This is a genomic window from uncultured Nostoc sp. (assembly GCF_964247315.1).
In the GTDB taxonomy this organism is placed as follows: Bacteria; Cyanobacteriota; Cyanobacteriia; order Cyanobacteriales; family Nostocaceae; genus Nostoc.
In genome coordinates, this window is the sequence record NZ_CAXTTT010000061.1 from 1 (window position 1) to 44,883 (window position 44,883).

General features: G+C 42.7%; 41 protein-coding genes and 1 tRNA gene. 23 read left to right on the forward strand and 19 right to left on the reverse strand.

All coding sequences use genetic code 11. The features are described 5' to 3' along the window. From ACFE93_RS18665 to ACFE93_RS18680, 4 genes are all read left to right on the forward strand, one after another. The coding region (locus tag ACFE93_RS18665) for a hypothetical protein (protein ID WP_375475027.1) at positions 1 to 353 on the forward strand (353 nt) is incomplete at its 5' end. Positions 354 to 448: 95 nt separating this feature from the next. Then, positions 449 to 745 carry a transposase gene (locus ACFE93_RS18670; protein WP_375475029.1) on the forward strand — a complete coding sequence of 99 codons (297 nt, stop codon included), beginning with the start codon at positions 449 to 451 and terminating at the stop codon, positions 743 to 745. 21 nt (positions 746 to 766) lie between these two features. Beyond that, the gene (locus ACFE93_RS18675) at positions 767 to 1,162 is read left to right on the forward strand and encodes a four helix bundle protein (RefSeq protein WP_375475031.1); all 396 of its coding nucleotides are present in this window, start codon (positions 767 to 769) and stop codon (positions 1,160 to 1,162) included. 65 nt (positions 1,163 to 1,227) lie between these two features. Further along, positions 1,228 to 1,494, forward strand: coding sequence for a hypothetical protein (locus tag ACFE93_RS18680; RefSeq protein WP_375475033.1), 267 nt, complete (start codon positions 1,228 to 1,230; stop codon positions 1,492 to 1,494). Positions 1,495 to 2,048: 554 nt separating this feature from the next. Here the strand turns inward: ACFE93_RS18680 and eis are convergent. Next, positions 2,049 to 3,227, reverse strand: coding sequence for an enhanced intracellular survival protein Eis (gene eis, locus ACFE93_RS18685; protein ID WP_375475035.1), 1,179 nt, complete (start codon positions 3,225 to 3,227; stop codon positions 2,049 to 2,051). A gap of 263 nt (positions 3,228 to 3,490) precedes the next feature. On the opposite strand from eis, the gene ACFE93_RS18690 reads away from it, so the two are divergent. Beyond that, on the forward strand, positions 3,491 to 3,811 hold the full coding sequence (locus ACFE93_RS18690) for a DMT family transporter (RefSeq protein ID WP_375475037.1): 321 nt from the start codon (positions 3,491 to 3,493) through the stop codon (positions 3,809 to 3,811). Between the two features lie 61 nt (positions 3,812 to 3,872). Here the strand turns inward: ACFE93_RS18690 and ACFE93_RS18695 are convergent, their stop codons facing one another. Further along, positions 3,873 to 5,537 carry an FAD-dependent oxidoreductase gene (locus ACFE93_RS18695; RefSeq protein ID WP_375475039.1) on the reverse strand — a complete coding sequence of 555 codons (1,665 nt, stop codon included), beginning with the start codon at positions 5,535 to 5,537 and terminating at the stop codon, positions 3,873 to 3,875. Between the two features lie 64 nt (positions 5,538 to 5,601). Beyond that, a complete protein-coding gene (locus tag ACFE93_RS18700; protein ID WP_375475041.1) occupies positions 5,602 to 5,811 on the reverse strand; it encodes a hypothetical protein in 210 nt (69 codons plus the stop codon). Positions 5,812 to 6,225: 414 nt separating this feature from the next. On the opposite strand from ACFE93_RS18700, the gene ACFE93_RS18705 reads away from it, so the two are divergent. Together ACFE93_RS18705 and ACFE93_RS18710 are read left to right on the forward strand one after the other, a co-directional pair. Continuing rightward, the gene (locus ACFE93_RS18705; protein ID WP_375475043.1) at positions 6,226 to 7,044 is read left to right on the forward strand and encodes a class I SAM-dependent methyltransferase; all 819 of its coding nucleotides are present in this window, start codon (positions 6,226 to 6,228) and stop codon (positions 7,042 to 7,044) included. 159 nt (positions 7,045 to 7,203) lie between these two features. Then, positions 7,204 to 9,468, forward strand: a complete 2,265-nt coding sequence (locus ACFE93_RS18710; protein ID WP_375475045.1) for a cation:proton antiporter — start codon at positions 7,204 to 7,206, stop codon at positions 9,466 to 9,468. A gap of 187 nt (positions 9,469 to 9,655) precedes the next feature. Here the strand turns inward: ACFE93_RS18710 and ACFE93_RS18715 are convergent, their stop codons facing one another. The 8 genes from ACFE93_RS18715 to ACFE93_RS18750 form a co-directional block, all read right to left on the reverse strand. Then, the gene (locus tag ACFE93_RS18715; RefSeq protein WP_375475047.1) at positions 9,656 to 11,242 is read right to left on the reverse strand and encodes a GMC family oxidoreductase; all 1,587 of its coding nucleotides are present in this window, start codon (positions 11,240 to 11,242) and stop codon (positions 9,656 to 9,658) included. A gap of 416 nt (positions 11,243 to 11,658) precedes the next feature. After that, the gene (locus ACFE93_RS18720) at positions 11,659 to 11,886 is read right to left on the reverse strand and encodes a hypothetical protein (RefSeq protein WP_375475049.1); all 228 of its coding nucleotides are present in this window, start codon (positions 11,884 to 11,886) and stop codon (positions 11,659 to 11,661) included. 171 nt (positions 11,887 to 12,057) lie between these two features. Continuing rightward, positions 12,058 to 13,479 (reverse strand): TolC family protein, encoded by a 1,422-nt coding sequence (locus ACFE93_RS18725; protein ID WP_375475050.1) that lies wholly within the window; start codon positions 13,477 to 13,479, stop codon positions 12,058 to 12,060. Positions 13,480 to 13,596: 117 nt separating this feature from the next. Continuing rightward, positions 13,597 to 14,268, reverse strand: coding sequence for an ABC transporter ATP-binding protein (locus ACFE93_RS18730; protein WP_375475052.1), 672 nt, complete (start codon positions 14,266 to 14,268; stop codon positions 13,597 to 13,599). Between the two features lie 172 nt (positions 14,269 to 14,440). Continuing rightward, positions 14,441 to 15,112, reverse strand: coding sequence for a VOC family protein (locus ACFE93_RS18735; RefSeq protein WP_375475054.1), 672 nt, complete (start codon positions 15,110 to 15,112; stop codon positions 14,441 to 14,443). A gap of 57 nt (positions 15,113 to 15,169) precedes the next feature. Next, entirely contained in the window at positions 15,170 to 16,450 is a 1,281-nt protein-coding gene (locus ACFE93_RS18740; protein ID WP_375475056.1) for an ABC transporter permease, read from the reverse strand. Between the two features lie 261 nt (positions 16,451 to 16,711). Continuing rightward, a complete protein-coding gene (locus ACFE93_RS18745) occupies positions 16,712 to 18,295 on the reverse strand; it encodes an efflux RND transporter periplasmic adaptor subunit (RefSeq protein WP_375475058.1) in 1,584 nt (527 codons plus the stop codon). A gap of 101 nt (positions 18,296 to 18,396) precedes the next feature. Beyond that, positions 18,397 to 18,948 (reverse strand): hypothetical protein, encoded by a 552-nt coding sequence (locus tag ACFE93_RS18750; RefSeq protein ID WP_375475060.1) that lies wholly within the window; start codon positions 18,946 to 18,948, stop codon positions 18,397 to 18,399. Between the two features lie 367 nt (positions 18,949 to 19,315). On the opposite strand from ACFE93_RS18750, the gene ACFE93_RS18755 reads away from it, so the two are divergent. Then, positions 19,316 to 20,209, forward strand: coding sequence for a tetratricopeptide repeat protein (locus ACFE93_RS18755; RefSeq protein WP_375475062.1), 894 nt, complete (start codon positions 19,316 to 19,318; stop codon positions 20,207 to 20,209). Between the two features lie 240 nt (positions 20,210 to 20,449). Here ACFE93_RS18755 and ACFE93_RS18760 read toward each other — a convergent pair whose 3' ends face one another. Beyond that, entirely contained in the window at positions 20,450 to 20,848 is a 399-nt protein-coding gene (locus ACFE93_RS18760) for a response regulator (protein ID WP_069073372.1), read from the reverse strand. A 284-nt stretch (positions 20,849 to 21,132) separates the two neighbouring features. On the opposite strand from ACFE93_RS18760, the gene gyrA reads away from it, so the two are divergent. The 3 genes from gyrA to ACFE93_RS18775 all read left to right on the forward strand — a co-directional run bounded on the left by gyrA (position 21,133) and on the right by ACFE93_RS18775 (position 24,302). Beyond that, complete coding sequence (gene gyrA / locus ACFE93_RS18765) at positions 21,133 to 23,661, forward strand: DNA gyrase subunit A (RefSeq protein ID WP_375475064.1); 2,529 nt, start codon at positions 21,133 to 21,135, stop codon at positions 23,659 to 23,661. 156 nt (positions 23,662 to 23,817) lie between these two features. Beyond that, complete coding sequence (locus ACFE93_RS18770) at positions 23,818 to 24,000, forward strand: hypothetical protein (protein WP_375475066.1); 183 nt, start codon at positions 23,818 to 23,820, stop codon at positions 23,998 to 24,000. Positions 24,001 to 24,110: 110 nt separating this feature from the next. Beyond that, positions 24,111 to 24,302, forward strand: a complete 192-nt coding sequence (locus ACFE93_RS18775; RefSeq protein WP_375475068.1) for a GNAT family N-acetyltransferase — start codon at positions 24,111 to 24,113, stop codon at positions 24,300 to 24,302. Positions 24,303 to 24,330: 28 nt separating this feature from the next. Here the strand turns inward: ACFE93_RS18775 and ACFE93_RS18780 are convergent, their stop codons facing one another. Beyond that, positions 24,331 to 24,543: a hypothetical protein gene (locus ACFE93_RS18780; RefSeq protein ID WP_375475070.1), complete on the reverse strand. Its 213-nt coding sequence runs from the start codon at positions 24,541 to 24,543 to the stop codon at positions 24,331 to 24,333. Between the two features lie 42 nt (positions 24,544 to 24,585). Beyond that, a complete protein-coding gene (locus ACFE93_RS18785; RefSeq protein ID WP_375475072.1) occupies positions 24,586 to 25,458 on the reverse strand; it encodes a class I SAM-dependent methyltransferase in 873 nt (290 codons plus the stop codon). A gap of 709 nt (positions 25,459 to 26,167) precedes the next feature. Between ACFE93_RS18785 and ACFE93_RS18790 the strand changes: the two genes are divergently transcribed. Then, positions 26,168 to 26,353, forward strand: a complete 186-nt coding sequence (locus ACFE93_RS18790) for a chlorophyll a/b-binding protein (protein WP_104904897.1) — start codon at positions 26,168 to 26,170, stop codon at positions 26,351 to 26,353. Between the two features lie 126 nt (positions 26,354 to 26,479). Here ACFE93_RS18790 and rpoD read toward each other — a convergent pair whose 3' ends face one another. Next, complete coding sequence (gene rpoD, locus ACFE93_RS18795; protein ID WP_375475074.1) at positions 26,480 to 27,649, reverse strand: RNA polymerase sigma factor RpoD; 1,170 nt, start codon at positions 27,647 to 27,649, stop codon at positions 26,480 to 26,482. 893 nt (positions 27,650 to 28,542) lie between these two features. On the opposite strand from rpoD, the gene ACFE93_RS18800 reads away from it, so the two are divergent. Beyond that, a complete protein-coding gene (locus ACFE93_RS18800) occupies positions 28,543 to 28,746 on the forward strand; it encodes a hypothetical protein (RefSeq protein ID WP_375475076.1) in 204 nt (67 codons plus the stop codon). A gap of 440 nt (positions 28,747 to 29,186) precedes the next feature. Here the strand turns inward: ACFE93_RS18800 and ACFE93_RS18805 are convergent, their stop codons facing one another. Together ACFE93_RS18805 and gyrB are read right to left on the reverse strand one after the other, a co-directional pair. Beyond that, entirely contained in the window at positions 29,187 to 29,816 is a 630-nt protein-coding gene (locus tag ACFE93_RS18805; protein WP_375475077.1) for a fasciclin domain-containing protein, read from the reverse strand. 294 nt (positions 29,817 to 30,110) lie between these two features. Then, positions 30,111 to 32,048, reverse strand: coding sequence for a DNA topoisomerase (ATP-hydrolyzing) subunit B (gene gyrB / locus ACFE93_RS18810; RefSeq protein ID WP_375475079.1), 1,938 nt, complete (start codon positions 32,046 to 32,048; stop codon positions 30,111 to 30,113). A 256-nt stretch (positions 32,049 to 32,304) separates the two neighbouring features. Between gyrB and miaA the strand changes: the two genes are divergently transcribed. Then, entirely contained in the window at positions 32,305 to 33,210 is a 906-nt protein-coding gene (gene miaA / locus ACFE93_RS18815; protein WP_375475081.1) for a tRNA (adenosine(37)-N6)-dimethylallyltransferase MiaA, read from the forward strand. A gap of 52 nt (positions 33,211 to 33,262) precedes the next feature. Here miaA and ACFE93_RS18820 read toward each other — a convergent pair whose 3' ends face one another. Continuing rightward, the gene (locus ACFE93_RS18820; protein WP_375475083.1) at positions 33,263 to 33,970 is read right to left on the reverse strand and encodes a Uma2 family endonuclease; all 708 of its coding nucleotides are present in this window, start codon (positions 33,968 to 33,970) and stop codon (positions 33,263 to 33,265) included. A 133-nt stretch (positions 33,971 to 34,103) separates the two neighbouring features. On the opposite strand from ACFE93_RS18820, the gene ACFE93_RS18825 reads away from it, so the two are divergent. The 8 genes from ACFE93_RS18825 (at position 34,104) to ACFE93_RS18860 (ending at position 43,854) form a co-directional block, all read left to right on the forward strand. Continuing rightward, on the forward strand, positions 34,104 to 35,087 hold the full coding sequence (locus ACFE93_RS18825; RefSeq protein ID WP_375475085.1) for a protein kinase: 984 nt from the start codon (positions 34,104 to 34,106) through the stop codon (positions 35,085 to 35,087). Continuing rightward, complete coding sequence (locus tag ACFE93_RS18830) at positions 35,080 to 35,364, forward strand: WG repeat-containing protein (protein ID WP_375475087.1); 285 nt, start codon at positions 35,080 to 35,082, stop codon at positions 35,362 to 35,364. Before ACFE93_RS18825 ends, ACFE93_RS18830 begins: the two co-directional genes overlap by 8 nt. 241 nt (positions 35,365 to 35,605) lie before the next feature. Continuing rightward, positions 35,606 to 37,078 (forward strand): glycolate oxidase subunit GlcD, encoded by a 1,473-nt coding sequence (glcD, locus tag ACFE93_RS18835; protein WP_375475089.1) that lies wholly within the window; start codon positions 35,606 to 35,608, stop codon positions 37,076 to 37,078. Positions 37,079 to 37,293: 215 nt separating this feature from the next. Further along, positions 37,294 to 38,532 (forward strand): glycoside hydrolase family 10 protein, encoded by a 1,239-nt coding sequence (locus tag ACFE93_RS18840; RefSeq protein WP_375475091.1) that lies wholly within the window; start codon positions 37,294 to 37,296, stop codon positions 38,530 to 38,532. After that, positions 38,532 to 39,095, forward strand: a complete 564-nt coding sequence (locus ACFE93_RS18845; RefSeq protein ID WP_375475093.1) for a hypothetical protein — start codon at positions 38,532 to 38,534, stop codon at positions 39,093 to 39,095. The genes ACFE93_RS18840 and ACFE93_RS18845 overlap by 1 nt, the downstream gene beginning before the upstream one ends. A gap of 325 nt (positions 39,096 to 39,420) precedes the next feature. After that, a complete protein-coding gene (locus tag ACFE93_RS18850; RefSeq protein WP_375475094.1) occupies positions 39,421 to 41,670 on the forward strand; it encodes a GAF domain-containing protein in 2,250 nt (749 codons plus the stop codon). Between the two features lie 36 nt (positions 41,671 to 41,706). Then, a tRNA-Lys gene (locus tag ACFE93_RS18855) sits at positions 41,707 to 41,778 on the forward strand. A 435-nt stretch (positions 41,779 to 42,213) separates the two neighbouring features. Continuing rightward, positions 42,214 to 43,854 carry an N-6 DNA methylase gene (locus tag ACFE93_RS18860; RefSeq protein ID WP_375475096.1) on the forward strand — a complete coding sequence of 547 codons (1,641 nt, stop codon included), beginning with the start codon at positions 42,214 to 42,216 and terminating at the stop codon, positions 43,852 to 43,854. A 101-nt stretch (positions 43,855 to 43,955) separates the two neighbouring features. Here ACFE93_RS18860 and ACFE93_RS18865 read toward each other — a convergent pair whose 3' ends face one another. Beyond that, on the reverse strand, positions 43,956 to 44,180 hold the full coding sequence (locus ACFE93_RS18865) for a hypothetical protein (RefSeq protein WP_375475098.1): 225 nt from the start codon (positions 44,178 to 44,180) through the stop codon (positions 43,956 to 43,958). A 35-nt stretch (positions 44,181 to 44,215) separates the two neighbouring features. Here ACFE93_RS18865 and ACFE93_RS18870 point away from each other — a divergent pair, with 35 nt between their 5' ends. Beyond that, positions 44,216 to 44,560 carry a hypothetical protein gene (locus tag ACFE93_RS18870; RefSeq protein WP_375475100.1) on the forward strand — a complete coding sequence of 115 codons (345 nt, stop codon included), beginning with the start codon at positions 44,216 to 44,218 and terminating at the stop codon, positions 44,558 to 44,560. Positions 44,561 to 44,883: the final 323 nt, after the last annotated feature.

Consider the following 44,883-nt stretch of genomic DNA (forward strand, 5'->3'; position numbering starts at 1 on the left):
TATTTCGGCGAACTCATTTGTTATTTCGGCGAACTCATTTGTTATTTCGGCGAACTCATTTGTTATTTCGGCGAACGCATTTGTTATTTCGGCGAACGCATTTGTTATTTCGGCGTGTCCAGAACGCACTCTACTGGCGTGTCATTACTCAAATGTTGCAAAAAAATGTAGGTTGGGTTGACGTAAGGAAACCCAACCTACACCTTTTGACCACCCGCAACTGTTCGTTCCCAATGGACATCCGGGTAATGAGAGATCCGTTACCGACGATGGTACGGGCAAAGCTACAGATAGCCTACTGGAAATTCCTGCTGTTGGTAGGTATGGCGGTAGTGGTATACGAAATTTCTTGAATTAATACCATTTCACGAAATACCTGATACCGATCAAGGTGTAGGGGCACGGCACTGCCGTGCCCCTACGGGTGTACTTCACGTAAACGAGAACTATGAGTCGCCAACCGAGAAATTTTCAACCAGGATTCTCTTATCACGTTACTACTCGCTGCAATAACCGCGAGTTTAATCTGGCGCAGCGAGAATGTCGGGAGGTCTTTTTGTATGCTATGAAAAAGGCTTTGGACAAATATGGTTTTAAGCTTTATGCTCTGTGCATTCTGTCAAACCACGTACACTATCTCATAGAACCTGCCGCCCACCAAGACTTGCCCAAAATCATGCATTTCTTGAATTGGTACAGCCCCTTTGGGGAATTCAAAAATCAAAAGTCAAAAGTCAAAAAATAGGTACTTTCATCTCGTAGTGTAATGATATTTTTGCCAGATTATGTTTTTAGTATGAATAATCACATACCAATTTCTGATAGAACATTTGAGTTTGCTGTTAGAATAAGCAAACTTTGTTCTTATCTAGATAAGCAACCAGGAACACCGCGATTGCTAGCTGCTCAGTTATTTAGATCAGGTACATCAATAGGCGCAAATATTGAAGAATCTCGTTCGGCTGAAAGTGATAGAGATTTTATAAGTAAGCAGTCTATAGCTTTGAAAGAGGCAAAAGAAACAAGATATTGGCTAAAGCTCTTAATTAAATCAGAAATGATGTCTGAAGAGAAAATATTAAGTCTTTTGGATGAATGCGAACAGTTGATTAAAATTATTGCTAAATCAATAATAACAACTAAAGAAAAGTTGAAGAAATAATTTTTTGACTTTTGACTTTTGACTTTTGACTTCCCGATAGGGAGTGGCATCCAGCTTTTTTACAATTGGGTAAAACATTAGATGAATGTGCCAAAAAGTATCGCGGGTTTTGCCAAAGGTATAAACCGAAGTTAAAAACAGCCAGCAAGCCTTACTGGGGTAGTAAGCTGCTGGCTGGTCATCAGGTTCATAAAGGTAAGCGCAAATGCTCACCTGGCCAATTAGCATTGCCGATTGGGCAGTGCCAGGTATCGGAAAGCCCCGAATTAGCAGAAGTGGTACAGAAATTCGTCCAAGCAAATCGAGGTTGTAGGTTTGATGTGCGGGTGTGAGGTATTATGGAAGTGGAACTAGTAGAAGTGGTACTTATGATTTTAAATTCCCTTTCCTAGAGTCACACGACGTGGAACGTTATTTATAAACTCGACCGAATTCTTGTCTGGGAGATCAAGTGTTATAAGAGTCCCTCCTACAATCTTCGATGCTTGGGAGTCATCAAGTTCCTCGAAAACTAGAGAGAATTTTTCATCGCTTTTCTTTGTCACTTTTCACGTCCTAAAATGTTGTTAGTTGATTCACAGTCAGCTATTGACTGCATGATTAAAATAATACATTTAGGAGATGCGAGAAATCAAGGGTTTATACAAAACATCCTACCTTACCCACTTTTCCCACCTTTTTTACGAAGCGTGACTTGATGAATGGGAACGGGATAAAAAAGATGAGTTGTGAGCTAAAAGTTATTGAAACAAAAACAAACCTCACTCATAGTGCTGACTTTAATCCCTCTGGCTGGTTTTACTACGCAAAACCGTCCCTCTCCAACAAGCTAGAAGGACAGACTTGAACTTTAGTTCAACAATAGAGAGGTTCTTAACAGCTCAGGTTAAAAGAAATCAGCCACCCAAGGAGAACTACCTGCAAATATTTGCTCCGCTGCTGAAATAGCTGTTTCTGTTCCATGCAGTTTTCCGGCTATTTGCAAATGGTAGGGTGTGAACAAACTTGTATATAGTGGTGCTAGTTCTCGGACATCTAACTGCAACTCACCTTTTCCACCTTTTGTAACTTCACTGCGTCCATTGGCAATAGAAAGGATGAATTTACCATTGTTTGCATCTAGCAAATTATCTTGAATGTCTAGGTGCAATTCAGCCTGAATTTCCGAAGGATAACCCCGCATCTCTAGCGCTTTGACTACATCTACTACCCGCAGCATCCAACGCATCGTATTCTTAAGCTTGGCAGTTTGCTCTGGTAGCAGCAATGTCAAGGAATCAATTGCAGAACTCCTCCATCGCACCCGATCAATTTGGGAGCGATGACTGGCAAGAAAAGACCAGAATGTTTGTGCAGCCGCAACTGTGAGAATTACCCAATCCTTTACTCGCAAGATTGCGCCATCCTCTTTTGAATGTTGACTGAAGAGGATGTAGCCTTCGGGTTTCTCTTTGGTACCGATAAAATATGCGTAAAATGTTTCCTTGTCATCTGGTTGGATTAAGCGCTCCCAGATTGCAGGATGTCGGTCTAAATATCCATGCGTTAATCTCGCCTGCTGCTGATATAGTTCATGAAAGACTTGATGATTGATTGGCACTATTGGTTGCAAAGGTAGGGGTTGCTCCCGCACTTGAATACTTTTAGTAGGAACTTCCCAATTACACCAGCTACCCCCCTGCTCATACCCGACTTTTCGATACAAGCCTTGAACTGCTGGATAAAGAGCAGAGAGCGGTATACCTCTAGCATAGAGTTCTTTGAGGGTGTGCTGCATGAGAGCGATCGCAGCTCCCGAACCGCGATACTCTGGAGCAATGCCCACTACGGCAATTCCTGTCATTGGTACACGCACACCACCCCACCACTGGCCCATATCCAGAGTTGCCAATCCACCAATTAATTGCCCAAATCCCCGAATAATACGGAAATTTTCGACACCAATGAGATTGATATAAGCTTTTTCGCCACCACCTCCGGTGATGAAACACTGCTCAAGGATATAAATTAGCTGCTGAATATCCTTTGGATCGGCAAGAGTACTGTATTCAAATTGAGCCGTCATCTCTTATACCATTAGTAGGATAAAAACACAATCATACTACAGCAGACGTTGCCCCAATGCTTGAGCAATTTCATCGCCATAAAGCCCCGGAATCAGCCTCAATTATACTACTGCACGTTTGGTTTTAAATGTTGGAATACTTGTATCGCAACATGCTCGATTAAGGGTTATTGATGTAAGTAATTAGTCTTTCAAAACGCGATAAATCGCGTCTCTACATTTGGGTTTTGTTGCTCATTCTGAACTAACCACTTACAAAAAATATGTCAACAAGTTGGATTTACCTTATATTAGCAATCCTTTTTGAGGTTTCAGGCACAACTTGCATGAAATTATCGCAGGGATTTACTAAAACAGTTCCTTCAATATTAATATTTGTCTTCTATGGACTTTGTTTTACTTTTTTGACCTTTGCCCTCAAGAGACTTGAAGTGAGTGTTGCCTATTCTGTCTGGGCTGGATTGGGAACTATTCTAATTGCTCTTATTGGTATTATTTGGTTTCAAGAATCTGCCACGTTAATCAAACTTGTGTCGATCGCCTTAATCATCATCGGCGTAATTGGCATCAACGCAAGTAAATGAAGGAGGCAGGAAGCAGGGGAGAGGGTTTGCAGTTTACACAGCTTAGTATTCGCTGCTTTAGCTAAACATTACTTAGATAGCGGTGAACAAATTGAATGGCGATCGAACCTTCTCCCACACCGGATGCCACCCGCTTAATTGAGCCATAGCGGACATCTCCGGCTGCGAAGATTCCGGGAATGCTGGTTTCTAATAAGAAAGGAGAGCGTTCCAAAGGCCAACCACGAGGAGATTTGCCATTATGCATCAAGTCTGGCCCTGTGATGATAAACCCCTGAGCATCTCGTTGAATAACGCCATCGAGCCAATCAGTTTTGGGGCTAGCACCGATGAAAATAAACAGCGATCGCGCCGATACAGTTTCCGTTTGTCCAGTCTTGGCATGGGCGATCGCAATTGCTTCTAAATATTCTTCTCCCTTGACTTCCACGACGCTGCAACTTGTGCAAACTTGGATATTTTCTGTCGCGGCAATTTGGTCAATCAAGTATTGGGACATACTTGATGCTAGTGACTCTCCTCGCACCAACATAATCACTTTGCTGGCATACTTAGAAAAATGCATTGCTGCTTGTCCAGCAGAGTTTGCCCCGCCTACCAAGTAAACCTCTTCGTTGGTGCAGGCGATCGCCTCAGTCATGGCAGCACCGTAATAAATTCCTGCTCCTGTGAGCTTCTCGGCTCCTGGAACTTTTAGCCAACGGTAGGAAACGCCGGTTGCAACTAAAAGTGCATGGCAACTAATCTCGCTACCATCTGCCAATTGCAGAACCCGATAAGGATCTTCTAGTCGAACCCCACTTACGACTTGAGGAGTGAGAATTTCTACCCCAAATCGCCGCGCCTGGGTGACTCCCCGCCTTGCCAAATCACTGCCACTCAAGCCAACAGGAAACCCCAAATAGTTCTCAATCCGCGAACTCGTACCGGCTTGTCCTCCTGGCGCTTCACGCTCAATTAAGACAGTACTCAATCCCTCAGAAGCACCATAGACGGCGGCGGCCAGTCCGGCAGGGCCAGCACCCACGATCGCCAAGTCATAGAAGGGGCGCTCTGCCTGAGTTTGCAGTCCAATTTTGGCGGCAATCTCTAAATTAGATGGTTGAATTAACCGGGAACCATCGGGAAACAGCACCAATGGCAATTGTTGTCTGCCATCAGCTTGTGAGTATTCCACTAATTTTGCGGCATCCGGCTCCAGTTCAATATCTAACCAATTGTATGGAATCTGGTTACGTGCTAGGAAGTCTTTCACCTGATGTGAAAAAGGCGACCAGCGATTACCAATGACTCGAATGCCTTCAAAGCGTGGGCGGAATCCAGCTAGCCAGTCATCTAGCAAATCATTTAAAACCGGATATAGTCTCTCTTCTGGTGGATTCCAAGGCTTGAGTAAGTAATAATCAAGTTTGGCACTATTAATCGATTTAATAGCAGCATCCGTATCTGCATAAGCCGTCAACAAGGCACGTTTCGCATCGGGAAAGATGCCTTTTGCCTGTTCTAGAAACTCTACGCCTCCCATTTGGGGCATACGTTGATCCACTAGAAATAAAGCAATTGCCTCATTCCGCAATTTTAGTTGCTGTACCACATCCAGAGCCGTGATACCTGAATCTGCCCGAACAATACGGAAGCGATCGCCATACTGATGACGCAAGTCTCGTGACACCGCTTGCAACACTTCTGGATCGTCATCGACGGTTAAAATTGCTGGTTTTGCCATAACTACTGTTACTTAACAATTGCAGTGTCTAGCCGTTGTCTTCAAAAGTTTGTCGTCAAAATATCTACTGTTTAACCAGTTGCTTTAAACGAAAGTATGCCTCTTCTGGTGTCAGCGATTCCGATTGACTTTCATTGGGTATATAAAATACCCAAGTATCACGAAAGTAATGTACCACAAAGCTGGGAATCAAACCCAAGTTTACTGCTTGCTTTCCGAGTTTTTCAGTTTGTTCCTCTAAACTCAGTTGGTCATGAAATGGGTGTTCAACCATACTTTTTTATCTCCCTGTACTTTATTTGACTCTGGAAGAAGGTTCAAAACCAGTATTGCACAAATCAACTTTCGGTAATTCACCATTCACCATGTTCCAGAATCAGCTTGAGAATATTTTGGTAATAGACCTAAATAATTTCAAATATGCTTTCGTAGAGAATCATAAAACTATTTGGGTCATTCAGGGTAACTGAAATTGAATTGAATAAGGCAGCAGGGCACTCCTTCTATTGAGGTATTGGGAAATCATCTGGACTGTGGATTATGCGTTGTTCGTAAACAGCGACGCCGAGTAGCCCGTCGTAGACATCGTACCAGTCGCGGCTTGTGCTGTCAGAGTTGGATTCAGCAGCAAGCAACTCAATATCGCAACAAGAGTTATTATAAAGTGAAGAAAATTTAACATTTGGCTATGACCGATCTGGATAGCTACAAGCAGCAACTAAAAGAATTGTATGGTAGTAGAACAAATTATGACCATGAGAAAGATACTCGCCATCCTCTAGAAGCCAAGATTTTACTTGAATTTGTGACACTACATTCGGGACATAAAATCCTTGATGTGGCAACTGGAACGGGTTTAGTTGCGATACCCGCAGCTGAAAAAGTTGGTTCAGAGGGCTATGTGATTGGAATTGACATCACCCCTGGAATGTTGCATCAAGCAAGACTTAAAATTGCAGCAGCAAGATTACAAAATATCGAGTTGATTGAGGCGGATGCAGAGTATTTTAACTTTAGTGATAATAGTTTTGATGTTATCTTTTGCTGTGAGGCAATTGTACTTTTTCCTGATATAATCGCTATTTTAAAAAAGTGGTATCGCTTCTTAAAACCCGGAGGATTTATGGCATTCACCTGTCCTCCCGAAACTGCTTATATGGCATCTCTTCAGCAGAAGATATGCGCTAAAGTTTTGGGTGTATCGCTACCACATATCCTTGAACCACTGGGAACTCCAGAAAAATGTCGTAATTTGCTTAATCAGGCAGGTTTTAGAGATATCGAAATTAAGATTGAACCATCAGGACGTTATCGCCCTCTTAGGGATAGCAGATTATCTGAGACACTAATTAAGATAAATTTTAAAGGTAATCCCCTGTTGTCAACATTATCACCAGAACAATTAAATCAGTTGCAAGTTGAATACAAAGCAGAAATGGAGCAACTAGCAACCGATAGAGGTATTTGGGAAGACACTACAAAGTTGTTTGTTCGCGCTCGAAAATAAGTTGATGAGCTTTGTTCTTGAACTGACACATCAAGGCGATCGCAGATGATAATCTTGCCGATGACAGTTTAATCCCTAGACCGATGTAGAAGTAAACGTTTTCAGATTTACTTGAAGCAGCCCCTTGAAAAATTTGTAATCCAACCTTTGGACGCTTATATGCAAAACCTGTCCCTAATATTAGTGCCTGTACTTGCTGCACAGAAAGTAGCAGGTGACGGTGTAATTAAACCTCTCGGTCATCATGAACTGCTGTTGGTGCTAGTACAACTGTCACTGTTGCTTTTGGTAGCGCGGGGATTAGGTGAGTTGATGCGCCGGATTAACCTACCGCCTGTTGTTGGAGAATTATTGGCGGGTGTGCTGCTTGGGCCTTCTCTATTTGGTTTGCTCCTTCCAGACTTACAGGCGCACATCTTTCCCAAAAGTCAAGAACAATCTAATTTACTTTCAGTGATTTCTTGGTTAGGCGTGTTATTTTTGCTAATTGTGACTGGGTTGGAGACGGATCTCAAGCTGATTCTTCGTAAGGGTAAAACGGCTCTTTTGATTTCACTGGGCGGAATTATTGTCCCGTTTATTACCGGATTTGGACTGGGCTGGCTATTGCCAGATAGTTTTTTAGCCGACCCAGAAAAGCGATTGGTATTTAGTCTGTTTATCGCCACAGCAATGAGTATTTCGGCAGTACCAGTGATTGCGAAAGTGCTGATGGACTTGAACCTGATTCGCCGTGACATTGGTCAAGTCACCTTAGCTGCTGGTATGACTGACGACACCATCGGCTGGATTTTACTTTCTGTGGTTTCAGGTCTAGCTAGTAGCGGTAAATTTGACCTTGGGACAATTTTCCATTCTGTGAGCGCTGCCATATTATTTCTCGCGATCGCCTTTACAATTGGGCGTACCATCGTAGACCAGATTTTGCGCTGGGTTGATGACTACATTGGCGGAATTGCCGCTAGTATGTCGGTTGTGCTGATTCTTTCGCTCTCGGCAGCAGCACTTACCCACGCATTAGGTTTAGAAGCAGCATTAGGTGCTTTCGTGCTGGGGATTCTGGCAGGTCAATCCCGCCGTTTTAGCAATGAAGCTGGACACATGTTAGAAGTCTTCACAGCAAGCTTTCTAGCGCCAATTTTCTTTGCTTCAGCTGGCTTGAAAGTTAATTTGCTAGCTCTGTTAGTCCCTCAAACGTTGATATTTGGCTTGATTGTTCTCGTTGTCGCCTGTGTTGGCAAATTTACAGGTGCTTACCTTGGTTCTCGCGTCGGTGGCTTGAGTCATTGGGAAGGTTTGGCGATGGGTTCCGGGATGAATGCTCGCGGGGCGATGGAAATTGTCGTTGCCACGATTGGTTTATCTTTGGGAGTGCTGAATCCCCAGATGTACTCGATTATTGTCATGGTGGCGATCGTCACTTCCCTAATGGCTCCACCCCTGCTGCGCTGGACTTTATCAAAAGTAGTTATGGGTGAAGAGGAAGCTCGACGTTTGGAACAAGAAGAACAGGATAGCCGCAGTTTTATCAAGCAGATCCAGCGTGTCTTAATACCTACTAGTGGTGGCCCCAACATCCAACTCGCAGCGCAACTAGTCGGTTACATGGCTCACCAAAACTCGATAGAAGTTACATCTCTATATGCCCTAAGTGATAAGCAACCCCAAAGCAGAGCACGCCGGATGGAGGCAACCCAGCTTAAAGATACAGCTGCCGAGCAAGCTCTAGCTGCTGTGACTGAAGAAATGCAGCTACCTGCTGATACCACCCTGCAAACAAAAACGGAGTCTGGGCGTAATAAAGCGGAGGTAATTTTAAATGAAGCGAACAAAGGCTATAACTTGATCGTACTGGGAGCTTCTGAACAGATTCGCCCCCAGAAAGCATTGTTTAATTTGCTTGTAGATAAAGTTGTCCAAGAAGCGCCTTGTGCAACGATGGTGGTGAAGTCGCACCTACACCATCCCAAAGGTGAGATATGTAAAATCGCTCAACAACAGCTGAAAAAGATTCTGGTGCCAACGGTGGGGACAGAATATAGCAAAAATGCTGTAGAGATGGCAAGTATGATCGCAGCTCAAACCGGAGCATTAGTGATGATCGTTAACGTGATTAATTTGCCACAGATTGAGTATATTCTTTACGAACAGCGATCACTAGCTCCAGTGAAGGAAATTGCCCATGAGCTGCTCGAACAGCAAGCAGAAATGGGCCGCAATCTCGGTGCTGATGTCAAAACCTATATTCTTCAAGGAAGCAGCCCAGAAAGGGAAATCCTCAAGTTTGCCCAAACCCAGGAAGTTGACTTAATTGTTCTAGGGAGTAGTATCCGAATGGTTACGGGTCGCGTTTTTTTCGGTCATAGAGTGGATGCAATTCTGAGTAAGGCCCATTGCCCAGTAGCGGTAATTACTGTGCCATAGTCGTTATAAGCTTAGATGCATTTAGGCAACTTTATCGTTTGTGCATAATGCTCGAAGACGAGGTAAAGCTTTGCTTTGAGGCCTCCTTGAGTCTTTTCAAAAGCTAGATCCCTGGAATCCCGGTTGAGCGTTTCCTGAATCTCTGTTTTGTGAATCGTCGTTATCTTTAGGCGATCGCGCCAGTGAGTTAGTTTGCCATTGCTTTGTGCACTTGCTGTGAAACGCTAAGAGCGGCTTTAATTAAATCGGCTCCTTTTTCACCGATCATAATCGTGGGCGCGTTCGTATTTCCCCCGACTAGAGTTGGCATAATCGATGCATCAACAACCCGCAACCCCTCAACCCCATGTACCCGGAGTTCGGGATCGACAACCGCCATTGGGTCAGTTCCCATTTTGCAAGTGCCGACAGGATGATACCCCGTAACACAAAATTCCCGGATGTAAGCTTCGAGTGCTTCATCGCTAATCACCTTAGCACCGGGACTGATTTCCTCACCTCGAAACCGATCAAAAGCACTTGTATGAAACAATTTACGCATTATTTTAATTCCTTCAACTAGCTTTTGCACATCGGATTGACTTTGTAGAAAGTTCATCCGAATAATTGGTGGGTCTTTGAGGTCAGGCGAGAGCAAACTGACACTGCCAATGTTTTGGGGATGAGTCAAACTGACTGTAACAGTGAATCCCAAACCAGAGAGGGTTTTGCCAGGAGATATCCACAGAATGCTACCGAAGAAAAACTGTAAATCTGGCGTGGCATCCAGATTACCTTCGGTATGCAAAAATAATCCGGCTTCAGCGTTACCATTACTGCTAATTGCCGGGTCTAACCCAGCAATTACCTCGTGTGCCACAGAACTGGTAATTATCTGGTGTGCCACAGGAACGAGAGAGTGGTCTTGGAGGTTTTGACCGACACCTGGCAAATCAACGACGACAGGAATCCCCATTGCTTGCAGGTGTTTTGCATCACCAATGCCGGACAGCATCAGCAGCTTGGGCGAGTCGAATGCACCAGCACTTAAAATCACTTCTTTGTTAACCCTGGCTTGGTGCAGCGTTCCCTGGTGCATATATTCCACCCCAATGGTGCGGGTTCCCTCAAACAATAACCGAGTCACTAACGCTCCTGTTGTTATTGTTAAATTAGGACGCTTGAGAATTGGCAAGAGGAATGCAGCAGCAGCACTATGACGTTTACCATCCTTGACCGTCAACTGATAAAGTCCCGCACCTGATTGCTGTATCCCATTGAAATCAGGATTGTGGTTATATCCGATCGCCACGGCTGCTTCTACAAATTGTTGGGATGCCACAGTAGGGGCTTGAATATCGGTCACGCTCAACTCCCCATCAACCCCGTGGTATGCGTCGGCACCGCGTTGCTGATTCTCAGATTTCTTGAAATAGGGCAATACATCTTGGTAACTCCAACCAGGATTCCCCAATTCTTGCCAGTGGTCATAATCGTGATGATTGCCCCGGATATAAATCATGGAATTAATCGAACTGCTGCCACCCAAGACTTTGCCACGGGGACAAAAGATTTTGCGATTATTCAGGTACGGTTCTGGTTCAGAGAAATATCCCCAGTCCAGCTCTGAGCCGGGTAGGTTGGGGGATGACAACGGGATTTGAATCTCTGGTTTAGTATCTGGGTTGCCAGCTTCGAGTAATAACACGGTTATTTCACTATCTTGTGTCATCCGGTTGGCAACAACGCAGCCTGCTGAACCCGCACCAATCACAATATAGTCATATTGAGTCATCACATCCTCGCTTGTAAATTCAACTACTTCAAGAGCTGCAACTTAAAGATTGGTTAAAGCTTGAAGTTTAAGAATCTGACTGTTGCATTACGACCAACACAGAGATTAAGCATGAATCTCTGACGCTAATTTTTCTACTTCTTGTGCAAAATTTGGGTCAGATTTCATTATCTCTTGTAAGTAACCAACTACCCGATCTAAATTAGCCCTGACCCTTTTTCTGCCTCTTGCTTACCTCGAAGCTTGTCCAAATCTTGTCACGTAGCGCTTTTATCTTTGTTAGAGTTGCTTGTGTCAGCTTCTCATATCATGTCCAGTTAAAGACTTATCATTAAGGCAGCAGGGGTGCAGAGGAGCAGAGAATCAGAGGAGAGAGGCTTTTGGGCTTTCTGCATAAATTTGGGAATTAAAACTAATTAGCCAGACTTGATATCAATTGTTTTTCCAAAAGCTATTTTCAAAGGCTTTGTTACGATTGCCTTTGGCACTGCCCCGATTGCGATCGCTAACTGCTGGCTGGCTGTCGGCAGTAATCTTTTTAAGTAATAATTAAATGTATTTTTGTACTGAAGATAGTCATTAGTAATTGGCTGTATAGTTGTGCCAAAGGCAATCGCACGTTTTTTGCCCAACCTCACTTGCATCGCCTTGTTCCCTCCCCGGCAGGGTCGCTAGATTGTCTTTGCGAACAATGCAAGCCGACTGCATTAACAATGCATCCCAATACATTGGCATTGCAGGGTATTGCCTTTCTTTAATTCGCTACCAATTCATGAAATGCTGTACTAAGCAAACTTTTCTTTAATGATTTGACCTTAGCGCGAAGCCCTAGATGTTACCGATCTTTGCAAATTAGCTAGAGCGCGATTGTAATCCAAAATAGCTTCAACTCGATTACCTTCTGCTCTTGTCAGATCATTTTCAGCATCAATCACCTCTGTTTGAGTGCCCACACCAGCTTGGAACCTCAATCTTGCTAAATTCAGAGCTTCCCTGGCTTGATTTAAAGCCACACTAGAAGTCTGCACATTATTTAAATTGGATTGTAATTGAGCATAATACTGTTCTACATCAAAGCGAATTTGGTCGCGCTGGGTAGCAAATTGAGTCTCTGCGATCGCAATATTAGCTCTCGACTGATCTGCACGCGCTTTTGCTGCTCCCCCTTCAAATAAAGTTAGATTTCCTTGAATTCCTGCGGAATAGCCATCAGTAATGCTAACGCCATCGTTATACCGATCTAGCAGATTGTAGTTACCGACCAAACTAACTTGCGGCCCTAGCTGTGAAAGTGCCTGTCGTCGCTGTTGCTCGTAAATATTACGTTGTCCCAAATACTGTTGCAACTCTGGACGATTTTGAAACGCTTGGACAATACTTTGTTCTACCGTCTGCGGCCAAAGACCCGCTAACTGTACAGGGTCAGAGGCACTGATATCAACTGACTGCGATAAACTTAACAACGTGGCAAGCTGACGACGCGCAATTTGCTGCTGTGAGATCGCATTAGTCAGTTGTTGTTGGGCGTTTGCTAAATTTACCTGAGCTTGCAGCACATCGAACCGCGTACCTACTCCAGCCTGTTCTCTGGCTTGAGTATCCCGTAAACTAGCCTGGGCATTTATCACAGCAGACTGATTAATTCTGACTAGTTGATCTGCTTGTTGCAAATCGTAGTATTGAGTTGTGGCATTCAAGCTAATTGTCAAAGACTGACTTTCAACATTTAATTGATCTACCCGTAGCTGTTCCTCTGCGGCTCGGATAGTCGCTTGTCGGTTCCCAGAATTATAGAGATTGTAATTCAGTTGGGCTGAACCATTAAAAGAGGTAGAAGAGGTGCTGGCTTGAGATGAATTATTACTAAAACCATTACCGCTATTAGTCACGCTACTGTTAATACCAAGAGTAGGAAACAAGGCAGCTTGAGACTCGCGTAGCGCCGAGCGACTGCGTTCTAGCTGTAATATAGCTACCTGTAAGTCTCGATTGTTGCGTTTTGCGAGTTCCAAAGCTTGTGCCAAACTGATTGGCACAGTTCCCTGAATTTTTACTTCCTCCGGTTTAGTCGGAAATTGCAGCGGATTGGGATTGGGGTTGAGGCGATCGGGAACTTGTACAGAGCTTGAAGAATTCTGTGCTTTTGGGGGAGTTGCTGCACTTACTAAAGTTGGAAGAAAAATCGCGAACGCGACAGTAACCCAGGCAGAATGCACGAAAAATAAGCTGAAATTCATAATCTAGATATAGTCATTAATTAGGTTTTTTGAGGATATAATCAAAAGTTTTCATCCTGATTGACCTGACAATGATTTAAATCTTAAATTCCTCCTCAAAAGATTAATCTTAACAAATTAGCCGACAATCAAACCATCCTGAACTCGAATAATCCTTTGGGTTTGAGCAGCGATATCTGGTTCATGAGTGACAATCACAATCGTGATTCCTTGGTCATTAAGTTCAGTCAGCAAACTCATCACCTCATGGGAAGTTTCAGTATCTAAAGCTCCTGTTGGCTCATCTGCCAAAACTAATGCAGGTCGGTTGACCAAAGCACGAGCGATCGCTACTCGTTGTTGTTGTCCGCCAGATAGTTGACTAGGACGGTTAGCGATGCGTCCCCCTAATCCTACCCTTTCTAAGGCTTCTAATGCCCTTTCTCGGCGTTTTGGCTTGGGCAAGTTAGCGTAAACCATTGGCAACATGACGTTTTCTAACGCTGTCGCCCGCGCCAATAGGTTAAATTGTTGAAACACAAAACCTATTCTTTGATTGCGGATATAGGCTAATTCATCATCATCAAAAGTCGTCAGGTTTCTGCCTTCAAAAATATAGTCTCCAGTTGTGGGACGATCCAGACATCCTAAAATATTCATCAGCGTCGATTTACCCGAACCTGACGCACCCATAATCGAGACGTATTCCCCTTCTTCAATGGAGAGTTCAATTCCCTTGAGTATAGGAACACTAACTTCTCCCAAGTGGTAAGTCTTAGTAATAGATTCCATCCAAATCATGGTTGGCATATTGATTTTTGCTTGATAAATTGTTGGTTGTTAAGTTTTCAGAAATTACATTGATTTTATAACCTGCGAATAATTAAAATTTAGTTTTTAGGTTATTTGCAAATAAGCGGCAATATTAATATATATAAATTATCAATAGATAAAATGTAGTTACTGTAATCAAATATTATAATCACCATCTAATTAAAATTGGTAATTGCGAACCAAAATCTTGTGAACTACCTTCTTTGGCGTTATCAAACTCTATTTCTAGTTGGTAAAAATTGCCCTGTGAAAATTGCACTAATCCAAGCTCAATTAGCGTTCTCACTTCAGCAGAAAAGTTTTGAACACCGGGTAAAGTGACTTGTAATGCTGTAATTTCTTTAAATCCAACTTGATGAACTAAAGGAGGTCGCCGTTCTAAAGGTAAATTTCTAGGTTTTTGAGTTGCAAGTGAAATGAAAATCAAGGGTTCTAATAAATTGTCACTATTGGTTGCGATTGGAATAGAAGCTCCTAGTGTCCGATATTTTGCATGGTAATCCCAAGTAGAGAATGGCATTTCTCGTAAATCTGACGCTGTTGACCGGAATGAAATGCCAAAAGGGCAAGCTTGTGTTTCTTGCCAACGGCAGCGTGACCACAAACCTGTAGGGTGAACAAGAGGAGACTGGATTTCGTTAGCGTCAAAAAGCCAAAGTAACTCAAGATAAGCATTCTCAAAGAAAAAGCAAACATTTGCAGTTCCTTGGCCTTGATGAATTCTCCGAGTCCCTTCTGTGAGTCCAAAAGCAGTTAGTATATCTGCTGGTGGTGCTTCTGGTTCAACACAGACAAAAATATGATCTAGTTCAAGTTGCATATATTCACCTGTTTTCAGAGAAGTGTTTAATTTTTAAATTTTCTTTTTTTGAATTATTTAGTCACTACGTAAAGCATTGATTGGATCTAATTTAGATGCGTTCCGTGCTGGAATCACCCCAGCGATTAAGCCAACGGTTAACGAGAGTACAAAGCCAGCAACGATCGACAATAAAGAAATTACAAACGGAAATTTGAAAACGTTTGCAGCCACAAAGGCTAATAAAACGCCAGTCACCATACCAATACCTCCGCCGACAATGGAAATCACGATCGCTTCTGCTAAAAATTGATTCAGTATTGCTGAATTGGTTGCTCCTACGGCTTTGCGAATCCCGATTTCTCGCGTCCGCTCAACCACAGAAACTAGCATAATATTAGCAATACCAATGCCACCAACTACCAGAGAAATTCCAGCGATCGCTACCACCATGACTGTAAATAAACCCACAATACTAGTAAAGGTACTAACAATATCAGCTTGATTAGTCAGCCGAAAATCATCAGCTTGTGGCGGATAAATGTTATGACGCAGCCGTAAAAGATTGGTAACTTGAAACTGAGCGGCTTCTAACTGCTCCTGATTCGCGCCTTTGACTAAAATTCCACTTACAGAAACGCCCACTAGGGCATTATTCCCAACTAGTCTCTTCGACATACTAGTTAGAGGAATAAAAATCTGGTCATCTCGATCCATCGGCCCCTGAGCGCCTTTAGGTTCCATCACCCCAATTACTTCATAAGCCTCTCCCTGAATCCGAATTCTCTCACCGATCGGATTTGCACCTTGTGCAAAGAGTGTTTTTTGAACTGTAGGGCCAAGAATGGCAAGCTGTGCGGCAGTATCTAGTTCTTCTTGAGTAAAATATCTCCCTTGTTGGGGGTGAGTATTTCTGACTTCTGGGTAGTTCAAATCAGTGCCATAAATCGTTGTTGAGGTATTCTGTCCGGCATAGACAACTTGAGCAGTCCGTTGGAGATAAGCAGAAACCATCTGTGCTGATGGCGCTTGTGTAGCGATCGCTTTCGCATCTTCCCAGGTCAAGGTACTGCTAGAACCTACTCCTTGACGGACATTCCCGCTTCTTGCCGCACCAGCTAAGATTTGGATCACATCTGTACCCAATGCTTGTATCTGTTGCTCAACTCCCTTTTGCACTCCCTGACCGACAGAAGTAATGGCAATAACTGAAGAAATCCCAATAATCACGCCCAACATAGTTAGACCTGTGCGTAATTTGTTACTCCACAGAGTCTCTGCCGCCATTGTCAAGATTTCCAGCAATGGTACTGTGCGGGTATTCTTCGCTTTGTAAAAGCCCTTAAATATCTTAAACATAAAATTTTATTTGAAACTCAATACAATTCAGTTAAGCATTTCTTTCTTCTCTTCCTTTGCGTCCTTGGCGTCCTTGGCGGTTCGTTAAAAAAGTTGAACCTTTTTACTCGACAGTTGAGCCTTTTTACTCGACAGTTGAGCCTTTTTACTCGACAGTTGAGCCTTTTTGCTCGGCAGTTGAACCTTTTTACTCCCCTTTCTGTTCCATCCCCTTGCTCCCTTGCCTCTTTTTAACTAAACCGTATTGATTTAAAACTCACTTTAAGGGGAACCACCAGCAGAACCACCGCTTGAACGACCTCTGCCGCCACCTGTTCCTCTTCCTCCGCCTCCACCACCACCTAGACCAGGGAAAACTCCTCCTCTTGGTGTTGATTGCGGACGCGATCCTGGTGGGAAACTGAGCAACACCCTTTCGTCTCCTGTCAATCCAGACTTAACTTCGGTAAAGTTATTCGCGGTGACACCAGTCTCAATGCGAGTGAACACAGGTCTGTTATTTTTTCCTTGCACAAACACGCCTGTGGCATTTTCTTGGCGAACCACTGAAGCTGTTGGCACTACTAAAACATTTTCAACTTGACCGACTTGAAAATCTACTTCTGCATTCATCCCAGACCGCAGTAGTCTTTGAGGGTCTGAAAGTGATACTCTCACTTCAAAACTGGTGACGTTTTGCTCTACTATTGCTTGGGCAGCAATTTGACTGACTTTACCTTCAAAGGTTTTTCCTGGATAGGCATCTGCTTTAATCGAGACTTTTTGACCAAGGCTGATTTTGGAAATATTTGTTTCCGCTAAATTGGCGACAACTTCATTTGTGGAAGCTAAAGACAAGATTGAAGAAGAAGAAGAAGAAGCTACTTCACTACTGGCAGTTGTAGGTGTCACGAAAGCGCCTGGGTCGGCATATTTCTTTGTGACTACACCATCAAAGGGTGCGCGAATAATCGTGTCGTTGATTTCAGCTTGGATGTTTTGCAGCGAACCACGAGCCGATGTTACTTGGGCACGAGCGGCATTAATATCTTCTTGGCGTGTTCCGGCTTTCAAAAGTGCCAAAGCTTGCTGTCTCTGCTTCACCACAGCTCGTGCTTGCTCAACATCCTCTGGACGTGACCCGGCTTTTTGCAGAGCCAGTGCTTGCTGTGCTTCATTTACATTCGCTTGGGCACTGTCACGATTGGAGCGGTTTTGGTTGAGAGTCTGAAGGGAAATACCGCCTGCATTGTAAAGTTGCTGATTGCGAACAAAATCATCTTCTGCTTGGCGAAGGGCGGCTTGAGCGCTTTGCAAGCGTGCCTGTGCTTGGGCAATATCTTGAGAGCGATTACCTGCGATCGCTTTTTGCAAATTCGCTTCGGCTTCGTCTAATGCTCCCTGTGATTGGGCAATATCTTGAGGACGATTACCTGCGATCGCTTTTTGTAAATTCGCTTCGGCTTGTGCCAATTGTCCTTGAGCAGAGGTAAGTTGCCCCCGGAGATTGGAATCATCCATGTAAGCAACAATCTGTCCTTGTTTGACGATATCTCCTTCCTTCACCAGCAGGCTTTTCAAGATGCCGGAATTTTTTGGGCTGAGGTTGATTGACCGCTCAGGTTTCACCGTTCCGTTCGCTGAAACTGTGATTGTTAAACTCTGCCTTTCTACAGGTCTTGTCAGCACTCTGCGTCTGGCTTCTTGACGGGGAGCAACCGTTACTTGGTAATAAACTGCATAGCCAATTCCACCCAAAAGGCAAAGAGCAATTAGCCAAGAGAGCCAATTACGTCTGTCCTTTTTTTTCTTTAGCCCTGGAACTAAAACTGATGAATCTACGGTATTTGGTGTATCAATTTTCATATCCATTTTGTCTACAAGGAATGGCTACCGAGCTATTTATTCACGGCTAAAACTATAGCCTGGTAGCCTAATACTGACAATGATTTTGAGTTTTTAGTGTTTTAAAGGTTGATTTGCAGTACTAATCCACTAGGAAGTCTGAAGTAATCATCATGCACTCTCACTAATCTTTCAGCAGGAACAATTTCCTGATTGGGAAGAAGAATATCCCCGTTAGGAAGTCTGAAGTAACCTCGATCGCGCAGTCTGACTACGGATCTAGCAGGAATAATTTGCCCATTGGGATATCTGATATCACCATTGCCAAGTCTGACTACTCTGCCATTAAATTGGTTGTCACGATTCCAATTATCCCGATATCTGGGGTTTCTGACTTCTACAGGATAGGGTCTGCCATCACGGTTCCAATTATCCCTGTCTCTAGAGTTTCTGACTTCTCTAGAATTGGATCTGCCATCACGATCCCAATTATCCCTGTCTCTAAAGTTTCTGACTTCTCTAGAATTGGATCTGCCATCACGATCCCAATTTTGATCGCGATCGCCAACAACGTAGACTTTTGTCTGGGCATTTGCAGGGGCAGTCAAGAGAGTAGGAACAACTATCAGGGCAGCAGCAGCTAAGACTATCGATATACGGTTTGGTTTCAACATGGAATTGACTCCTTATTTGTATTAAAGTTCTATTTTGCTGAAGTTTGAATTCAGCAATCTTTAGACAGTTGTTTTTGTTTTGGCATTAAGGTGTTTAATATTTACCTCTTCGTATAAATTCATACATAATAATTATCGAACAAAAAGTTTAAACCGATGTATGACGAAAGTCACTAGTAATTCCAGGCTGATGTATGACCAAAGTCATCAATTGTTTAATGGGTATGGGGCATTGGGCATGGGTTATTCTCCTTGTCGTCTTGTCTCCCTCATCTCCCCAAGATTGGTAAGATTTTGCTACCGCCAACAGCGCAGATCGTTTAAGCTAGCTGAAAGATTCTTTGATTAGTGGCTTAAAGGCGGTAGTGTGCCTAAACATGTTCGTTTGATTTCTCTTTTAATGGTCTGTAGTTTATGGAGTATGCCAAAAGCCGCTAACGCGCAGGCATTAATACCCCATACACTGCAATTAGATGCGACAAAATTAGAAAAGCAAGGGTTGAGCTTGGCACAAGAGGCAGCTCAACTAGCTCAGTTTCAACAGGTTGAATTAGCTTTGCCACGAGCGCGGCTGGCAAGTCAACTGGCTCCTGGGAATGATAAAGTGTGGTTGCTGTTAGGTGGATTGCAGTTGCAATCCAAAGAGTTTGATGGGGCGATCGCTAGTCTGAAAAAAGCACAATCTCTCAACCCCAAAAATGGTGATATTTTATTTGCTTTGGGTTCAGCGAATTTTCAGCAGAAAAATTACCAGGCTGCTGTTGTCAATTATCAAGATGGTTTGAAATTAAAACCCAACGATCCAGAGGGGTTATTTGATTTGGGTAATGCTTACTATTTGCTGGGGAAATTGCCAGATGCGATCGCACAGTACGATAAAGCCGTTTCCCAAGATAAAAAATTCTGGCCGGCGCTGAACAATATTGGCTTAATCAACTACGAACAGGGTAATATCCCGGAAGCAATTAAGCGATGGCAATCTGCTGTAACCCTTGAGAAACAAGCGGCAGAACCTTTATTGGCCTTAGCCGTGGCACTCTATACTAAAGGCGATCGCCAACAAGGACTAACCTTGGGAGAAACTGCACTCCGTATCGATTCGCGCTATGCTAATTTGAATTTCCTCAAAGAAAATCTCTGGGGCGATCGTCTACTGTCTGATACGAAAAAATTCCTAGAATTACCCCGTATTCAAGCAGCCCTACTGCAACGAGAAAACTCATCATCAGCGCCTACGCCTAGACAACAGCCTACTCAATAGGTAGTGTTGAGTGCTGAGTGAGGAGTTATGAATTTACGAGTTCAAATATTTAAGTGTTAATTCCAAACTTCTAACTCCAAACTCTTTACTCAGCACTCACTACTCAGCACTCAGCACTCCTCCTTACCACTTGCCTAACAGTACCTTTCGTAGTACATCTATACTAGATAAAGACAGGAATTAGTTGCCCAAAAACATTGGCGGGCGAGTATTCCTGAAATAAATCGTTAATTTCCAGTGTTAGTCTGTGGGTAAAAGTGCGATGATTTGGTCAACAAACTGTTGATGGTCAACAACTGGCTTAGAAATGTAGCCATCAGCACCGCTTTGCTTGAGAAAGTTCTCGCGATCGCCTTCCATAGCATGTGCTGTCACCAGAATCACAGGTAAGTTTGCTGTTTTTGGATCGGATTTTAACATTTGTGTAATCTTGATTCCATCAACAGACTTGCCTTGGTAAACACTTCTGGAGAGAGAAACATCCATCAAAATCAGGTCGGCTTCTCCTGATTGGGCAATTTTAATGACTTCTTCGACATTTTCAGTGTGTTTCACACCCAAGCCACCACGCTTGGACAAAATTTTGGAAAAAACACGAGCATTAATTAGATCGTCTTCGACAATTAAAACAGTTTTCATGAGAATTTTAGTTATAGAGGTGAGGAGATTCAAGAATTCCAGAATACAAAATTAAGAAATGCAATCATGGTAAGTATCATAGCTACTAAGTTTATGTAGATTATACTCGTGTGCATCCTTTTTAATAGTCAATGTGCATCTTCGTCATCAAGGATGATACTACTGCTTTTTCTTCTGTGACTATCAAAATTTTGTTATGAATCTCATTTCATCCGTTATGCTGTGGTTGCCGCAGTGTTGAGTTGCATTGGCTTTTGTGTAGTTAAACTTCAGGGAAAAAACTCATGGCAAAACAGTTAAACCTTCTCTCAACGGGACAGGTAATTCCAACAGCCCTGCACACCGAGATGCAACGGTCTTACCTAGAATATGCCATGAGCGTGATTGTCGGGCGAGCGCTACCAGACGTGCGTGATGGCTTAAAACCAGTGCATCGGCGCATTTTGTATGCAATGCACGAACTTGGTTTAGTACCAGATAGACCTTATCGAAAATGTGCGCGTGTAGTGGGTGATGTGTTGGGTAAATACCATCCTCACGGCGACCAATCAGTTTACGATGCTTTAGTCAGGCTGGTGCAGGATTTTTCTAGCCGCTATCCCTTGCTGGCAGGACATGGTAACTTTGGCAGCGTCGATAATGACCCGCCAGCAGCGATGCGTTACACAGAAACGCGCCTTGCACCCATCAGCCATGAGGGAATGCTGACAGAAATTGGTGAAGAAACGGTGGAATTTGTCGGGAACTTTGATAATTCCCAGCAAGAACCAACAGTGTTACCTGCTCAGTTACCGTTTCTGCTACTTAATGGCTGTTCTGGGATTGCCGTAGGAATGGCGACAAATGTACCACCTCACAATTTGGGGGAAGTTGTCGATGGGTTAATTGCTTTAATCGACAACCCAGATTTGCCAGATGAAAAATTATTTGAGCTAATTCCAGGGCCAGATTTTCCCACTGGTGGGGAAATAGTTGGTGAAGCGGGAATTCGGGAAGCATATACCACAGGTAAAGGTGGAATTCTGCTGCGGGGAGTCGCAACTCTGGAGGAAATTCCAGCCGCTAGGGGAAGCAAGCGCCGGACGGCAATTATCATTACAGAATTGCCTTATCAAGTGAATAAGGCTGCCTGGATTGAGAAGGTAGCGGACTTAGTAAATCAAGGACGCTTGCAAGGAATTTCCGATCTTCGGGATGAGAGCGATCGCGAAGGGATGCGGGTGGTAATTGAACTCAAACGCGATACTAATCCCCAAGAAGTTCTCCAGAATTTATATCACCAAACTGCTTTACAAATGACTTTTGGGGCGATTCTCCTAGCAATAGTGGATGGACAACCTCGCCAGTTAAGTTTGCGTCAACTGTTGCAGGAGTTTTTGAGATTCCGAGAAGAGACGCTGAACCGTCGCTACAATTACGAGTTGGGTAAGGCCCAAAGTCGCGTGCATTTGGTAGAAGGTTTGCTGAAAGCGCTGTCTAATTTGGATGAGGTAATTAGAATTTTGCGCCAAGCTCCTGATGGTAGTACGGCAAAAATTAATCTTTGTAGCCAACTGGATTTGAGTGAGGTACAAGGAGATGCAATTCTAGCTATGCCGTTGCGCCGCCTCACTAGTTTAGAACAGCAAAATTTGCAGCAGGAATTTGAGCAGTTAAGCGAACAAATTAGATTGTTGGAGCTATTACTGAGCGATCGCCGCGAATTATTAAAGGCGCTGAAAAAAGATTTGCGATCGCTCAAGCGCAAGTACAACGATCCCCGACGGACGAAAATTGCAGAGGAGCAAAAGTCTAGGGCAGAGGAGCAGAAGTCTAGGGCAGAGGGGCACAGCAGCAGAGGGGCACAGGAGGAGGAACTTAAATCTTCTGAACCAGTAGAGGAAGCAATTTTAGAATTTACCCAACGCGGTTATGTCCGCCGCACCCAGCCATCTGGAAGAAAGTCAAAAGCTGAAAATGGTCTGCACGATAATGACTTCATTATCCAAACTGTTTTAACTGACACAGAAAAAGACTTGCTAATACTAACTGGTGGCGGCAAAGTCTATCCGGTGAATGTGGGAGAAATTCCGCCAACTACTGGGCGTTCTCCACGGGGAAAACCTTTGATTACTATGCTCAGTAGTACTGCTCAAGGCGCTCAAGAAGCCGTGGTCAGCCGCTTTTTGCTGCCAGAAAATCTCGAAACTCAGCAGATGATTCTCCTAACAAAACAGGGAAGAATTAAGCGTCTGTCTTTGGGAGAATTCACTAACCTGACTCGGCGCGGCATCACGATTTTGAAGCTCAAAGACGATGATGAATTGTCATTTACCCAGTTCACCAAACCAGGGGAGCATCTAATTTTAGCTAGTTCCGGTGGGCGACTGTTGCGCTTTGCAGTCAATGATGAACAATTGCCGGTCATGGGACGCACGGCGATGGGTTTACAAGCATTTCGACTATTGAAAAATCAGCAAATGGTTGGCTGTGTCACTGTCGGTAAAGATGACCAACTGCTGCTAGTTACTCAAGAAGGATATGCCAAGCGGATGGCTGCGAGTCAGTTAAGAGCGGCTAATCGCGGCGATTTAGGCACGCAAGCGCTGAAATTTGTCAGCAAAACTGACAATTTAGCTGGTATGGTGATGGCGATGCCTTCGGCGGGCTACGCCAACGCATCTGGCGAAGTAGCTTTAGTAACGAATAAGGAGCGGGTCGTGCGCATACCTGTGGAAACAGTGCCGCTCTTAGGTAGGGATGTCAAAGGTGAAAGCATCCTCCAACTCAACCGCGATGAAAAAATCATCACCGTGGCCGAAGTGCGATCGTAAATTAGGGTAATGTTCAACTTGCAACAAGCCAACTTGCTGGACTTAGAGGCGCTAATCTAACTGCGTCTCGAACTCCTGCGGGAGGTTGGCGAGATTAAAGGGGATTCTGACAGCGCAAATTTAGCAGAAGCAACTCGAAAATATCTTGGCGAAAAAATGCCGCAGGGTAAGTTTTTAGCTTGGGTAGCAGAAGTGGATAGTCAAATTGTTGCCACTAGCGGCTTGGTATTTTTTCAACGACCCCCTTACAACGGCAATCTCTCAGGCTTAGAAGCCTACATTATGAACCAATACGGTTCAGTTAAGGTTAAAATCCTTTGCCAAAGTCAATTTTTTTAACGAACCGCCTTCCCTGCGAGAGGCTTCCGCCAACGCGCAGCGTCTCGTTAGAGAAGGACGCAAAGGACGCAAAGAGAAGGAAGAAATGCTTAACTGAACTGTATTGCATTATGAACGTTTATACAATTCCGATGTGGCGAGGCCAGGGAATTGCAACAGCATTATTAAAGGAAATTATCAGCTTTGTGAGAGCAACTGAGGCAAAACACCTCTGGCTTCACACTACTGAGGATGGTAAACGTATCTACGAAAAGCTTGGTTTTGTCTCGACTTCAAAAGAAATGGAAATTTTTTGGTACTAAGTACAGCATTTCATTAATTCGTAGCGAATTAATGAAAGGCAATACCTTGCAATGCCAATGCATCCCAATACAATGTTAATGCGTCCCTCTGCAATGCCATTGCATCTCGATACAATGCCAATGCGTGCCCCTGCAATGCCATTGCATCCCAATACAATGTTAATGCGTGCCCCTGCAATGCTATTGCATCCCGATACAATGTTAATGCATTCCCCTGCAATGCCAATGCATCCTCCTGCATTAAAAACGCTACGCTTTTACGCAAAACTGTACTAAGGAAAAATCAAGCAGCATCTAGAGTAAGCACAAAGACAGATTGAGCAGCAAGCATTCTCCTTGCCGCTTCTGGATCAATACCCAAAATTTCTAAGCAGCTTAACTCGTCTATTGCGTTCAACATACTATGTTCTGTCACACGAAAACCTTGTTCATAAACAAACTGCCGTGCTTGGTCGAGTGTGCCAAAATTATTATTTACTAAAGACCTGCCTGTGAGGTTAGTAACTGTTTGTAATAGCTTTTGTAAATCTGAGTCATCTTGTTGCGATCGCACTAAACTACCTGTGTCAATGAAATCAGGAGTAATCCAAACACCACCATAAGAGTGAAGCATATCGCGGATATTGGCACACACAAGTTGTTTTTCTACCAAAGTCAGATGTGTCAGCAATCCTTCACACAAAATCATCACTGGCTGTCCAGCTTTAAGTAGAGAAGTACTCTTCCAAAATTCACTAGGACGGCTGGTAGCATCAATTTCTATAAAATGTAGGTTAGGACGTTCCCCCACTAGTTGCTGAATTAGTTGCTGTTTGCAACGAATCATCTGAGGCAAGTCACTTTCAATAAAGGTTATATTCGGATTGTTAGATATCAAAAGCCCACGCGGTAACAAACCAGATGCTAGTTCTAGAACTTGTGTGATTTGATATTGAGCTATGACCTGGTTGATGGTTTTATAACGAGCTTCCACACGTGCGGTAAGCAAAACACTTTTGTCTTGATTTTGTGGTTGAGATAGCTTTACCAACCCTTGCATCTCTATTAATTGTGCCAACTCCTTAGCATAAGGAATATCTGTGAACTGTCTAGCTAGACTAACCATGAAGGCGGTAAGGATAATTTTGTCAAAGTCATTAGTTTGCTGTTTGTTCATAAGTTTTTTCGATCTATTATCAAACAGTTTAAATATCAATTTTTCAAATGTAAATTACCTAAAACTATAAATTATTTTTATAATTAATAAGAATAACTTAACTATCTGGATGACAAAGCTAAATTAATAATTTTAGTGAGTGCGTAGACATTAAGCAGTCTTAATCACTTAACTCTTCACCCATAAGACTGGTAAACAAGGTATTTTCAACCTTGAAGTGTAAGCATTTTGTACTCTAGATTCCTAGATTAATGCTAAAAAATTCTAATTAACTCCTAATTAATACACATCTATCTGTAATTTAAATTCTTGTTTTTCAACGAGTGTAGCTTGAAAAAACTACTTATATGATAAAATAATTGCAAATAATTCTTAACAAACTCAGAAACTCTGCCAAAAGTCTTGAGTAGTTCATGACTTACGTACAAGCAACGAAAAATCTAACCGCATTCGCGTTAGCGTCTCCCCTTCTCCCAAAGGGAGAGGCTAACGCCAAGGGAGAAGGACACGGAGGAATAAGAGTTTAAGGGGTTTTTGCATAAGTCCTATAGTTGTATCCAAAGATAAATGTTTTAGCTTTTATTAATTCCTATTTTTTATGTCAAGGTATAGAAACAAAAGTATAAAATATGTTGCCTTTATAAAAATATTTGTTATATTAGTTTACATAAGGCAATAAACCTTAAAAATTAAGTTTGGAGTTCTAATCATGACAAATGCAAGCACAACAAAAGTCACTACTCCCGTAATTGAAGATCGTAACGCTTGGCGTTGGGGCTTTACCCCACAAGCAGAAATTTGGAACGGTCGCTTGGCAATGATTGGCTTTTTAGCAGCCGTTTTGGTTGAGCTTTTTTCTGGTCAAGGCTTTCTACATTTTTGGGGCATCCTATAAGTTTTAATATTTAAGATGACCTATAAATAAAAAAACCTGGAGTGCTAATTCACTACCAGGTTTTTTATTTGTTTTATCAGTTGTCATTTGTCATTTGTTTATTCACTAATGACCAATGACTATTGACTACCGAATATACTCTTTGAGAACGCTGTTACGATTTGGGTGGCGTAACTTGCGGAGTGCCTTCGCCTCAATTTGACGAATTCGTTCGCGGGTGACGTTGAAAATCTGTCCGATTTCCTCAAGGGTCTTCATCCGACCATCATCCAAGCCGTAACGCAGTCTGAGAACATCGCGTTCGCGTGGGCTGAGACTGTCGAGGACTTTTTCAAGGTCTTCGCGTAGAAGATTTTTGGAAACTTGGTCTTCTGGCGTCTCACCATCGGATTCAATAAAATCGCCCAATCGAGAATCTTCTTCTTTACCAATTGGCGTTTCTAGTGAAATAGGTAACTGGGCGGATTTAGCAATGAACCGCAACTTCTCAATGGTCATTTCCATGCGAGTAGCGATTTCTTCTTCGGTGGGTTTGCGACCCATTTCTTGAGATAGCAGTTTGGTAGTTTTCTTAATCCGAGAGATGGTTTCGTATAAGTGAACTGGAAGACGAATTGTGCGGGATTGATCTGCGATCGCGCGGGTAATTGCTTGACGAATCCACCATGTAGCATAGGTGGAGAACTTATAACCTTTTTCGTGGTCAAACTTTTCAGCGGCACGAATCAAACCGAGACTGCCTTCCTGAATTAAGTCTTGGAACGACAAACCACGATTCATGTACTTCTTAGCAATTGAAACTACAAGACGGAGGTTAGATTGCACCATCTTGTCTTTCGCCCTGCGACCAACATGGAGGCGATAACGAAAGGCTGGTAGTGGCAGTTGTACTGCTTCTGCCCATTCACTATCTCGAGGATCGCGATCTAATTGCTCATACAGTCTTTCGCGTACCCTCTCTAATTCCAGCAAATCGGCTATCTTCCGCGCCAATTCAATTTCTTCGTCTGCCCGCAACAAACGAATTCTACCAATCTCTTGCAAGTAAAGCCGAATTGAATCTTCGGTATAGTGCTTTTTCTTGCTTTGTGTCCGACGACGCGATTTAGCGGCTTTTCCAGACTTTGCGTCGTCCTCATCAGACTGAGGCTCTAAAAATTCCTCGTCACCTTCATCTACGATCAGCAAGTCCTCTTCGTCGTCTATTAAGAGTTCTTCTAACTCGAGCTCAGGCTGATTCATTATTTCTAGGTCAGGCTGATATATGCTTTCGAGTACGTTGTTAGCCTGGTTCATGCCGCGTTCCTCATGCTCCTTGCAGAATCAATTACTCAAGATGTGTTTAGCGCTCTTTTAAACGAGCCAATTGCTAACCGAAAATAAGCTTTTTGGCAGATTTGCCAGAGATATTTTCGGACGTTTTACACCTCCAGTGGGAGGGTTTTTTACTTTAGTTTAAGCAACTACTAAAGGTGACTTGCTCACTTTAGTAAATGTTATATGTGTTGCTATCACATATTGCTTTCAACTAACTGGTCAAAATAAAGACTCGCCTTTATCAAAAAATTTGCCACTCTATACAAATGAGTTCATACTGTTGGCAGATTTTCGTATTAAAGACTCTTACGATTGTAGCCTGTTTCACAGAAATTGCACTCTTTTTGTGTATTAATCATGAATTCATTAAGCAACTTTTAACTACTTTCACCAAAAAGACATTGGAAACGGGATTTATACCCGGAAATTTTTTCTCCACTTTTCGGAATTGCAGTGACGCTCTTATTACATTACGAAGTAAGTACGCTTGCTCCTGCCGAATTTCATGTATTTTACACAACATTAATTACTGAGAAAGAGGGCATTTTATGTTAACTCAGACTATTCGTCTTAACCTACTCATTTTTACATTTCCTTCATAAATTAAGCATCCCTTAGACTAAAACGGGTATTGTCCTTGGGTAAATACAACAACGGTGGTGGTGCTTGCCTGAAAGCAGTTAACCTTCTGCGTACTAACTACCTTAACTGAGGAGTTGAGGCGGTGGCAGATCGATCCGATTGGAGATCGATTTAGGTTTACTAATTCGGTCTTATTCACACGTTAGCGCACTGTGGCGATTTCAGCCCTATGAAACTTGACAAACTTTTTTTATTGTATACAAGGATATTTTAATCAATTCAAAAACAATTTGTCCTGCGAACTTGCCAATATCGTCTTAATCTTGGGCAAAAGTACATTAGATACATACGATACAATAGCGATCGCCACGGCACTACATGAAGATATTAACAAGTTTTCATCCTTCTGGTGTGTACTTCCAACAGCTATTGCCTCGAACATAGAGAACCCAGCAAATTACCTGATGATTTGGTTACAAAACTTTTTTGCGTAAATTAATGGTAAATTTCAATACTTTTATTTCGGTAAATTTCTGTCATCTTACGATCAGAAATCCTCAAAATACTTATTAATTGCTGTTTGATAGATGATATTTAGTTATTTTCTTAAAGCATAACAAATGTGTTTCTCGCTGGTAGTCCAAATTAATCAGCGAGTCAGAGCAAAGAGTATTATCTGGACTAACTTTCCAATAAAGTTAGTAGTTGTGTTAACAATCGAGCATTGATTGTTTGGAAAGTATTGACAATAAACAAATTATATGGTTTATAATAATTGATAAATTTGGAATATTTGTAGTTTTTGTAGTTTAAAATCATCGTTTGTGTGACAAGTGAATCTAAATTTTTAATTAATTGTTAGTAACTAGTTCAAAATCATGGTGGCTTTCAAAACTACCCCTAATAAAAACTGGAGAGTATGAACTTTGCTGAACTACCGTGGTGTTGGGGTGGTGTTTAGACTTGCAGGGAAATTAGGTGGGAGAAGTACTTGGTCAACTACATGAACAATGCCGTTGCTAGCTGGGATATCTGGCTGAGTCACCTTAGCATTATTGACTGTGATTGAGTTACTGGCACGATCAACTGTGATTTTAACGGGACTACCCTCAACTGTTTTAACTTCTCCAGATGTCAATTGCTGGGAGGTAATTCCCCCAGGTATAACATGGTAAGACAGAACCTTGATTAATTGTTGTTTGTTTGCTGGCTGTAAGAGTTGGTCTAGAGTAGCTTTGGGTAAAGCAGAGAAAGCGGCGTCAGTGGGTGCAAATATTGTGTAAGGGCCTGGTGTAGCCAATTGTTCAGTTAAGCCGGCAGCTTGCACTGCTTGAATGAGAGTTTTAAATTGTCCTTGACTAGCTGCTGACTTTGCCAATTCTGCTAAATTTTGGGTGGCAATAGTCGCAGTAGGAGTTGGCGTGACGAGCGGGACAGTTGTTGGAGAGACAGTTACTGTAGGGGCTTCTGCGACACGTTGAGCGCAGGCAGACAGAGCAACTAAGCTACCTATGCCAATAATATTGAACAATGCTTTTCCTAGTATGCCTTTGATCGCTTTCATAGCTTTGTGTAAAATCCGGTTAAATAGGGAATTATTAACAATAGTTTATGAATTTATGGATATAGTCACTCATCTAACGACATATTTTGTAGCAAAAAAATATTAATCCAGAGTTTTTATAAAATGCATAATTTGTCATCAATCAAAAGAGGTAGTTTTTATAAAATTTTTGATATAAAGTCTTTACTAAAATCTGTTGCAGTAATGTTAAGCAATACTTAAAATCTAAAGAGCCCCGATTCTTTGAAAAATCGGGGCTCTTGTTTTTTACAAATGATTAAGGACTGCTGGTATTTAGATATCTAGATCGGTGAAGTTGAGTTTAGAGCCATAGGTTTCGATGAATTCTCGTCTGGGTGCGACACGATCGCCCATTAAAATTGTGAAGATGCGATCGGCTTCGGCGGCATCCTCAATTTCGACTTGCTTCATTTTACGGGTTTCTGGGTTCATTGTGGTGTCCCAGAGTTGTTGTGGCATCATTTCACCCAAACCTTTAAAGCGTTGGATGGTGTAGTTGGCGTTAGCAGGAAATTTGGCGATCGCTTGATTTTTTTCGCGATCGCTATAGCAATACTCATGATTACGTCCCCGTTCGACTTTAAACAATGGGGGACAAGCAATATAAATAAAGCCTTGTTCAATGAGCGATCGCTGATATCGATAGAAGAATGTTAACAACAAAGTACGGATGTGCGCCCCATCTACATCAGCATCCGTCATGATGACTATGCGGTGATAACGCAGTTGAGTGGAATCGAATTCATCACCTTTAACACCTAAACCAAGTGCTGTAATTAACGATTGAACTTCGTTATTTTTATAGATTTTAGCATCGTCGGTTTTTTCAATGTTAAGAATTTTACCACGTAGAGGCAAGATTGCTTGAGTGCGGCGATCGCGTCCTTGTTTAGCACTTCCACCTGCTGAGTCCCCTTCCACGATGAATATCTCAGATTCGCTGGGATCGCGAGAACTACAATCCGCCAATTTACCAGGTAATGGCGATGATTCTAGTACAGATTTGCGGCGAACTAATTCCCGTGCATGACGCGCTGCTTCTGCGGCTTTGAAAGCTTGGATAGCTTTGTCTAAAATTGAGTCTGCTATAGCAGGATGAAATTCTAGGTACTCGGTGAGGACTTCTCCCACCAAAGAATCAACAATTCCCCGAACTTCAGTGTTACCGAGTTTGGTTTTGGTTTGTCCTTCAAATTCTGGATCGGGGACTTTAACGGAAATTACGGCTGTCAAACCTTCGCGGACATGTTCGCCACTGAGGTTAGGTTCATTCTCTTTAATTTTATTGCGCTTGCGGGCGATCGCATTTAATGTCCGCGTCAGAACCGCCTTCAAGCCTTCTAAGTGCGTACCACCATCCACCGTGCGAATATTATTGGCAAAACCTAGCACATTATCCGTGTAAGCATCAGTACACCACTGTAAAGAAACTTCTACTTGTACGTTGTTCCGTTCTCCTTGCACATAGATAATTTCTTCATGCAGCGGTTGCTTTTCACGGTTCATGTACGCAATGTACTCTTTGATCCCACCCTTGTACTCGTAGGTTTCTACCTTGGGTGTATCGCTTTTTAGTAGTTCTAAACGGTGGTCAGTAAAAGTAATTTTGACACCTGCATTCAGATACGCCAATTCCCGTAGGCGACCTGATAAAGTGATGTAATCAAACTCAATGCTAGTGGTGAATATTTGGGTATCTGGCTTAAAAGTAACAGAAGTTCCAGTTCTAGCTTCTTTGTAAGGTTTGACTTGCAGATCGCTAACTGGGATACCGCGTTCGTAGCGCTGAAGATGAACCTTTTTATCTCGCCAAACCGTAACTTCTACAACCTCAGATAGGGCATTAACAACAGAAATACCAACCCCGTGCAATCCTCCAGAAACTTTGTAGCCACCGCCGCCAAACTTACCACCAGCGTGCAGTACTGTCATTACGGTTTCCAAAGCCGATTTTCCGGTGCGCGAGTGAGTATCGACGGGAATACCGCGACCATCATCTGTTACAGTCACAGAACCATCAGCGTTGATATCCACTTCTATATGAGTGCAATGACCCGCCAAAGCCTCATCGATTGAATTGTCCACTACCTCGTAAACTAAATGGTGGAGTCCTCGCGGCCCAGTGGTACCGATGTACATTCCTGGTCTTTTGCGGACGGCTTCCAGACCTTCCAGAACTTGAATCTGATCGGCACTGTAACTGCTCGTCATGTAAACTCTCCTGATGCGTGGGGTTGAAATCGCCGAAAGGCAAATAAAAGTAAAAACACTCCAAAATTGTAACACAAAAGCCTTGCTGGCGTCTGTAGGGCATTTTCAAGAGAAGTTTATACTGGGGTTGCAGTACCGTGCCAGAGGGGCAGGGGAGCAGGGGAGGCAGGGGAAGCAGAGGAGCAGCAGGAGAAGAACTATTAATTATTGCCCAATGCCCAATGCCCCATAACAAATGACTAATGACAAATGACTAATGACTAAATTAATTGTGATTTGTGGGGCGACGGCAACGGGTAAATCGGGTTTGGCTTTGGCTTTGGCAAGGCGGTTGGGTTCTATAATTCTTAGTGCTGATTCTCGTCAAATTTACCGTGAGTTTGATATTGGGACGGCGAAACCAACTGTAGCTGAACAAAAATTGGTACGGCACTATTTAATAGATATCTGCGAGCCAACAGACATGATGACAGTAGCAGACTATCAGGAGCAAACACAAGCCTTAATTGCTTCTGTTGGTGTTATACCACTATTGCTAGTTGGTGGGACTGGTTTATACATCCGTTCGATTGTTCGAGGTATGAAAATTCCGAGAGTTGCACCGCAAACAGAATTGCGATCGCAGCTTGAATCTCTAGGTCAAACACAACTCTATGCAATGTTACAACAAGTTGATCCAGTTGCAGCACAAAAGATTCATGGCAACGATTCAGTGCGGACTTTACGAGCATTAGAAGTATTTTACGTCACTGGATATCCAATTTCAGAACAGCAAGGGGAGAATCCACCAAATTATCCGATTTTGCAAATTGGGTTAGATTGCGATGTTGAAAGGTTGGCTGCTCGTATTCAACAGCGTACTGAGGAGATGATAGCAAATGGTTTGATTGCTGAGGTGGAGTATCTTTGTCAAAAATATGGCGCTGATTTGTCTTTATTGAATACTTTGGGATATCAAGAAATTAAGCAATATTTGGCTGGGGATATTTCCTTAGATGAAGCGAAAGAATTAACAATTTTGCATACCCGACAATTTGCCAAGCGACAACGTACTTGGTTTCGAGCATATCCACAAATTGAATGGTTTGATGCGAATAATCCCGATCTGTTAGAAAAGGTTTGGCTGCGTATAAATGAGTTTATGAGTTGCACAAGTTCGTGATAATTTTTTGCTTATAAGACGCAAAAATTTTTGCGTCTTTACAGGGAGTGTACTATAGAGTGTCTGGATCTACACCCATAGCCCGTAGCCTATCTGCTAATAATTGGGTGCGTTGTTCTGCTTGTTCGGCACGTTGTCGTTCCTGTTCGGCGCGTTCATCTCCAGTAGATAAAACATTACCATCTTGGTAGCACCAGCGTAACCAAGTATCTTGTCTATCTTCAAATTTACCTTCCCATAAAGTTACGCCTAAACCAACCTGTTCTAACCAATTTTCTGAAGTTTCAAAATAGCGCCTTCCTCTAAGCTCATAAACGCGCAGGACTTTTTCTCCTAATTGCTGATTCGGATCATATACGATGTAGTAACTTGCCCGCATGTGTTCATAAATTTGCAGCTTTTTGCCTAGTTCATCACCTTCTTTATTAGAGACAATTTCAAGGACAACTTCGGGAGGTTTGCCAAAACGCCAAACCATATAACAGCGATTTTGTTTTTCCCACCAATTTTGAGGTACTTGAACATCCAAGCTGAGAAAGATATCGGGTACAATTGCGGGTTGACCGTCTGTATGGTAAATACCGACATTAGCTGCTGCTAAAAAAGTCTGCTGCTGTAGAGTACTGTAAAGAGAGCCAACCAAGAGACGTTGTTGTTTTTCAGATGCAAAATTGTCCACAGGTGTATCATCTTCAGTGACTAGCTGGTTGGCATCTGGCACATAGTAATCATCATCATTGATTAGAACTTGCTGAACCATGACTTTATCCAGTATTTGATAGCGTTATTTCTAGGTTAGTTGATAGAGGATAAGAGAGTATTTAGCACCAAGGATGCTGTTATCAGGTAATTTGTGCCAAAATTTACACAAAGCGGTTTCTAGCATCTGCATCATGATTGGATATATACTGCGACAGCGTTACAAGATTGTAAATAAATTGGGAGCGGGTGGGTTTGGGGAAACCTATTTGGCTGAATACCCACAGGATTTACCTGTCAGCCCCAAGTATAAATGTGTCATTAAACGGCTGATCAGACCCCCGACACCAGACTTAGATACAGAAGAAAGGTTTAAGAAAGAAGCAGCAATTCTATTCAAATTGGGTAAGGAACATCCACAAATTCCTGAACTGTATGACTTTTTCGAGGTAAATAGAGAATTTTATCTTGTTCAGGAATTTATTGAAGGACATGACCTGAGTAACGAAATCATTTCAGGAAAACCCTGGAGTGAAGCTGATGTAATTCAACTTTTACAAGAAATTTTGGAGGTGTTAGCTTTTGTCCATCAACATAATGTGATTCACCGAGATATTAAGCCATTGAATTTGATGCGGCGATATTTGGATAATAAGCTTGTCCTCATAGACTTTGGAGCAATCAAAGAAATAAGCACATTTAAAATCAATATTCAAGGGCAAATCAGCAGCACAATTACCATTGGTACTCGTGATTATATGCCAAGTGAGCAATGGGAAGGGCATCCTCAGCTTTGCAGTGATATATATGCTTTAGGAATGACAGCAATCCAAGCTTTGACTGGATTAACGCCACAAGAACTGCCGAAATTTAATACTTTAGAATTAATATGGCGCGATTATGCTCAAATTAACGATGGAGTAGCCAATTTTCTAACAAAAATGGTACAACGTGATTTCCGCCAGCGATACAAAAATGCAGATGAGACATTGCAAGCTTTAAAACTGGCTTTATTCAATTCACAATCATCTGTTACCTCATTAAGAATGCAAGCTCTCAAGCAAGCTCAACTAAGACTAAAATCGCCTGTCTCTTCACCAAAATCTCGTTTTGCAAACCTAGCTCAACTAGCTTTACAATTATCCGTTGCCTCACTAAAATTGGTCAGAATTGGTTAAATATGGTTATGTTGATCGGGCAGGAAAGTTAGTTATTCAAGTGCAGTTTGACATAGCTCGCGACTTTTCTGAAGGATGGGCAGCAGTTAATATTGGTGGAAGGGAGGGCTTATTCGGTGGTGGAAGTGGTGGCAAGTGGGGCTATATTGACAAAAGCGGTTCTTGGGTAATTAAACCTATGTTTGATATGGCTTTTTCTTTTAAGGATGGACGAGCAAAGGTCGAAATTGGTGGACAAGAGCGGATTATCGACAAAACAGGTATGTTTATTGATTAGTGTTTGTTAAGCTTTAAGCACTAATTTGCAATTGATATGATTATCATTTCTTGATATCGCTTAAATGCATATCCTCCATTCATAAATACAAGTGATGCGATCGCCTCCTCTCTACCCATCCAAATTATTGCTGAAGATGAGTGCGATCGCTTTTACTCACTTTTGACTACTATTCTTGCAACAATAGTAATTACAGCTATACCAACCAGCCTGCAACATCTACCTTGAACTTGAAAAAACTATGCTTACCCAAGATAAAAAACAACACAACTGGAAACCCATTCTCAAAGCATTCGAGGCTGTCCTGGGCAAAAATGGTGTGGTGCAACGCCGCGAAGAACTCATTACCTATGAATGCGACGGTTTAACTGGCTATCGCCAACGTCCGGCTATAGTAGTGTTACCCAGAACTACAGAACAAGTTGCGGAAGTTGTGAAAATATGCAATCGATACTCTATTCCCTTCATAGCACGCGGTTCTGGCACTGGTCTATCTGGCGGCGCTTTACCATTAGAAAATTCTGTTTTGATTGTCACTTCCTTAATGCGGCAAATCCTCAGCATTGATTTAGAAAATCAACGCACAGTTGTACAACCAGGGGTGATTAATAGTTGGGTAACACAAGCCGTTAGTGGTGCTGGATTTTACTACGCTCCTGATCCTTCCAGTCAAATTATCTGCTCTATTGGGGGCAATATTGCTGAAAATTCTGGTGGGGTGCATTGTCTCAAATATGGTGTTACGACTAACCACGTTTTGGGATTAAAAATTGTTACACCAGAGGGGGAAATTATCGATTTAGGCGGACAAATTCCAGAAATGCCTGGTTATGATTTAACAGGTGTTTTTGTTGGTTCTGAAGGCACTTTAGGCATTGCTACAGAAATTACGTTGCGAATTCTCAAAAGTGCAGAATCAATTTGTGTGCTATTGGCAGATTTTACTAGCATTGAAGCTGCTGGGGCAACTGTTTCTGACATCATCAGCGCCGGCATTATTCCTGGCGGTATGGAAATGATGGATAACTTCAGCATCAATGCAGTTGAAGATGTTGTCGCAACTAATTGTTATCCCCGCGATGCTACTGCTATTTTACTAATAGAAATTGACGGTTTAGAAGTGGAAGTTGCAGGAAATAAGCAGCGAGTTACCGAAATTTGTAAAAAGAATGGCGCACGGAATGTCACTTCTGCTACTGACCCAGAAACCCGATTAAAATTATGGAAAGGACGCAAAGCCGCTTTTGCTGCGGCTGGGCATTTAAGCCCAGATTATTATGTACAAGATGGTGTAATTCCTCGAACTCAGTTGCCTTATGTTTTACACGAAATTGAAGTATTAAGTAAACAATACGGTTATCGTGTTGCTAATGTATTTCATGCTGGTGATGGCAATCTTCATCCGCTCATTCTTTATGATAATTCTGTGCCTGGAGCATTAGAGCAAGTAGAAGAAATGGGTGGAAAAATTCTCAAACTTTGTGTGCAAGTCGGTGGTAGTATTTCTGGCGAACATGGCATCGGTGAGGAGAAAAAGTGCTATATGCCACAGATGTTTAGCCAAGTTGATTTAGAAACTATGCAATGGGTGCGGCAAGTTTTTAATCCTAGAGGGTTAGCAAATCCTGAAAAGATATTCCCTACACCACGAACTTGTGGTGAAGCAGCAAATGCATCGGTAATCAAGCAATTTGAAGGTGTGGAAAGATTTTAAGAAGAAAGAATTCAGGAGTCAGGAGTTAGGAGTCATAGTTTATTAGGTTTTGGTATCGTTAAGTATATTCATCACCAAAACTGACTCCGTATTATTTGAAATATTCTGACTCCTGACTTCTGATTTCTGAATGATCATTTCTTTACATGATCCGGAGGATTACAACTTTATTTTGTAGTTATATATATTCCGATCGCACTAGGTCGCACTTACAAATGAATCGGGTTATTCGCCGTTGTGTTTCTTGCTTGCTGTGTTTGGGATTAGTAGTCGCTTTAACAGTTTTTTTACCCTCTTCACTGCCAGTTTATTCCCAAAAAACAAGTCCTTTAACTACAGAAATTCGCGGCGTTTGGCTAACTAATGTTGGTAGTGGTATACTATTTCTCCCTTGGGGTATTAACCGTGCTATAAATCAATTATCGGCTCTCAACTTTAATACAATTTATCCTGTAGTTTGGAACCGAGGACATACTTTTTATAAAAGTGCAGTAGCTAAAATAACTACAGGCTCAGAAACTCAACCTTTGCTTAACTTCATGCATGGTGGACAAGATGTTTTAACAAAGATAGTAACACTTGGTAAACATAAAGATTTGAGAGTCATTCCCTGGTTTGAATACGGGTTTATGACGCCGCATTATTCACAATTAGCAAGGCGTTATCCCGATTGGTTGACAATTGGGCAAAAAGGTATAAAGTCTACTCAAGATGCCCCACCAGAAGAAATCGACAATATTTTAGTAACTAAGGTAGCTTGGTTGAATCCTTTACATCCGCAAGTGCAAGAGTTTATTCAAGAGCTAATTTTGGAAGTAGTCAGGAATTATGATGTAGATGGTATTCAACTTGATGACCATTTTGGGATGCCTGTACAGTTCGGGTACGATCGCTTCACTATAGAACTCTATCAACAAGAGCATCAAGGCAAAAGTCCCCCAACTGACCCTTTTAACTCAGAATGGATGCGGTGGCGGGCAGATAAAATTACTGATTTTATGGCAGAAATCTACCAAGCTGTGAAGGCGGTTAAACCCAAAGTTAAAATATCTTTATCCCCTAACTCTCAAGCTTTTGCTTATAAATACTATTTGCAAGATTGGGAGAATTGGGTAAAAAAAGGTTTAGTTAATGAGTTAATTTTGCAGGTATATCGAAATGACAAAAAGTCCTTTATCGCTCAACTAGAACTTCCATCTATAAAATTGGCTCAAAGTCTAATTCCTGTAGGTATTGGGATATCAACAGGAACCTTTAGAAAGCCGGTGAAAATGGCACAAGTTAGAGAACAGGTTCAGGTAGTGCGCGATCGCAATTTTGATGGTATCTCCTTTTTCTACTGGGAGAGTCTGTGGGGTTACATCGTACCAGAATCACCCCAACAGCGACGCAAAGGTTTTTTTGAGATGTTTAATGCAAAAACTGTCAGACTATTAAAAACAAAGAAACTTTGATGCCATTCGCGCCTAAAAATACTAGATTTGGCTTTACATTGCTGTGGACTTTAGCTACTTTTGGCGGATTTTTATTGAGTTTACTCTTAATTGAAGTCGGCGAAAAGCCAGATGTTGGGGTGGTAGAGGCGGCTATTGGCGGATTTGCGATCGCACTTCCTCAAGGTTGTCTTCTCAAAGAACCTATATTTTGTATCAGGTGGATTTTGTCAAGTCTTTTGGGTTGGAGTATCATCACCGCGATCGGTATTGGTGCGGTGGGTTGGATTGTACCTAGCACTCAGATTCTTCCCCTGAGAATTTTCTCAGGGGCGGTTTATGGTGCGCTTGGCGGCTTGGGGATTGGATTGGCACAATGGTTAGCAATTCCCCAGGCTGTAGCGTGGCGATGGATATTTGTCTCTGCGGCAAGTTGGGCTGTTGCTGTGCCCGTGGGTTCTCTTGTGGGAACGATCTGGCGCTACTTAAGCCAGTTATTTTTAGGTGAAGTCATCGGATTAGGCATCACTTGGCTGCTAGTTGGTATCCTCACAGGAATCAATGCTCACAGATTGCGATTATAACTCTCCTTATTAAGAATTATAAATTTAATTGATATATATTTAGGTTTGCACTTGGATATATGCAAATATTTTAAAAAACCGTTAAAAATAAATTCCAGAAAGTTTGCCCTCACCTGCAAATGTATTTTCGCCTTCAAAAAGCAGGATTTTGTTAAGCTGACTCCTATTAGCTTTCCTAGATTTCTGACAAGAAGTAGAGAAAGATCAAAATTTCGATGAGCAACGGCTGACAATACTTTGCTATAGGCGCTAAAGTGCATCTACTACAAGCTTAACGACAAGAGAGCGCCTAGAAGAGTCAGTAATACAAGAGTGGGACTCTCGCATGAATATAAATCCAGTGGAATCAACTATGGAGTTGACAAAATTATCACCACCTCAAATTCTTTTTGGCACAGAAGTAGATGAAAAAAGTAGTAGCGAGCAGTTTCTACTAAGCATGTACGATTCTGTACAGGCATCAATATTTGTAGTTGATGTTTTGGAGGATGGAGATTTTCGATATGTGGCCCTTAATCCTACTCATGAACGGTGGATAGGGATTCGCTCAGACGATCTCCGGGGCAAAAAACCAGAGGATATTCTCTGTGCCATTGATGCTGCAAAGGTGCGTCAACATTATGCTGAGTGCGTGCGATTCGGCACAACTATTTCTTACGAACAATGTTTGCAATTCCAGGGAGTTTCCACTTGGTGGAGTACGACTCTCACCCCACTAAAGGATGCTAACTCCAAGGTTTATCGATTGATTGGTACTAGTAGCAATATTACCCCTGTGAAGCAAGCAGAACAAGCAGTTGGACTCCAGGTTGAACGAGAACAACTGCTAGAAGCGATCGCTGGACGGATTCACCAATCTGTAGAATTAGAGACAATTCTGCATCAGACTACAATTGAACTGCGGCAGTTTTTGAATTGCGATCGCGTGTTGATTTATCGTTTCCAGGCTGATGGTAGTGGAGTAATCATTGCCGAATCAACTGTAGCTGTCAGCGATCCCCTATTGGGAAAAAACATCACCGATCCCTGCTTGGGTGGCAAACATCCAGAATACCACAGACGAGGTTGCATTCAAGTTATCGAAGATATTTATCCAGCCGACTTGCATCCTTGCCATATAGATTTCCTTACATCTTTGCAGATCAGAGCTAATCTCGTCGTGCCGATTTTCCAAGAGCAAGATATGTGGGGGCTATTGATTGCCCAGCATTGCTGTGAATCGCGTCAATGGCAGCAAATGGAAACTGACTTACTCAAGCAGTTGGCAACTCAAATCGGCATTGCAGTCCAACAGGCAGAACTTCATCAGCAGATCCAGGATCTCAAAGCCAAGATGGAGTTACAGAAGCAAAAGCACATCAGTCAGTTGCAGCAGGTGCGAAACTTTGAAGCCTTGGTGCGACGTATGACAGAACAAATCCGCGACAGTCTGGATCAAACTCAGGTGTTGCAGACACTTACCCAGGAATTAGCAAAGTTACTAAACCTTGAGCGTTGCCAAATTGAACTCTACAGCACCTGCCAAACTCTAGTCACTATTACTTACGAATACAGCATTAACTTACCCCAGTGTCAAGGATTAACCAAACAGATTGCAGACCATCTTGAAGTTTATCAGCCGTTGTTGCAAAAACAACCATTGCAATTTTTGGAAATTCTACCGGGATGGGAACCAAAGTTGCTAGTTATGTCCCAAATGGCTTGTCCAATTTTTGATACCCAAGGGATTTTGGGAAATATTTGGTTGACAAGGCCATCACAAGAGGCTTTTGATGAATTTGAAATTGAGCTAATGCAGCAGGTAGCAAATGAATGTGCGATCGCCATTCGTCAAGCCCAGCTTTACAAACAAAACCAGGCACAGGTAAAAGAACTAGAAAAATGCGATCGGCTCAAAAATCAATTTCTCAGAACTCTATCCCAAGAACTGCGGACACCAATAACAAGCATTAGCCTTGCAGTCCAAACTCTCGAAAGTGTCCTCACACCAGCAGAAATATCAGAAATAGAAATAGTGCCGCAACTTTTGCAGATTCTGCATAATGAGTGTGGACGAGAAAGCAAGTTAATTAACGACCTACTCACACTCACATATCTCGAAGCCGAACCCGATCCCCCAACATTGATTGCCATTGACTTTCAAAGCTGGCTTCACCCCATTATCGAGTCTTTTCGACACCTCACCAACTGCCAGCGACAGCAGTTAAACCTGACTGTAGATCGTGCGCTGCCGCCTTTGGAGACAGATATCACTGATTTGGAGCGGATTGTCACCGAACTGCTCAACCATGCCTGCAAATACACCCCAGTCGGGGAAGCGATCGCAGTCTCTGCTCAGTTGATAGGGGATACAGTCGAGCTTAATATTACCAATTCGGGAATAGAGCTTACCAGCAATGAACTCTCACGGATTTTTGAACCTTTTTATCACCTTTCCAAACACGATCCTTGGAAACATAGTGGCACGGGGCTGGAATTGGCATTAGTGCAGAAAATGGTCAGACATTTAGGCGGCTCAATTTATGTAGAGAGTGCAGCAGGTCAAACCTCCTTCACGATCAAATTTCCCTACTAGCTATCTCAGAAGTTGTGCTATGATTGTTATTCGTGCGGGTGACTAGCTCAACGGTAGAGCAGTAGACTCTTAATCTATTGGTTGCGGGTTCAAATCCCTCGTCACCCATCAACAAAATCTTATGTTGTCAGTTGCCAAAGGGCGATACTGACCTAACTCTGATTCTCCAAACTGATTTAGTGCAGCAAGCGTTTGATCTATTTGGCGTTGGTGGAATAAGGAATGCTTTTGCAGTCGCTGTCGATTTAACTAGTTCCGTGGGTTGAAGCCCCCCGGTTCAAAAATCACGCAAGTTTTGTGTTGGGGTTAAATCCCCAGACGCGACTCGAAAATACTCGCTCTCCGTGGCGAAGAGAGCGGACTCGTTGGCGGAGCCTCTCGTAGAGAAGAGAGCATCTCTAAAACAAGGTCAACCTGTGATTTCTGTGTGGTTAGATATCATTTATCAACAATTAGCCGAGAAACTGCGAAAATAGGGATTCTCTTTCATAAGATAGAAGCGATACCTACAGGTCTGCTTCGCTAACGCAGGAGTTAAGTATAGTGCCGCGTGAAACAAGGAAAAACAGCAAAAAGCCAACAGAGAAAAACGGTTCTGGAGATTTACCACTTCTACAGTTAGCGCAAGCTGGCGATCGCTTGGATATTCCCGCAATGGAACAATGGCTGTGGGATGCTGCTTGTAAGATACGCGGCGCGACGGATGCACCAAAATTCAAAGATTTTATTCTGCCGCTAATTTTCTACAAACGGCTGTCTGATGTCTTTGATGATGAGTATGAAAAGTGCGCTGAGAAGTTTGGGGGTGGAGACTTAGCCCGTGCTTTCATTGAAGCAGATCATCAAGATGCAATTAAAAATAACCACTCGCCGATTGTGCGTTACTATGTCCCCCACCAATACCGTTGGGAGGCGATTCGCTTTCATCCGAAAGATGGCTTAGGAGAGTTTGTGACAACGGCGATGCGGGAGGTGGCAAAGCGCAATCGTAAGTTGGAGGGAACGCTGACACTGAAAGATTATAACGAGAAGCAAAGCAATCAACGCGTTTTGGATGATGACCGTTTAAAGGACTTGATTGAAGTTATCAGTCGGCATCGGTTGGGGTTAAAGAATACCAATGCGGATGTTTTGGGGGAAGCCTATGAGTATTTGCTGCGGAAGTTTGCTGAAGGACAAGGGCAAAGTGCCGGGGAGTTTCTCACACCATCAGAGGTGGGTTGGTTGATTGCGGAAATTATTGACCCCGAACCCTACACGAAGATTTACGATCCCACTTGTGGATCGGGTAGGTTGTTAACTAAGCCGCGTCTGGTGTTCAACCGCAAGCATCCAGGGGAAGAGAGTAAAGCACCTCGGTTATTTGGGCAAGAGTTGAACTGGACAACTTTTGCGATCGCTAAAATGAATATGTTTTTGCAGGATTTTACTGATACACAAATTGAGATTGGCGATACATTTAGACAACCGAAATTTACGGTTGACAAGAAGGTGATGCGCTTTGATTATGTGGTTGCTAATCCGATGTGGAATCAGGACAACTACGGCGCAGATGCTTACGAAGAAGATTCTTTTGAACGGTTCAAAGACGGAATTGCCTCCAAATCTTCAGCAGATTGGGGATGGGTGCAGCATATTTGGGCATCGCTGAAAGATAATGGACGGGCGGCGGTTGTTTTGGATACAGGTGCGGTGTCTCGCGGTTCCGGGAGTCAGAACAAAAATCAAGAAAGAGACATTCGTAAGGAGTTTGTGGAAAAAGACAGAGTTGAAGGGGTGATTTTGCTACCTGAAAATTTGTTTTATAACACGACTGCGCCAGGAGTGGTAATTTTGTTAAATCGCCTGAAACCTCTGAATCGTAAGGGTGAGTTTTTACTGATTAATGCTGCTGATTATTTTGTCAAGGGCGATCCCAAGAATATTTTGACAAAGGAAGGGATTAAGGCGGTTGATGAGGTTTATCGCAATTGGGAAACGCGGGAGAAGCTGAGTAAAGTTATTAAGTTAGAAGAATTGAGAGAAGCAGATTATAATCTTAGTCCGTCGCAGTTTGTGGATGTGAGCGATAAAGTTGTGCATCGGGCGATCGCAGATATTTTGACAGATTTGGCGGTAGCAAGACAAGACAGGGAATGGGCGGATAAAGATTTAGCTGAGGTGTTAGCAAAGTTGAATTTATAGCGTTTTTCATTATATATCCTTGGACTCCATAAACCTGTCAGTTCACAGATAAGGGCACTCTACTGCCGAGGCAAGGTCGGATCAAGTTATGCGGAAACTTCTCAACGTCTCCCCTCTATCAGGTTTGTGGGATGCGATCTGCTTTGCAGCAACGCTAGGCTAACGCCTCGCTTCGCTAACGCGATCGCTTTGGGCCCCGAATCATCCCTACTCAATCTTCCAATTAGGCGTATAACCAGAAGTAACTTGGCTATACATTTGCAAGACCGATGCAGAAATACGTCCTGAGAGTTTTGCGATCGCCCATAGCGCTCTTGTAAAATCATTTTCAATTGTTGAGAATTCGCCCAGGAAAAAGTTTATGGCAGATAAGTCCGGTCAAGACCCCTCGGAAATCCCAGTGGCAACGGTTGATGAAGAACGAAAAGGCGCAACTTTCAGCGGTACGGTCATCCTTGGTATAGATCCTGAGGGTGGGGCAGTCGTTTTCTTTAGAGACTTTTTAATTGAAGATTATAAAGGAGAACTTACCGCAAATCTTGCAACAGATGGCGATATAACGAAAAGCATTGATTTAGGCGAACTCGATCATAAAAGCCCCAGTTTTAAGCTGCCAATTCCGCTGGGAACGGATACATTACCCTACAATACAGTCGTGTTGAGCGACAAAAAAAGCAAGAAAAAAATCCTGACGATTAATCTATAAAATTTGTAACTTAGCTCGTAGTTCAGCCAAATTCGATTGCCCTCCTGTATAGATCTCAAATGGGTTCTATAAAACGATGTTTGAAAAGTCCTTTTGTTGGTAGCAAAACGTTTTAGATCCCCCTAAATCCCCCTTAAAAAGGGGGACTTTGATTCCGGTTCCCCCTTAAAAAGGGGGGCTAGGGGGGATCAACAAGTGCCTAAAATCACAGCCAACCACTTTTCAAACAACCTCTAAGGCGATCGCATTTGTTATTTCGGCGTACGCATTTGTTATTTCGGCGTACGCATTTGTTGATTTGGGGTTCGCATTTGTTGATTTGG

Bases quoted from the DNA above. Each gene is read 5' to 3' on its own strand.
- ACFE93_RS18670 (WP_375475029.1), top strand. From the start codon at position 449: ATGAGTCGCCAACCGAGAAATTTTCAACCAGGATTCTCTTATCACGTT.
- ACFE93_RS18675 (WP_375475031.1), top strand. From the start codon at position 767: ATGATATTTTTGCCAGATTATGTTTTTAGTATGAATAATCACATACCA.
- eis (WP_375475035.1), bottom strand. From the start codon at position 3,227: ATGACGGCTCAATTTGAATACAGTACTCTTGCCGATCCAAAGGATATT.
- ACFE93_RS18690 (WP_375475037.1), top strand. From the start codon at position 3,491: ATGTCAACAAGTTGGATTTACCTTATATTAGCAATCCTTTTTGAGGTT.
- ACFE93_RS18695 (WP_375475039.1), bottom strand. From the start codon at position 5,537: ATGGCAAAACCAGCAATTTTAACCGTCGATGACGATCCAGAAGTGTTG.
- ACFE93_RS18700 (WP_375475041.1), bottom strand. From the start codon at position 5,811: ATGGTTGAACACCCATTTCATGACCAACTGAGTTTAGAGGAACAAACT.
- ACFE93_RS18705 (WP_375475043.1), top strand. From the start codon at position 6,226: ATGACCGATCTGGATAGCTACAAGCAGCAACTAAAAGAATTGTATGGT.
- ACFE93_RS18710 (WP_375475045.1), top strand. From the start codon at position 7,204: ATGCAAAACCTGTCCCTAATATTAGTGCCTGTACTTGCTGCACAGAAA.
- ACFE93_RS18715 (WP_375475047.1), bottom strand. From the start codon at position 11,242: ATGACTCAATATGACTATATTGTGATTGGTGCGGGTTCAGCAGGCTGC.
- ACFE93_RS18720 (WP_375475049.1), bottom strand. From the start codon at position 11,886: ATGCAAGTGAGGTTGGGCAAAAAACGTGCGATTGCCTTTGGCACAACT.
- ACFE93_RS18725 (WP_375475050.1), bottom strand. From the start codon at position 13,479: ATGAATTTCAGCTTATTTTTCGTGCATTCTGCCTGGGTTACTGTCGCG.
- ACFE93_RS18730 (WP_375475052.1), bottom strand. From the start codon at position 14,268: ATGCCAACCATGATTTGGATGGAATCTATTACTAAGACTTACCACTTG.
- ACFE93_RS18735 (WP_375475054.1), bottom strand. From the start codon at position 15,112: ATGCAACTTGAACTAGATCATATTTTTGTCTGTGTTGAACCAGAAGCA.
- ACFE93_RS18740 (WP_375475056.1), bottom strand. From the start codon at position 16,450: ATGTTTAAGATATTTAAGGGCTTTTACAAAGCGAAGAATACCCGCACA.
- ACFE93_RS18745 (WP_375475058.1), bottom strand. From the start codon at position 18,295: ATGAAAATTGATACACCAAATACCGTAGATTCATCAGTTTTAGTTCCA.
- ACFE93_RS18750 (WP_375475060.1), bottom strand. From the start codon at position 18,948: ATGTTGAAACCAAACCGTATATCGATAGTCTTAGCTGCTGCTGCCCTG.
- ACFE93_RS18760 (WP_069073372.1), bottom strand. From the start codon at position 20,848: ATGAAAACTGTTTTAATTGTCGAAGACGATCTAATTAATGCTCGTGTT.
- gyrA (WP_375475064.1), top strand. From the start codon at position 21,133: ATGGCAAAACAGTTAAACCTTCTCTCAACGGGACAGGTAATTCCAACA.
- ACFE93_RS18770 (WP_375475066.1), top strand. From the start codon at position 23,818: ATGCCGCAGGGTAAGTTTTTAGCTTGGGTAGCAGAAGTGGATAGTCAA.
- ACFE93_RS18775 (WP_375475068.1), top strand. From the start codon at position 24,111: ATGAACGTTTATACAATTCCGATGTGGCGAGGCCAGGGAATTGCAACA.
- ACFE93_RS18780 (WP_375475070.1), bottom strand. From the start codon at position 24,543: ATGCAGGAGGATGCATTGGCATTGCAGGGGAATGCATTAACATTGTAT.
- ACFE93_RS18785 (WP_375475072.1), bottom strand. From the start codon at position 25,458: ATGAACAAACAGCAAACTAATGACTTTGACAAAATTATCCTTACCGCC.
- ACFE93_RS18790 (WP_104904897.1), top strand. From the start codon at position 26,168: ATGACAAATGCAAGCACAACAAAAGTCACTACTCCCGTAATTGAAGAT.
- rpoD (WP_375475074.1), bottom strand. From the start codon at position 27,649: ATGAACCAGGCTAACAACGTACTCGAAAGCATATATCAGCCTGACCTA.
- ACFE93_RS18805 (WP_375475077.1), bottom strand. From the start codon at position 29,816: ATGAAAGCGATCAAAGGCATACTAGGAAAAGCATTGTTCAATATTATT.
- gyrB (WP_375475079.1), bottom strand. From the start codon at position 32,048: ATGACGAGCAGTTACAGTGCCGATCAGATTCAAGTTCTGGAAGGTCTG.
- miaA (WP_375475081.1), top strand. From the start codon at position 32,305: ATGACTAAATTAATTGTGATTTGTGGGGCGACGGCAACGGGTAAATCG.
- ACFE93_RS18820 (WP_375475083.1), bottom strand. From the start codon at position 33,970: ATGGTTCAGCAAGTTCTAATCAATGATGATGATTACTATGTGCCAGAT.
- ACFE93_RS18825 (WP_375475085.1), top strand. From the start codon at position 34,104: ATGATTGGATATATACTGCGACAGCGTTACAAGATTGTAAATAAATTG.
- glcD (WP_375475089.1), top strand. From the start codon at position 35,606: ATGCTTACCCAAGATAAAAAACAACACAACTGGAAACCCATTCTCAAA.
- ACFE93_RS18840 (WP_375475091.1), top strand. From the start codon at position 37,294: ATGAATCGGGTTATTCGCCGTTGTGTTTCTTGCTTGCTGTGTTTGGGA.
- ACFE93_RS18845 (WP_375475093.1), top strand. From the start codon at position 38,532: ATGCCATTCGCGCCTAAAAATACTAGATTTGGCTTTACATTGCTGTGG.
- ACFE93_RS18850 (WP_375475094.1), top strand. From the start codon at position 39,421: ATGAATATAAATCCAGTGGAATCAACTATGGAGTTGACAAAATTATCA.
- ACFE93_RS18865 (WP_375475098.1), bottom strand. From the start codon at position 44,180: ATGATTTTACAAGAGCGCTATGGGCGATCGCAAAACTCTCAGGACGTA.
- ACFE93_RS18870 (WP_375475100.1), top strand. From the start codon at position 44,216: ATGGCAGATAAGTCCGGTCAAGACCCCTCGGAAATCCCAGTGGCAACG.